At 58.5% G+C, this 57,491-nt stretch carries 51 protein-coding genes and 2 pseudogenes (1 of these 53 running past the window's edge); 19 read left to right on the forward strand and 34 right to left on the reverse strand.

What is annotated here, in order from left to right; translation table 11 throughout:
- Positions 1-346: 346 nt before the first annotated feature.
- The 3 genes from PHX60_RS11610 to PHX60_RS11620 form a co-directional block, all read right to left on the reverse strand.
- On the reverse strand, positions 347-589 hold the full coding sequence (locus tag PHX60_RS11610) for a zinc ribbon domain-containing protein (protein ID WP_300077879.1): 243 nt from the start codon (positions 587-589) through the stop codon (positions 347-349).
- Positions 590-765: 176 nt separating this feature from the next.
- Positions 766-1,131, reverse strand: coding sequence for a type II secretion system minor pseudopilin GspI (gspI, locus tag PHX60_RS11615; protein WP_300077709.1), 366 nt, complete (start codon positions 1,129-1,131; stop codon positions 766-768).
- Complete coding sequence (locus PHX60_RS11620; protein WP_300077712.1) at positions 1,128-1,586, reverse strand: prepilin-type N-terminal cleavage/methylation domain-containing protein; 459 nt, start codon at positions 1,584-1,586, stop codon at positions 1,128-1,130. Before PHX60_RS11620 ends, gspI begins: the two co-directional genes overlap by 4 nt.
- 69 nt (positions 1,587-1,655) lie before the next feature.
- On the opposite strand from PHX60_RS11620, the gene PHX60_RS11625 reads away from it, so the two are divergent.
- The 3 genes from PHX60_RS11625 to PHX60_RS11635 all read left to right on the forward strand — a co-directional run bounded on the left by PHX60_RS11625 (position 1,656) and on the right by PHX60_RS11635 (position 5,893).
- The gene (locus tag PHX60_RS11625) at positions 1,656-4,115 is read left to right on the forward strand and encodes a DNA internalization-related competence protein ComEC/Rec2 (protein WP_300077715.1); all 2,460 of its coding nucleotides are present in this window, start codon (positions 1,656-1,658) and stop codon (positions 4,113-4,115) included.
- Between the two features lie 83 nt (positions 4,116-4,198).
- Positions 4,199-4,714, forward strand: a complete 516-nt coding sequence (locus PHX60_RS11630; RefSeq protein WP_300077718.1) for a GNAT family N-acetyltransferase — start codon at positions 4,199-4,201, stop codon at positions 4,712-4,714.
- Between the two features lie 27 nt (positions 4,715-4,741).
- On the forward strand, positions 4,742-5,893 hold the full coding sequence (locus PHX60_RS11635) for a class I SAM-dependent methyltransferase (protein ID WP_300077721.1): 1,152 nt from the start codon (positions 4,742-4,744) through the stop codon (positions 5,891-5,893).
- Here the strand turns inward: PHX60_RS11635 and PHX60_RS11640 are convergent.
- A complete protein-coding gene (locus PHX60_RS11640) occupies positions 5,890-6,327 on the reverse strand; it encodes a hypothetical protein (protein ID WP_366144384.1) in 438 nt (145 codons plus the stop codon). The two genes, PHX60_RS11635 and PHX60_RS11640, sit on opposite strands and share 4 nt — an antisense overlap.
- 135 nt (positions 6,328-6,462) lie before the next feature.
- Here PHX60_RS11640 and PHX60_RS11645 point away from each other — a divergent pair, with 135 nt between their 5' ends.
- The 4 genes and pseudogenes from PHX60_RS11645 (at position 6,463) to PHX60_RS11660 (ending at position 10,635) form a co-directional block, all read left to right on the forward strand.
- Complete coding sequence (locus tag PHX60_RS11645) at positions 6,463-7,449, forward strand: tRNA-dihydrouridine synthase (protein WP_300077882.1); 987 nt, start codon at positions 6,463-6,465, stop codon at positions 7,447-7,449.
- Between the two features lie 300 nt (positions 7,450-7,749).
- A pseudogene (locus PHX60_RS11650) lies at positions 7,750-8,625 on the forward strand (AAA family ATPase); the annotation flags it as partial.
- A 36-nt stretch (positions 8,626-8,661) separates the two neighbouring features.
- Positions 8,662-8,892 (forward strand): annotated as a pseudogene (locus PHX60_RS11655) (biotin/lipoyl-containing protein); the annotation flags it as partial.
- 96 nt (positions 8,893-8,988) lie between these two features.
- Entirely contained in the window at positions 8,989-10,635 is a 1,647-nt protein-coding gene (locus PHX60_RS11660) for a VWA domain-containing protein (RefSeq protein ID WP_300077727.1), read from the forward strand.
- A gap of 29 nt (positions 10,636-10,664) precedes the next feature.
- Here the strand turns inward: PHX60_RS11660 and rnk are convergent, their stop codons facing one another.
- The 10 genes from rnk to PHX60_RS11710 all read right to left on the reverse strand — a co-directional run bounded on the left by rnk (position 10,665) and on the right by PHX60_RS11710 (position 20,299).
- On the reverse strand, positions 10,665-11,078 hold the full coding sequence (gene rnk / locus PHX60_RS11665; protein WP_300077730.1) for a nucleoside diphosphate kinase regulator: 414 nt from the start codon (positions 11,076-11,078) through the stop codon (positions 10,665-10,667).
- A gap of 103 nt (positions 11,079-11,181) precedes the next feature.
- Positions 11,182-12,930 (reverse strand): phosphoethanolamine--lipid A transferase, encoded by a 1,749-nt coding sequence (locus PHX60_RS11670; RefSeq protein WP_300077733.1) that lies wholly within the window; start codon positions 12,928-12,930, stop codon positions 11,182-11,184.
- Between the two features lie 58 nt (positions 12,931-12,988).
- On the reverse strand, positions 12,989-14,098 hold the full coding sequence (locus tag PHX60_RS11675) for an S-(hydroxymethyl)glutathione dehydrogenase/class III alcohol dehydrogenase (RefSeq protein ID WP_300077736.1): 1,110 nt from the start codon (positions 14,096-14,098) through the stop codon (positions 12,989-12,991).
- A 151-nt stretch (positions 14,099-14,249) separates the two neighbouring features.
- Positions 14,250-15,545: a citrate synthase gene (gltA, locus tag PHX60_RS11680; RefSeq protein WP_300077739.1), complete on the reverse strand. Its 1,296-nt coding sequence runs from the start codon at positions 15,543-15,545 to the stop codon at positions 14,250-14,252.
- A 61-nt stretch (positions 15,546-15,606) separates the two neighbouring features.
- Complete coding sequence (locus PHX60_RS11685) at positions 15,607-15,933, reverse strand: succinate dehydrogenase assembly factor 2 (RefSeq protein WP_300077741.1); 327 nt, start codon at positions 15,931-15,933, stop codon at positions 15,607-15,609.
- A gap of 15 nt (positions 15,934-15,948) precedes the next feature.
- Positions 15,949-16,656, reverse strand: a complete 708-nt coding sequence (locus PHX60_RS11690) for a succinate dehydrogenase iron-sulfur subunit (RefSeq protein ID WP_300077744.1) — start codon at positions 16,654-16,656, stop codon at positions 15,949-15,951.
- Between the two features lie 23 nt (positions 16,657-16,679).
- On the reverse strand, positions 16,680-18,485 hold the full coding sequence (sdhA, locus tag PHX60_RS11695; RefSeq protein WP_300077747.1) for a succinate dehydrogenase flavoprotein subunit: 1,806 nt from the start codon (positions 18,483-18,485) through the stop codon (positions 16,680-16,682).
- Positions 18,486-18,507: 22 nt separating this feature from the next.
- On the reverse strand, positions 18,508-18,873 hold the full coding sequence (gene sdhD, locus PHX60_RS11700) for a succinate dehydrogenase, hydrophobic membrane anchor protein (protein WP_300077750.1): 366 nt from the start codon (positions 18,871-18,873) through the stop codon (positions 18,508-18,510).
- 57 nt (positions 18,874-18,930) lie between these two features.
- On the reverse strand, positions 18,931-19,365 hold the full coding sequence (gene sdhC, locus PHX60_RS11705; RefSeq protein ID WP_300077753.1) for a succinate dehydrogenase, cytochrome b556 subunit: 435 nt from the start codon (positions 19,363-19,365) through the stop codon (positions 18,931-18,933).
- 142 nt (positions 19,366-19,507) lie between these two features.
- Positions 19,508-20,299, reverse strand: a complete 792-nt coding sequence (locus PHX60_RS11710; protein WP_300077756.1) for a GntR family transcriptional regulator — start codon at positions 20,297-20,299, stop codon at positions 19,508-19,510.
- Positions 20,300-20,469: 170 nt separating this feature from the next.
- Between PHX60_RS11710 and PHX60_RS11715 the strand changes: the two genes are divergently transcribed.
- From PHX60_RS11715 to hisD, 11 genes are all read left to right on the forward strand, one after another.
- Complete coding sequence (locus PHX60_RS11715; RefSeq protein WP_300077759.1) at positions 20,470-21,459, forward strand: malate dehydrogenase; 990 nt, start codon at positions 20,470-20,472, stop codon at positions 21,457-21,459.
- A 93-nt stretch (positions 21,460-21,552) separates the two neighbouring features.
- Entirely contained in the window at positions 21,553-22,527 is a 975-nt protein-coding gene (locus PHX60_RS11720; protein WP_300077761.1) for an aldolase/citrate lyase family protein, read from the forward strand.
- A 48-nt stretch (positions 22,528-22,575) separates the two neighbouring features.
- Positions 22,576-23,226: a hypothetical protein gene (locus tag PHX60_RS11725; protein ID WP_300077764.1), complete on the forward strand. Its 651-nt coding sequence runs from the start codon at positions 22,576-22,578 to the stop codon at positions 23,224-23,226.
- A 58-nt stretch (positions 23,227-23,284) separates the two neighbouring features.
- Positions 23,285-25,876: a bifunctional aconitate hydratase 2/2-methylisocitrate dehydratase gene (acnB, locus tag PHX60_RS11730; RefSeq protein ID WP_300077767.1), complete on the forward strand. Its 2,592-nt coding sequence runs from the start codon at positions 23,285-23,287 to the stop codon at positions 25,874-25,876.
- Between the two features lie 129 nt (positions 25,877-26,005).
- Positions 26,006-28,912 carry an ankyrin repeat domain-containing protein gene (locus PHX60_RS11735; RefSeq protein WP_300077770.1) on the forward strand — a complete coding sequence of 969 codons (2,907 nt, stop codon included), beginning with the start codon at positions 26,006-26,008 and terminating at the stop codon, positions 28,910-28,912.
- A 61-nt stretch (positions 28,913-28,973) separates the two neighbouring features.
- The gene (locus tag PHX60_RS11740; RefSeq protein ID WP_300077773.1) at positions 28,974-29,894 is read left to right on the forward strand and encodes an ABC transporter ATP-binding protein; all 921 of its coding nucleotides are present in this window, start codon (positions 28,974-28,976) and stop codon (positions 29,892-29,894) included.
- Positions 29,891-30,646, forward strand: coding sequence for an ABC transporter permease (locus tag PHX60_RS11745; protein WP_300077776.1), 756 nt, complete (start codon positions 29,891-29,893; stop codon positions 30,644-30,646). Before PHX60_RS11740 ends, PHX60_RS11745 begins: the two co-directional genes overlap by 4 nt.
- Positions 30,647-30,662: 16 nt before the next feature.
- Positions 30,663-30,908, forward strand: coding sequence for a BolA family protein (locus tag PHX60_RS11750; protein ID WP_300077779.1), 246 nt, complete (start codon positions 30,663-30,665; stop codon positions 30,906-30,908).
- A 10-nt stretch (positions 30,909-30,918) separates the two neighbouring features.
- The gene (gene murA / locus PHX60_RS11755) at positions 30,919-32,199 is read left to right on the forward strand and encodes a UDP-N-acetylglucosamine 1-carboxyvinyltransferase (RefSeq protein WP_300077782.1); all 1,281 of its coding nucleotides are present in this window, start codon (positions 30,919-30,921) and stop codon (positions 32,197-32,199) included.
- Between the two features lie 3 nt (positions 32,200-32,202).
- Complete coding sequence (hisG, locus tag PHX60_RS11760; RefSeq protein WP_300077785.1) at positions 32,203-32,868, forward strand: ATP phosphoribosyltransferase; 666 nt, start codon at positions 32,203-32,205, stop codon at positions 32,866-32,868.
- Positions 32,869-32,911: 43 nt separating this feature from the next.
- Positions 32,912-34,240: a histidinol dehydrogenase gene (gene hisD, locus PHX60_RS11765; RefSeq protein WP_300077788.1), complete on the forward strand. Its 1,329-nt coding sequence runs from the start codon at positions 32,912-32,914 to the stop codon at positions 34,238-34,240.
- A gap of 8 nt (positions 34,241-34,248) precedes the next feature.
- Here the strand turns inward: hisD and PHX60_RS11770 are convergent, their stop codons facing one another.
- Genes PHX60_RS11770 through PHX60_RS11785 form a run of 4 tightly spaced genes read right to left on the reverse strand, consistent with a single transcriptional unit; the run spans position 34,249 to position 41,044 of the window.
- Positions 34,249-34,896, reverse strand: a complete 648-nt coding sequence (locus tag PHX60_RS11770) for a hypothetical protein (RefSeq protein WP_300077791.1) — start codon at positions 34,894-34,896, stop codon at positions 34,249-34,251.
- Positions 34,897-34,921: 25 nt separating this feature from the next.
- The gene (locus PHX60_RS11775) at positions 34,922-36,358 is read right to left on the reverse strand and encodes an efflux transporter outer membrane subunit (RefSeq protein WP_300077793.1); all 1,437 of its coding nucleotides are present in this window, start codon (positions 36,356-36,358) and stop codon (positions 34,922-34,924) included.
- 3 nt (positions 36,359-36,361) lie between these two features.
- A complete protein-coding gene (locus PHX60_RS11780; protein ID WP_300077796.1) occupies positions 36,362-39,631 on the reverse strand; it encodes an efflux RND transporter permease subunit in 3,270 nt (1,089 codons plus the stop codon).
- 12 nt (positions 39,632-39,643) lie between these two features.
- A complete protein-coding gene (locus tag PHX60_RS11785; RefSeq protein ID WP_300077799.1) occupies positions 39,644-41,044 on the reverse strand; it encodes an efflux RND transporter periplasmic adaptor subunit in 1,401 nt (466 codons plus the stop codon).
- A gap of 182 nt (positions 41,045-41,226) precedes the next feature.
- Here PHX60_RS11785 and PHX60_RS11790 point away from each other — a divergent pair, with 182 nt between their 5' ends.
- A complete protein-coding gene (locus PHX60_RS11790; RefSeq protein WP_300077802.1) occupies positions 41,227-41,865 on the forward strand; it encodes a TetR family transcriptional regulator in 639 nt (212 codons plus the stop codon).
- Here PHX60_RS11790 and hflC read toward each other — a convergent pair.
- From hflC to PHX60_RS11870, 16 genes are all read right to left on the reverse strand, one after another.
- Positions 41,834-42,718, reverse strand: coding sequence for a protease modulator HflC (hflC, locus tag PHX60_RS11795; RefSeq protein WP_300077805.1), 885 nt, complete (start codon positions 42,716-42,718; stop codon positions 41,834-41,836). The genes PHX60_RS11790 and hflC overlap by 32 nt on opposite strands.
- 9 nt (positions 42,719-42,727) lie before the next feature.
- Positions 42,728-44,107 carry an FtsH protease activity modulator HflK gene (hflK, locus tag PHX60_RS11800; protein WP_300077808.1) on the reverse strand — a complete coding sequence of 460 codons (1,380 nt, stop codon included), beginning with the start codon at positions 44,105-44,107 and terminating at the stop codon, positions 42,728-42,730.
- Between the two features lie 46 nt (positions 44,108-44,153).
- Positions 44,154-45,302, reverse strand: a complete 1,149-nt coding sequence (gene hflX, locus PHX60_RS11805) for a GTPase HflX (protein ID WP_300077811.1) — start codon at positions 45,300-45,302, stop codon at positions 44,154-44,156.
- A gap of 3 nt (positions 45,303-45,305) precedes the next feature.
- Positions 45,306-45,554, reverse strand: a complete 249-nt coding sequence (gene hfq, locus PHX60_RS11810; protein WP_300077814.1) for an RNA chaperone Hfq — start codon at positions 45,552-45,554, stop codon at positions 45,306-45,308.
- An 89-nt stretch (positions 45,555-45,643) separates the two neighbouring features.
- Positions 45,644-46,984: a ribosome biogenesis GTPase Der gene (gene der / locus PHX60_RS11815; protein WP_300077817.1), complete on the reverse strand. Its 1,341-nt coding sequence runs from the start codon at positions 46,982-46,984 to the stop codon at positions 45,644-45,646.
- A gap of 16 nt (positions 46,985-47,000) precedes the next feature.
- Positions 47,001-48,137, reverse strand: a complete 1,137-nt coding sequence (gene bamB, locus PHX60_RS11820) for an outer membrane protein assembly factor BamB (protein ID WP_300077821.1) — start codon at positions 48,135-48,137, stop codon at positions 47,001-47,003.
- A complete protein-coding gene (locus PHX60_RS11825; protein ID WP_300077824.1) occupies positions 48,134-48,817 on the reverse strand; it encodes a tetratricopeptide repeat protein in 684 nt (227 codons plus the stop codon). The genes bamB and PHX60_RS11825 overlap by 4 nt, the downstream gene beginning before the upstream one ends.
- Positions 48,818-48,832: 15 nt before the next feature.
- Positions 48,833-50,110, reverse strand: coding sequence for a histidine--tRNA ligase (hisS, locus tag PHX60_RS11830; RefSeq protein ID WP_300077885.1), 1,278 nt, complete (start codon positions 50,108-50,110; stop codon positions 48,833-48,835).
- A gap of 121 nt (positions 50,111-50,231) precedes the next feature.
- A complete protein-coding gene (gene ispG, locus PHX60_RS11835; protein ID WP_300077827.1) occupies positions 50,232-51,497 on the reverse strand; it encodes a flavodoxin-dependent (E)-4-hydroxy-3-methylbut-2-enyl-diphosphate synthase in 1,266 nt (421 codons plus the stop codon).
- Positions 51,497-52,465, reverse strand: coding sequence for a RodZ domain-containing protein (locus tag PHX60_RS11840; protein ID WP_300077830.1), 969 nt, complete (start codon positions 52,463-52,465; stop codon positions 51,497-51,499). Before PHX60_RS11840 ends, ispG begins: the two co-directional genes overlap by 1 nt.
- Complete coding sequence (gene pilW, locus PHX60_RS11845; RefSeq protein WP_300077833.1) at positions 52,458-53,279, reverse strand: type IV pilus biogenesis/stability protein PilW; 822 nt, start codon at positions 53,277-53,279, stop codon at positions 52,458-52,460. Before pilW ends, PHX60_RS11840 begins: the two co-directional genes overlap by 8 nt.
- Position 53,280: 1 nt before the next feature.
- The gene (gene rlmN / locus PHX60_RS11850; protein ID WP_300077836.1) at positions 53,281-54,420 is read right to left on the reverse strand and encodes a 23S rRNA (adenine(2503)-C(2))-methyltransferase RlmN; all 1,140 of its coding nucleotides are present in this window, start codon (positions 54,418-54,420) and stop codon (positions 53,281-53,283) included.
- Between the two features lie 35 nt (positions 54,421-54,455).
- The gene (gene ndk, locus PHX60_RS11855; protein ID WP_300077838.1) at positions 54,456-54,881 is read right to left on the reverse strand and encodes a nucleoside-diphosphate kinase; all 426 of its coding nucleotides are present in this window, start codon (positions 54,879-54,881) and stop codon (positions 54,456-54,458) included.
- Positions 54,882-54,978: 97 nt separating this feature from the next.
- Positions 54,979-56,223, reverse strand: coding sequence for a pseudouridine synthase (locus tag PHX60_RS11860; protein ID WP_300077841.1), 1,245 nt, complete (start codon positions 56,221-56,223; stop codon positions 54,979-54,981).
- A 79-nt stretch (positions 56,224-56,302) separates the two neighbouring features.
- Positions 56,303-56,917, reverse strand: a complete 615-nt coding sequence (gene scpB, locus PHX60_RS11865; protein ID WP_300077844.1) for an SMC-Scp complex subunit ScpB — start codon at positions 56,915-56,917, stop codon at positions 56,303-56,305.
- On the reverse strand, positions 56,914-57,491 hold the 3' portion of the coding sequence (locus PHX60_RS11870; RefSeq protein ID WP_300077847.1) for an RluA family pseudouridine synthase. 484 nt of this gene lie beyond the right edge of the window; only the last 578 of its 1,062 coding nucleotides appear in the window; its start codon lies beyond the right edge, outside the window — the gene reads right to left on this strand; it ends in the stop codon at positions 56,914-56,916. Before PHX60_RS11870 ends, scpB begins: the two co-directional genes overlap by 4 nt.

Genomic DNA, 57,491 nt, shown 5'->3' on the forward strand with positions numbered 1-57,491 from the left:
CCAAACAGAACGGATGATCTTTTTAAAAGAGAGGCAATCGCACGGGCAATCCTTCGCTCTATCGACGCATTGCCGCCCAACTAATCAATCCAGCGGACGCTTTCGGCACCGCTGATTTCAGCGTTAGAGACGCGGTGCAATTAAGTACGGGATTCCCGTATAATTAAGCCATGCAAACAGTGGTTGGACACCCTATCTTTCAACTTGACATCCTCTCCAGGCTAAACCCCAGAACCTTACCCACATCTTTATAACTATTTGATTTGTATAGACTTTTTCAGTGATAAACTAGAGTCACAAATCAATGAAATCAATAGCTTATGTGAGATTTGGGTAAAGGCAAGGGCTAAATCCCGGAGATTCCTGCTGCTAGATGAAGATGGCCAGCCGTGAGAATGTTCCGTGCTGCATTCACGTCGCGGTCGTGTGCCGCCCCGCAATCGCTGCACGTCCATGCTCTTATTCCAAGTCCTGCCCTACCTTTCGGACTGCTGGCAGGTATAACCCCGCAGCACGAGCAAGTCTGGGTTGAATACGCTTGTTCGTTGGATGCCGTGGCGCAGTCTTTGAGTCCGAGGTTTATGCCCACGGCTGGGACCGGAAGTCGGGGGCCAATGAATTCTGGAAGTTCTACTGTGACGTTGAAATACCAGCGGCCCCGGCTGTCTTCGGTCAATCATCTCGCACCGCCTGCGCCCAGCTTCAGCAGTTCCGGGCGGCTGCGTAACATCAGTGACTTACCAAAAATGGCCCCCAACACCGGTTTTAGCGCCGCCCCACAATAGTGCTTAAACGCAGCACGGGCCTATTTTCTATCAGCACTTGGGCATCCACGCGCCGAAAACTGGGGTTGGGCGTAGGCCGCACCGCCACTGCCACAGTCAAGCGCTGCCCGGCCTGTTCGCAAATTTCGGTAGTGTCGCCAATGGCTGGCATTTGGCGCGTTAGCCGGGTTTTGACCAGCATGTTTTCAGCGCACAGTTGCGCCAACAAAATATCCGATTGGCGTTGGGCATGGCGCGTCAGGGCGGCGCTGGCCTGCAAACCAGCCATCAGGGCAATCGCCACAATGCTCAAGGCCACCAACACCTCGACCAGTGTAAAACCTGCTTGCTGGCGCGTTAGCTTCATGGCACAGGCTGCACGGCGAACGGGCGCAGACCATCCGTGGCCACGCGCAAGGCGATGGCCGGTGCCTCACGGCTGACCAAGGTGATGCCTTGGGCGGCTATCAAAGGCTCAGGCCCCAGCAATAGCTGGCTATCGCCACGCACCGAGGTGCTGTCCGATAGCCATTGCGTGGGCAGCCGCTCTGGGGGGAGGCCGACAAACTCAAACCCACCGGCTACGCTGTGCCAGCGCACCGGCACCCCACTGGCGCGCGACTGCGCCCGACCGGCCTCTAGCAGTGCGGCCAGGCGCTCGGCTTCGCGCTCTAGGGTGCCGCTGCTGCTGTCGCGCAATGCCAAAGCCGTGCCAGCGGTGGCCACGGCAATGATGCTAATCACTACCAGCAGCTCTAGCAGCGTAAAACCGTGCTGGCGCTGACCAAGGCGGGGGATGGTATCGGTACCTATTTTTGCCACCTGTAAACTAAAAAGCCCCTATGATGATAGCTGCAATTGCTACCGGCCTAACACACCATCTGCCTGCCTATGTCCTGTTCAAAGCCTCGTCTGTGGCATGGTAGCGCTATCGTTGTGGGTGGCTTGCTGGGGGCGGCGCTGCAAGTGTGCCAAGCCCAGTTGTGGCCGTTGGCGTGGTATGCGGGTGTGGGCTTGCTGGCCTTGGGGGGTGCTTTGGCTGGGGTGTTGGCCAGCCAACGCCAGCGCTTGGCGGGCTATCGCGCCCATGCTGTATGGTTGCTGCTGGCCACGCTGCTGCTGTTTGCCATCACTGGGTTACGCGCGCAGCATTTTGCAGCGGGTGCCTTGTCGCCAGCGTTAGAGGGCCAAGACATCCGCATCACTGGCATGGTAACTGCCATGCCCCAACCCTTAGAGGGTGGGCAGCGCCTGCGCCTGCGCGTAGAAGCCGCCACCCTGCTGCCCCAAGGCAGCCCCGTACCACTGCCCGAGTTGCTGGATTTAGGCTGGTACCACCGGCCACAACATAGCAACGATGCCGCAGACAGCAGCACGCCGGTGCTGGTGCGCCCCGGAGAGCGCTGGCAAATGACAGTGCGCCTCAAAGCGCCGCACGGCCTACGCAACCCACATGGCTTTGACTACGAACTGTGGGCTTGGGAGCAAGGCGTGCAAGCGGTGGGCGATGTGCGTACCAGCAAAAAAGACCAGCCACCACAACGCTTGGCTGCCACCTACCAGCACCCGGTAGAGCAGGCCCGCCAGCGCGTGCGCGATGCCATCATGGCGCAATTGGCCGCCAATCCGTTTGATGCAGCCAGCCAGCGCGTTGCTGGGGTAGTGGCAGCGTTGGTCACGGGCGACCAACGCGCCATTGAGCGCAACGATTGGGACCTGTTCCGCACCACGGGGGTGTCGCACTTGATGAGCATCTCCGGGCTGCACATTACCCTGTTTGCTTGGTTGGCAGCCGCATTGATTGGTGTGCTGTGGCGGCGCTCAGTGCGCCTGTGCCTGTGGTTGCCCGCACCTTCGGCAGCGCTGCTGGGTGGTGCTGCATTGGCAGCAGCTTATGCTTTGTTCAGTGGCTGGGGCATTCCGGCACAACGCACGATTTCTATGCTGTGCGCCGTGGCCTTGTTGCGCCTGTTGGGCTTGCGCTGGCCTTGGCCACAAGTGTGGTTACTGACCTGCGCGGCGGTCGTCTGGCCAGACCCGTGGGCGCTGTGGCAGCCAGGGTTTTGGCTCAGTTTTGTGGCCGTAGGGATTTTGTTTGCCAGTGACCCCGGCGGCAGCGCCCAAGAACGCCCCAGTCTGTGGAGCCGCTTTGTCTCCATGCTGCGCGAGCAATGGGTCGTCACGCTGGCCTTAACGCCCTTGGGATTGCTGATGTTCGGTCAGGTGTCGGTGGTGGGCTTTGCCGCCAATATGCTGGCGATTCCGTGGGTGACCTTGGTGGTTACGCCCTTGGCGTTTTTGGGGGTGCTGTGGGGGCCTTTGTGGCAATTGGCAGGCACCGCCGTGCAATGGATGGTATTGTGGCTGGAATGGTGGGCCGCCGTGCCGGGAGCGGCGTGGTGGCTACCGATAGCGCCGCTGTGGGCGGGCGTCGCGGCGGTGGCCGGTGGCACCTTGTTGGCCTTGCGTTTGCCCATGCCGGTGCGCCTGTTGGGTTTGCCCTTGTTGCTGCCGGTGTTTTTTTGGCAGCCCCCACGCCCAGCGGTAGGGCAGTTTGAACTGTTGGCCGCCGATGTCGGCCAAGGCACTGCCGTGTTGGTGCGTACCGCCAGCCGCACCCTGCTCTATGACGCTGGCCCGCGCACCAGCGCCAGCAGCGATGCCGGTAGCCGCGTGCTGGTGCCTTTGTTGCGTGCCTTGGGCGAGCGCCTCGATACCCTGTTGCTCAGCCACCCAGATAGCGACCACACTGGCGGGGCCGTGGCCGTATTGCAAGCCCAGCCCCAAGCACAATTATTGGGTTCTGTGGCAGAGCTGCCCGAGCTGCAAGCCCTGCGCCCGGCCAGTGCGTGCATGGCGGGTCAACGCTGGCACTGGGATGGCGTGGAATTTTCTATCTTGCATCCCCAGCCAGCAGAGTCAGATGCCCCCGCCAGCACCGGCAAAACGCGCAACACCAATGCCCAAAGTTGCGTGCTGCGAATCATGGCCCCCAATGGCGTAGCCGCCCTGTTGCCCGGCGACATCGAAATTGCCCAAGAGCAAAGCTTGCTGGCACAAGCCGCTCCATTGCGTGCCGATGTGCTATTGCTGCCGCACCACGGCAGCAAAACCTCGTCCGGTGCGGCGTTGTTGGATGCCGTGCGCCCGCGCAGTGCCTGGGCGCAAACCAGCTACCGCAACCGCTTTGGCCACCCGGCCCCAGAAGTGGTGCAACGCCTGCAAGAGCGCCAAATTCGCTTGGTCAACTCGGTGCAGTGTGGGGCGGCACACTGGTCTTCAGAACAGCCCGACAACGTGACTTGCCAGCGCCAAAACCCAGCGCGCTACTGGCAACACCTAGTGCCTTAAAGCCTACACGCTACCGCGCAAAATCCATTTGCGGCGACAATGCCGCTCCTTTTGATTTTTTCCTGTTTTCGTTCGGTTTTTTCATGTCCATTCAGGTACGTCCCGCTACGCTCCGCGATGCCAAAGCCATCGCCCAACTCCATACCCTATCGGCCCAAACAGTTTACAAGGGCCTGATTCCTGATGAGCATCTCAAGACCATGTCGGTAGAGAAGCGCCAAGCCTACTGGCGCGAGGCCATCGAATACTGTGAGCCACAAGTTCAGGTGGCGGTAGAAGACGACAAAATCGTCGGCTTTGTCGGCTACGACCGCTCACGCGATGAAAAATCGCGCCCCACCACGGGTGAAATCTGGGCCATCTACGCCGCCCCCAGCCACTGGAACCAAGGCATCGGCTTGGCCTTGTGGGATGCCGCGCGCGAAGGGCTGCAAGAAGAAGGCTGCACCAACGTCACCGCTTGGGTGCCACTACGCAATGAACGCGCCATCCGCTTTCACGAGCTGGCCGGTTTTAAGCGCGAAATGTCCACCGCCAAAACCGCCGTGGTGGGTGGTGTCAAAATCGAAGAAGTGCGCCTGAAGCGCTCACTTAACTAATTCTCTTACCCACAGAAAGCTATCCCCATGATTGAATGGAACGAACAGGGCGAGGTGCGTACAGCGCACTGGCGTTCCGAGAGTGGCGCACCCGCGCCCAAGCGCGTTATTTTGGCCGACGACACCCTGTCGGCTGATACCGCCTACCGCCATGCTTGCGCCGGTACTGCCTTGCTGTGGCGCGGTGATTTTCAGAACGCCCGCCTGCTATTGCAAGCGCTGATGCGCCGCGTAGAGCGCAAACCGGCCAAAGCCGCTGCCCGTGCTGCCGCCAAACGGGCGCAGGCCACGCCAGAGCAAGCTTTTCATTTGCACCGACAAGCCCAATCACAGCGTGCGCGCACTTTGGCCAGCATCGTCATTCAGCTAGAAGGCGACTACCGCATCGCTTTGCGCCGCGCGCCAGATTGGGTTCAAGCCTGTACGCAAGCGTGGGGGCCAGCTACCGGCCAGCCGCAAGTGGTCAGCCTGCGCGAGTTGCTCGGCTTGGTCGGCGCTTACGAATGGCGTAAAAAAGGGGTAGAAATTGCCGCCTTGGGCGATGGTGCGCGCATCCACCCGCATTACGGCGTTTTTTCGCCGGTGCGTGGCGAATACATCACCTTGGTAGCCCAAGCACCTTTGCCAGCGCAAGAACTGGCCTTTGACATTGGCACCGGCACCGGCGTACTGGCGGCGGTGCTGGCGCGCCGTGGGGTACGCCACATCATCGCCACCGACAACGCCCCACGCGCCTTGGCCTGCGCCCAAGACAACCTGCAACAACTCGGTTACGGCCAACAGGTGCAGGTGCAACCGGCGGATTTGTTCCCAGCAGGACAAGCGCCGTTGATTGTGTGCAATCCGCCGTGGTTGCCAGCGCGCGCCAACTCGCCATTAGAGCAGGCCGTCTATGACGAAGGCAGCCGCATGTTGCGTGGCTTTTTGGCAGGCTTGGCAGCGCATTTAAGCCCCGGCGGCGAAGGCTGGCTGATTTTGTCGGACTTGGCCGAGCATCTGGGTTTGCGCCCACGTGAGCAGCTATTGGGCTGGATAGCCGAAGCCGGTTTGCGCGTATTAGAGCGCCACGACATCCGCCCACAGCACCCCAAAGTGCAAGACAGCAGCGACCCACTGCACGCCGCACGGGCCGCCGAAGTCACTTCGCTGTGGCGCTTGGCAGTGGCCGCAACGGCCTAACAAGTCTCCAACGCCATTTCTGGCGTTGGACTGGCCCACACCGCAGACACTTGGGTGCGTAATGATGCGGCGCGTTCATCGCCTGCATGGTGGGTTACTTGGGCAAACAGTTCTTCGGCCACATGGCGCAAGGTATCGCCATCGCGTGCATTACGCAAAGCGGTACGCAGGTGGTGGGCCAACTCAGGATGGCGGCGGGCAAACATGCGCTCACAAATATCAAACAGGTACATGCGCGCCCCGGCCAGCGATAATTCGCTACGCAGTGCAGCCGCTTGCACCGCCTGGGCATGGGCCGCGCTGGTGCGCGTCAGGTAACCTTGGTGCAGCAGGTTCTCGACAATTTGTGCGCCCATACCGTGGTACATGGCCTGCAAGGCCGACACCGGTTTGCCATCGGCCAACAGCAGCAACGAACGCTCACGCAGGCTCAAGGTGCGAACACCGGGAGAGAGTTCCTGATGGGCTTTTTCAGTTTTCTGCAATCGCATGAAAATCAAGCAGTGGATAAAACCGCTATTAAATCGCCCAACCATGACATTTCGATGAAGCCCCCAGCCCCAGCCCGTATGCCCCTGCTCTTGGCCCCGATGGAGGGCTTGCTTGATTTTGTGCTGCGCGATGTGCTGACCCGCGTGGGTGGTGTGGACCGCTGTGTCTCGGAATTTATCCGCATCAGCGATACTTTGTTGCCCGATAAGGTATTTTTGCGCTATCTGCCCGAATTGCAAAATGGCAGCCGCACCCTGGCTGGCGTGCCCGTGCGGGCGCAATTGCTCGGCTCCGACCCGGTGTGCATGGCAGAAAATGCCGCGCGTCTGGCCGCCCTGAACCCCGAAGGCATTGATTTGAATTTTGGTTGCCCGGCCAAGGTGGTCAACCGGCACGGGGGCGGTGCGGCCCTGCTGCAAAACCCCGAACACATCGCCCGGCTGGTGGCTGCGGTACGCCGCGCTGTACCAGCACATCTGCCTGTGTCGGCCAAAATGCGCTTGGGCTACCACGATGCCAGCTTGGCGCGTGAATGCGCCCAAGCAATGGCCGACAACGGAGCCTGCGAGATTGTGGTTCATGCCCGCACCAAGCAAGACGGCTACCGCCCTCCCGCCTACTGGGAGCAAATTCCAGCGATTCAAGCCGCAGTATCGGTGCCCATAGTGGCCAACGGTGAAATCTGGACGGTACAAGATGCCCAGCGCTGCCGCAGCGTCTCGGGTTGCAATGCCCTGATGCTGGGGCGCGGCATGGTGGCCAATCCGGGGCTGGCGCTGGCCATTCGGGCCGCCGATGCTGCCGCCGCCGATACCCTCCTCGCCAGTGGGCAAGACAGCCTGCCTGCGCCGGTGCAATGGCCCGAGCTTTTGCCCCACATCGCCCACTTTTGGCAATTGGTGTGTACCAATTTAGAGCCACGCCAGCGCGCTGGCCGCCTCAAGCAATGGCTTAATTTGTTGCGTCGGCGCTTTCCCGAAGCCGAAATGGCCTACCAAGAAATTCGCCCCCTGACTGACCAACGCACCATCAGTGCTTGGGTGCAGGCACAGCAATCGGTTTAACTTGGCACAAAATACCCTTCAGCACCCCAGCCAGTCCTTCGCTATGCCTATTCGCCCACCTCCGCTTCACATCCGTTGTCCACAATGCACTTGGCAGCAGCATTGGCAGCCTAGCTCTGATGCCCTGATGGCCCTGCCCCCGAAAATCTGTCCGCGTTGTGGTCATACACATTTGGAAGCCCGCCCTGCCTCTGGCGCATCAGCCTTGTGGGAGCAATTGCCGCAGTGGCTTACACGCCCCTGAGCTTTTGTTCACCTCGGCCACCCGATGCCCCTTGTTTGTTCAACCAAGTTTTACCGATGAACCACCCTTTGAAGCAAAAACTCATCCGCCTGTTGGACTCCCTCAACCACGGCTTGGTAGAACGTGAACCCGCCATTAAGGCAGCTTTGCTGACCGTGCTGGCCGGGGAAAACCTGCTGCTGGTTGGGCCACCGGGCACTGCCAAGAGCCTGATTGCGCGGCGCATGGCCGAGAGTCTGCACCACAGCGACGCAACAGCGGGCTATTTTGAATACCTGCTCACCAAGTTTTCGACCCCGGAAGAAATCTTCGGGCCACTGTCCATCAGCGAACTCAAGGCCGACCGCTTCCGGCGCAACACGGCGGGTTATTTGCCCTCGGTACGCTTGGCATTTCTGGATGAGATTTTCAAGGCCAGCTCCTCGATTTTGAATGCGCTGCTGACCATTTTGAACGAGCGCATCTACCACAACGGCACCGAAGCCCAGCCGGTACCGTTGCAGGCGCTGATCGCCGCTTCCAACGAACTGCCCACCGGACAAGAAGAGCTGGAGGCCCTCTACGACCGATTTTTGCTACGCAGCTTTGTCGATTACGTCAGTGAAGACGGGCTGCCACAGTTGCTGCGTAAACCGGGGCCAGCGCCAGCGCTGGAACCACTCACCGGGGCCGATATGGAGGCGGTGCGCCAAGCCGCCGCCAACGTGAACTTGCCACCGGAAATCATCACGGCCCTGCAACGCATTTGGGCCGGGCACAAGCAGCTGTTCAAAGAAGACCGGCGCGAGAACCTGTCCGACCGCCGCCTGAAAAAGGCCGTAGGCTTGCTGTGTGTCTCGGCGGCCACCAATGGGCGTGACGCGGTGGATTTGTCCGATCTGTTGCTGCTCAAAGATTGCCTGTGGAACCACCCGGACAATGCACCCAAGGTTAGAGATTTGATCCTGAATGTTTTATTACCCGAGAAAATTTTCTTTGGAGATGGTGTTATCCAAATCCAAGCTCCAGATATCGGTGGCTTCAATGATGTGACCGTGATCGAGTTGCTGGTCAGGCCGGGCGATACCATCCAAGTCGGGCAAAGCCTGATCACTATCGAATGCGACAAAGCCGCCCTAGAGATTCCCTCCAGCCATGCGGGTATGCTGAAGGAACTGACAGTCGCACTAGGTGACAAGGTCTCAGAAGGTTCTGTAATCGCGAAGATAGCGACTAAGCACATAAAGGAAATGAGAGACAAGATCAAGCTCTCCGAACAAGTGTGTGCCAACTTCTGGCTCTAAAGGCGGCCTGCTATGCTTCCTTTTCTCGGGCCGCTGCTGGGCGGCTGGGGGCGGCTCACCGCCGCCCTCGGCATCAAGCCGCTCAAATACTTTATCGACAGCGTGTTCCGCGACAAGGTGCGCCCGATGCCTGGCAGCGTGCTGTATTGCGACCTGTGGCTGGCGGTAGAGCACTCTGGCATTTACCTCGGCGACGGCCAAATCTCCAACATCGTGGTCGATGGGCTGGCCGAAAGCACCGTGCAAGCCTGTGGCCCGGAAAGTTTTACTTCCAAAAGCAGCATGGGGCGCAAAATTTACGTCTCTTGCAATAGCCAAGGGGCAGTCGGCCATTCTGCGGTGGCACACGGCGCGGCCCGCCATGTGGGCGAACGCGCTTTTTATGGGTTGGTGATTAAAAACTGCCACCAGTTTTCTACCCGCTGCGTTAACTATGCGGGCAACGATGTAGAGCTGTCACTGCTCGATCGTGCCCTGGCCATGCTGCCTGATGGCACCTTTGAGCCTACCATCACGGCGTTGAAAGCGGCTGCCCGTGACAAACTCGGGGCCACCAAATGGCGGCTGTGGGATTGGCAGAACGAGGATGCCGCCGCACCCCGCGAAGAACCCCCGCCCGAACCCGATTGGCAAGCCCATGCCGACCATTTCTGCCAGCTGGACTTGGATGCCGACAGCATCGCCGACATCCGCGCTCAACTTGCCGCCACCCAAACTTACGAAGCCGAGATTGCCGACGAGAACATTCCGGCCCCCATTCGCCAGAAACTGGGGCAATTCCGCCAAACCTTGAGTGACATTTCGCAAAAATACGAAGAGGTCAAAGGTTTTTTGGCCGCCTGCCCCGGCGCACGCTTTTCTTATGCCGAACTCAAGGCAATGGGTGAGGATTTTTCGGCGTTGGCGCTGCAGTTGCAGGGCAATCCCCGCATCCAAGAACTGGCACGCAAAATGGGGCGCAACTATATTTCCGAGGAGCGCAAAAAACAGACCCGAGTACCGCAAGCCAGCCGCAGTGAAGTCCACGGCACGCACCGCAGCGACGATTTGATGCGCGTCTTGCCCAGTGAACTGCTTAATCTGGAAGATGAAACGCTGGAAACCGTGTTCTACGCCCGACTGCTGGAAAAAAACCTGCTGTCCTACGAGTTGCAAGGGGTGACATTCCGCAACGGCGAAGAGATAGAACGCCAGCAGCAACGTACCGGCCCAGTGGTAGCCTGTTTGGATACTTCAGGCAGTATGCAGGGCGCGCCCCTGCTCAAAGCCAAGGCGCTGTTGCTGGCCATTGCCAATATCTTGCAGCAAGAAAATCGCTCGCTGCATGTGCTGCTGTTTGGGGCTTCGGGCGAGGTGCGCGAGTTTTCAATGGAGCAGCGCAACGATGCTGTGGGGCTGCTCCAGTTTCTGCAACAAGGCTATGGCGGTGGCACCGATTTTGAGACCCCGTTGCACCGCGCGTTGGCTCTCATTGCGGAGCAAAAAAGCTACCAAAAAGCCGATGTGCTGATGCTGAGTGATGGCGATTGCCAGCTCTCAGCCGATTTTGCCGCTACTCTTGCCGTGCAAAAGGCCCATTTGGATTGCTCGGTTTATTCGGTGCTGTGCGCTGGTACGCGGGTGGCAGATAACTTCAGCGATGAAGTGGTGGTTTTATAAATCCGCTCGGCCAGTCGCATCCCAGCCCATCAGCGGTGCAGCTCACCTGCACGTTCAGGCTGGTACAAAATATCGGTCACGCGCACCGTCATGGCTTTGCCCGCTGGGCCGGGCCAAGCCAGCTCATCGCCCACCGACAAACCCAGCAGCGCACTGCCCACCGGGGCCAAAATAGACACCTTGTCGGCACTGCCGTCCATATCGCGTGGATAAACCAACGTTAGGCGCAGTTCCTTGCCCGTTTCTAGCATCGTAAACTGCACCGTTGAATTCATGGTGACCACATTGGGCGGCATTTCTTCTGGCGATAAAACATCTGCCCGGTCTAACTCGGCTTGCAACTCGGCCTTGCCCGCCAGCGCACTCGACGGAATGCCCGCCAGCAGGGCTTCGATACGTTCCAAGTCTAAAGAAGACAAAATTAGCGGCGGCTTTGAACCCATAGCATCCTCACAAAGTGCAAGACAGACAAGGGGCGCAATGTAGCCCATTGCGAATCTCGCACTGTGCTGCACGGACAATGAATAGCCCCGCAGGCATTGCCCCTTAGCGATTGGTTTGGGCCGTTTGCACGCTACGGCAGGGCGCATAAATGTCTTGCGTAGCTTGGTATGCCGTAGTTTGCACATCCATCAGGCCCAGCACCGAATGAAAATAAGCATCATGGCTGATGCGCTGCTCGGCCAATTCTTTTTGCAAGCAGCCAAGGTTCAGCTGGTGGCGCGCCTGCATGGCCGACGATAGCCAGGTAATCCAAGGCACCTGCTTTTGCACATCGGGTGCAATAGCGTAAGGCAGGCCGTGCAGGTACAGGTTGCCCTCGCCCAAAGATTCGCCGTGGTCGGACACATAGAGCATCGCTGTATGGGCTTGGTCTGCGCGTGCTTGCAACCATTCAATGGTGGCATTCAGAAAAGCATCGGTGGCCACAATACTGTTGTCGTAGGCATTCACCACTTGGGCCTGCCCGCATTCTTGCAGTGTATTCGAGGTGCATTCAGGGGTAAATGCCTTTTGAGACTTGGCCGAGCGCTTGAAATAAGCGGGGCCGTGGCTGCCCATTTGGTGCAGCACTACCACGGTGCCACGGGCGCGTTGCTCGGCGGGCAAAGCGGCAATGCGCTGCTCCAAGTCTTTTAGCATGATAGTGTCGGGGCACTCGCCCTCTGGGCACAGGGCGGGGTCGGTGTCACGGCTGGTGCTGGCTTGGGCTACGCGGTCGCATACCCCTTTGCAGCCAGATTGGTTGTCCACCCACAGCACCGCCAGTCCCGCGTGCTGCAATACATCCAACAGGCTTTCAAAGTTGTTTTTGCGCCCTTCAAACCCATCGCGGCCCAAATGCGAAAACATGCACGGCAACGATGCCGCTGTGCTGGTGCCGCAAGCCCAAGCATTGCGCGCACTGACCAAATCGGTGCGCGCTGATAGCAATGGCGTGGTGTTGCGTGCATAGCCATTCAGGCCAAAATTGGCACTGCGTGCGGTCTCGCCCAGCACCAGCACCAGCAAGGGCACTTTGCTTTGCTGGGTATAGCTGGCACCCAATTGGGCATCGCGCCCCAAGGGTAGCAAAGTGCTGGTATCCATACGCAAAGGCTTGGTTGCCATATGCGCCACGGCATAGACGCTGTTGAGCGGGTTAATCAAATAGCGCAACTGGGTATGGTTACGCATGGTAGAAGCAAAATCCTGAAACACCAGCAGCAGGGCAGCTACCAACACCAACAACGCCGCAGCCAGCAAAGCTGCATTGTGTGCCAGATGGCGCACCAGCCCCAACGGGCGCACTTGCTGGTGCCACAGCCACCACAGCGGCGGTGCAGCCAACACCAACACCGTGACCACTAAACGCCCATTGAGCAAATCCCCAGCCTCGCGCACATCGGTTTGCAGCACATTGGTCAACATGCTGGCATCAATCACGATGCCATAGTTGAGCATAAAGTAACTGCCAAAGGCCGCCATCAGCACAAAACTGCCAAGTACCCACTTGGTAGCGCGGCCCCACGCCAAAAGGCTTAATACCGCCACATTCCCAGCGGCCACAATCACGGCAAAGGCCAGCACAAACCCCCAGCTATGCAGGTCTGTCCCATTGGGTAAAGCCGTGAGTGCGCGCCACAGTGCAGCGTTGCACACCGTGGCCAGCCACACACTGATCAGCAAAATAGGCCATGCAGGGTGTCTGGCTAAAGGTGCCGCACCCCCTTCTGCACTGGCAATATCTAAGGGACGGGAAGGGGTGTGCGAGCTGACCCCAAAAGGCAGCCAGCGAATCAGTGTCTGGGGCATAGGCAGCGATTGTTGTGGCGTTGCCTTAACGGTAGATTAACCTATCTGGCCACGTTGATTAATACACCACCACGCTGCGAATTGACTTGCCCTCGTGCATCAAATCGAAGGCGGTGTTGATTTCCGTCAGGGGCATGGTGTGCGTGACAAACGGAGCCAGTTGGATTTTGCCGCTCATGGCATCTTCCACCATGCCGGGCAGCTCGCTGCGGCCTTTTACGCCACCAAACGCCGAACCTAGCCACTTGCGCCCCGTCACCAGTTGGAACGGGCGGGTAGAGATTTCTTTGCCAGCCCCAGCCACCCCAATAATCACGCTTTGGCCCCAACCCCGGTGCGCGCACTCCAGCGCTGCGCGCATCACATCGACATTGCCAATACACTCAAAGCTGTGGTCCACACCCCAGCCGGTCATCTCAACAATCACTTGCTGGATGGGTTTGTCAAAATCTTTCGGATTGACAAAATCCGTGGCCCCAAACACCTTGGCCAAGTCAAACTTGGCCGGGTTGGTATCAATCGCAATGATGCGCCCAGCTTTGGCCAGCTTGGCCCCTTGAATCACTGCCAAGCCAATGCCACCCAAGCCAAACACCGCCACCGTATCACCTTCTTGCACTTTGGCGGTGTTTTTTACCGCGCCCAAGCCGGTAGTCACGCCACAGCCCAGCAGGCACACCTGCTCAGGATTGGCCTCTGGGTTGATTTTGGCCAGCGAGACTTCGGCCACCACGGTGTACTCGCTAAAGGTAGAGCAGCCCATGTAGTGGTAAATCGGCTGGCCGTTGTACGAGAAGCGCGTGGTGCCATCGGGCATTACACCCTTGCCTTGGGTGGCACGCACCGCCACGCACAGATTGGTTTTGCCCGATTTGCAGAACAGGCACTCGCCGCATTCGGCGGTGTAGAGCGGAATCACATGGTCGCCGGGCTTGACGCTGGTCACGCCTTCGCCGACTTCGACCACGATGCCCGCGCCCTCATGGCCTAGCACGGCGGGAAAGATGCCTTCCGGGTCTTCGCCTGACAGGGTAAAGGCATCGGTGTGGCAGACGCCGGTATGGGTAATTTTGACCAACACCTCGCCCTTTTGTGGCGGTGCGACGTCAATTTCAACGATTTGCAGGGGTTCTCCAGCTTTGAAGGCGACAGCGGCTTTGGATTTCATAGGGAAAATGGGGGGTAGAAAAATTGCAAAAACAGCGGCAGCCTAGCTGCGCTGTGCCAGACCGCTACTATAGGCCAGCACCCATAAAAAAACCCGCCGGGCCACGGCGGGTTGGGCTACTTGCAGCGCACAAGCGCTGCAAAACGGCACTTTAGGCCACGTCGCGGCGGGGTGCGCCAGTGAACAATTGGCGTGGACGGCCAATCTTGTACTCAGGGTCGCTGATCATTTCGTTCAGTTGGGCAATCCAACCGACGGTACGGGCCAGGGCAAAAATACCAGTGAACAGGTTGACCGGAATACCGATGGCGCGTTGCACGATACCGGAGTAGAAGTCCACGTTCGGGTAGAGCTTGCGGCTGACGAAATAGTCGTCTTCCAGAGCGATTTTTTCCAGTGCCTTGGCCAGCTTGAACAGCGGGTCGTTTTGCAGGCCCAGTTCGGCCAGCACTTCGTCGCAGGTTTCTTGCATCAGCTTGGCGCGTGGGTCGTAGTTCTTATAGACGCGGTGGCCAAAACCCATCAGCTTGACGCCGGAGTTCTTGTCCTTGACCTTTTCCATGAACTCGCCCACCTTGTCGATGCCGCCTTGGCGCTGGATGTCTTCTAGCATGTTCAGGCAGGCTTCGTTGGCACCGCCGTGGGCAGGGCCCCACAGGCAAGCCACACCTGCGGAGATAGCAGCAAACGGGTTGGTGCCCGAAGAACCGCACAGGCGCACGGTAGAAGTGGAAGCGTTTTGCTCGTGGTCGGCGTGCAAAATGAAGATGCGGTCCATCGCACGTTCAATCACGGGGTTGACCTTGTACTCTTCGCAAGGGGTACCGAACATCATCCGCAGGAAGTTGCCAGCGTAGCTCAGGTTGTTTTGTGGGTACATGTAAGGCTCGCCCTTACCGTACTTGTAAGCCATTGCCACCAGCGTGGGCATCTTGGCGATCAGGCGAATTGCAGCCACATCGCGGTGTTCGGGGTTGTTGATGTCGGTGCTATCGTGGTAGAAGGCCGACATAGCGCCTACCAAGCCCGTCAACACCGCCATCGGGTGGGCATCACGGCGGAAGCCACGCAGGAAGAACTGCATTTGCTCGTTCACCATAGTGTGGTCTAGCACCAACTTATGGAAGTCAGAGCGCTGGGGCGCTGTGGGCAGTTCACCCTTGAGCAGCAGGTAACAGGTGTCGAGGTAATCGCACTTGGTGGCCAGTTGTTCAATCGGGTAGCCACGGTAGAGCAATTCACCCTTGTCACCATCAATGTAGGTGATGGCCGATTGGCAGGAGGCGGTGGACAGGAAACCGGGGTCGTAGGTGAACATACCGGTTTGGCCATACAGCTTGCGGATGTCAATGACATCTGGGCCAATATTGCCTTGGTACACAGGAAGTTCCACGCTGGGGCTGCCATTGGAGAACGACAGGGTGGCTTTGTTGTCAGCTAACTTCATTGTAATTTCCTTGGGTAGGTTGCCGATGGTTAGGGCTGGGGAGAGGGGCTGCGTGCTTTGTCTATCCGTGCGCTGGCGCTGTTGCACCACTGCCACCTTGGCGCATCATGCCTAGCACTTCACGCACTTCTTCGGTATTCAACGCGCCTTCTGGCTCACGCCGCCGTAGCAGCAAATCCAGCAGGTCGTTGTCTGCCAAATCCATTAACGCATTCATGCCGTCGGCATGGCGTTGGTGTAATTGGGAAGCAAAGCGGGTGAAAAACCGTTCGATGAACAGGTCGTTCTCCACCATGCCACGCCGACTGCGCCAGCGCAACATGCTTACCGCCCGCTCGTCCAGCAGTGGCATGTCTGCCACCATATCGGAGGATGGAATTTCACCCATAATTTTGTCAGTGCCTTAGATAGCGCGACGCACCATCAGCTCTTTGATTTTGCCAATGGCGCGCGTGGGGTTGAGACCCTTGGGGCACACATCGACGCAGTTCATGATGGTGTGGCAGCGGAACAGACGGTACGGGTCTTCCAAGTTGTCGAGGCGCGCAGCGGTTTCTTCGTCGCGGCTGTCGGCAATGAAGCGGTAGGCTTGCAGCAGGCCAGCGGGGCCGACGAACTTGTCGGGGTTCCACCAGAAGCTGGGGCAGCTGGTCGAGCAGCTGGCGCACAAAATGCACTCGTACAGGCCGTTGAGTTCTTCGCGCTCTTCGGGCGATTGCAAACGCTCTTTAGTCGGCGAGGTCAGGCTATCGTTTTGCAGATACGGCTTAATCGAGTTGTACTGCTTGAAGAACTGCGTCATGTCCACAATCAAATCGCGGATGACGGGCAGGCCGGGCAGGGGCTTGAGCACGATTTCACCGGGCAAGGTGTTCATGTTGGTCAGGCAGGCCAAACCGTTCTTGCCATTGATGTTCATGGCATCGGATCCGCACACGCCTTCGCGGCAGGAGCGGCGGAAGGAGATGGTCGGGTCTTGTTGCTTGAGCTTGACCAGCGCATCCAGCAGCATGCGTTCGTGGCCGTCCAGCTCAATCTGCACGGTTTGCATGTAGGGCTTGGCATCCTTATCAGGATCGTAGCGGTAGATTTTGAAAGTACGTTTTGCCATTGTTTTACTCCAGTGCGCTGCGATCAGAAGGTACGGACTTTAGGTGGCACGCTGTCCACGGTCAGGGGTTTGAGGTTCACCGGCTTGTAGGTCAGGCTGTTGTTAGCACTGTGCCACAGGGTGTGCTTCATCCATTCCTTGTCGTTGCGGCCCAGCGGGAACTCGGCGTGGTCAGCTGGATGCTCGTAGTCATAGACGGTGTGCGCGCCACGGCATTCTTTGCGGGCAGCGGCGGAAGTCATGGTAGCTTGGGCTACTTCGATCAGGTTGTCCACTTCCAGCGCTTCCATGCGGGCAGTGTTCCAGACCTTGGACTTGTCTTGCAGCGTCACCGAGGAGACTTGGCTACGCAAGCCGTTGATTTTGACCACGCCTTCGTCCATGCTTTTTTGCGTGCGGAACACGCCAGCGTGCTGCTGCATCGAAGTACGGATGTCGTTGGCCAGCGTTTGGGCGTAGGTGCCGCTCTTGGACTCTTGCAGTTGGTTCAGGCGCGTCAGGGTGCGCTCAGAACCATTGGCGGGCACCGGCTGGTGGTCGCCATGTTCTTTGACAAACTGCACAATGTGTTTGCCTGCCGATTTGCCAAACACCAGCAAATCGAGCAGCGAGTTGGTGCCCAAACGGTTGGCACCGTGTACCGAGACGCAAGAGCATTCGCCCACGGCATACAGGCCGTTGACCACATGGTTTTGCACGCCATCGTGTACCACCACTTGGCCATTGATGTTGGTTGGGATACCGCCCATTTGGTAGTGGATGGTGGGCACGACGGGAATCGGCTCTTTGGTGATATCCACGTTGGCAAAGTTGTGGCCAATTTCTTCCACCGAGGGCAGACGCTTGCGGATGGTGTCGGCACCGAGGTGGTCCAACTTCATCAGGATGTAGTCCTTGTTGGGGCCACAGCCACGGCCTTCCTTGATTTCTTGGTCCATCGAGCGCGAAACGAAGTCGCGCGGGGCCAAGTCTTTCAGGGTGGGCGCATAGCGCTCCATGAAGCGCTCGCCATTGCTGTTGAGCAAAATCGCGCCTTCGCCACGGCAGCCTTCGGTCAGCAGCACACCCGCACCAGCCACGCCGGTGGGGTGGAACTGCCAGAATTCCATGTCTTGCAGCGGAATGCCAGCACGGGCCGCCATGCCCAAACCGTCGCCGGTGTTGATGAAGGCGTTGGTCGAAGCGGCAAAAATACGGCCTGCGCCACCAGTGGCCAGCAGCACGGCTTTGGCGTGCAACTCGTACAGGTCGCCGGTTTCCAGCTCTAGCGCCGTGACACCGACCACATCGCCTTGGCTGTTGCGAATCAAGTCCAGCGCCATCCACTCGACAAAGAAGTTGGTTTTGGCCTTGACGTTTTGCTGGTACAACGTGTGCAGCATGGCGTGGCCGGTACGGTCGGCCGCAGCGCAAGCGCGTTGCACGGGTTTTTCGCCGTAGTTGGCAGTGTGGCCACCAAACGGACGCTGGTAAATCGTGCCATCGGGGTTGCGGTCAAACGGCATACCGAAGTGTTCCAACTCAATCACGACGTTGGGGGCTTCGCGGCACATGAATTCAATCGCGTCTTGGTCGCCGAGCCAGTCAGAGCCTTTGATGGTGTCGTAGAAGTGGTAGTGCCAGTTGTCCTCGCTCATGTTGCCCAGCGAGGCGGACACGCCACCTTGCGCGGCCACGGTGTGGCTACGGGTGGGGAACACTTTGGACAGCGAGGCCACGTTCAGGCCAGCGCGCGAGAGTTCGAGGGCGGCGCGCATACCGGAGCCGCCGGCCCCGACAATAACCACGTCAAATTTGCGCTTAGTGATGTTAGCGTTGGTGTAGCTCATTATTTGCCTTCAGTCGCGGGAATCAGAGACGCCACAAAACTTGGAAACCCCAGCCAGCACAGCCGACCAGCCAGACGAGGGTGAAAACCTGCAATACCAGGCGCAGCCCAACCGGTTGGACATAGTCCATCCAGATGTCGCGCACGCCTACCCAGACGTGCCAAATCAGGGCCACAATGACCGAGAAGGTGACGACCTTCATCCATTGGCTAGAGAAAATGCCTGCCCAAGCAGCGTAACCGATGGGGCCTTTGGTGAAAATCAGTTGTGCAAGCACAACCACAGTAAACAGCGCCATCAGAGCCGCTGTAACACGCTGGCTGAGCCAGTCGCGCAGACCATAGTGGGCACCGACGACGATGCGCTTGGAGCCGTAATTGACGGACATGGTGGAATTCCTTTTGAATGAGGGGTGGACTGGGATGCAGTGCTGGCCACAGGGCCATCAGTACAGGCCAAACAGTTTGGCACCCAGCACCACAGTCAGGGCAATGCTGATAACCAAGGTAACGACAGCGGTGGATTTGCCCGACTCTTTAGTGACCGAGTCGTGGTTCATGTCCATACGCAGGTGGCGCACACCAGCGCAGAAGTGGTGCAGGTAGGCCCAAATGAGGGCCAACACCACCAACTTGACAAACCAGCCGGGCACAAAGCCCAGCCCATCGCTAAAGGCAGCCGTGAAACTCGCAAAAGAGATTTCGGACGACAGCGACATGTCGAACATCCAGAGAATGAACGGCAGCAACAAGAACATGATGACACCACTGGCACGGTGCAGGATGGAAACCCATGCAGCCGGGGCCATGCGATAAGTCGTCAGGTCCTTGAAGGCGTTGATGTTGCGGAATTCAGGCCGCTTTTTGGCTAGCTCGGTCATGGCAAATGCTTTCGTGGATGTAACTAATTCTTACGCAGACAAGGAAAGCCAAAATTCTATTGCAATGCAGCAAGGCGTAGGTTTGGCGCGGCGCATATTGTCGACTCTTTGCTGACGTGGTGCTGATGATAGGCGCATAGTTTCAACTCAAATCGTTGCGGTAATGGTGGCTATCGGTGCGGTACAGGCCACGGCGTAGCTCCATTGGCACATCGTTGTAGGTGTAGGCCAACCGCTCGACACTGAGCAGGGGCGTAGCGGGTGAAATTTGTAATAAATCGGCTTGCTCCGGCTCGGGCAATACGGCACGGATTTTTTCTGCGGCGCGCACCATACGCACGCCAAAATCTAACTCGAACATGGCGTAAGTGGGGCCGGGGTAGTTGGCCATTTGTTCGGCATTGAGGCTTTTGAACGAGGTGCCGGGCAACCAGATGTCTTCCAAAATAGTCGCTACACCATTGAACGATAGCACGCGGCGCACCTGCATGACCGGGTCGGCGGCGCGCAAGCCCAAACTGCGTGCCACTTCAGCGTTGGCGCGCACCCGTTTGCACTCGATGATGTGACGCTGTGCGGGGCGCTCGGCGTTGGCATCGCCATGATCGGGCAACAAACGCAAAAAACGGTACTGCACTTGCTGTTCGGCATGGGTGGCGACAAAAGTGCCTTTGCCTTGGCGGCGTACCACCAAATTTTCTGCCGCCAAATCGTCAATCGCTTTGCGTACTGTGCCTTGGCTGACTCGAAAGCGCGCGGCCAGCTCCATTTCGCTGGGGATGGCCTCGCCGGGCTTCCATTCGCCCGCTTGCAGGCTGTGCAAAATCAAGCCCTTGATTTGCTGGTACAAAGGGCTAAAGGCAGGCACAGACAGGCCCGCAGCGCTGGGCAACGCAACCGGGTTATCAGAGGAAGAAAGGGGCAATGACGGCATGGTGAGGCAGACGCATCATATCTTATATAAGACATAAGACAAATTGACGCACAACAAAAATCGAGGCTACAATCTTCAGCTGTTTGCGGGGCACATGTTGCTGGTTACAGGCGCAGGTGGCAACCGCTGCAATCTTCCCTGTTTTTCTTCACTTCCTGGAGTTTTCCACCATGAGCAAAGCACCCGTTCGCGTGGCCGTCACCGGCGCAGCAGGTCAAATCGGTTACGCCCTGTTGTTCCGCATCGCTTCCGGCGAAATGCTGGGCAAAGACCAGCCCGTCATCCTGCAACTGCTCGAAATCCCAGACGAAAAAGCCCAAAACGCCCTCAAAGGCGTGATCATGGAGCTGGAAGACTGTGCTTTCCCGCTGCTGGCTGGCATCGAAGCCCACAGCAACCCCGAAGAAGCCTTCAAAGACACCGATTACGCCCTGTTGGTCGGTGCCCGTCCGCGTGGCCCCGGCATGGAGCGCGCTGACCTGTTGGCCGCCAACGCTGCCATCTTCACCGTGCAAGGCAAGGCCCTGAACAAGGTCGCCAGCCGCAATGTCAAGGTGCTGGTGGTGGGCAACCCCGCCAACACCAACGCTTACATCGCCATGAAGTCGGCCCCCGATCTGCCCGCCAAGAACTTCACCGCCATGTTGCGTCTGGACCACAACCGCGCGGCTTCGCAAATCGCGGCCAAGACCGGCACCGCCGTGGGCGACATCAAGGGCCTGACCGTGTGGGGCAACCACTCGCCCACCATGTACGCCGATTACCGTTTTGCCACCATCAACGGCGCTTCGGTCAAAGACACCATCAACGACCAAGTCTGGAACGCCGAAGTGTTCCTGCCCACCGTGGGCAAGCGCGGGGCGGCCATCATCGCTGCCCGTGGCCTGTCTTCGGCGGCTTCGGCTGCCAACGCCGCCATCGACCACATGCGCGATTGGGCTTTGGGCTCCAATGGCGAATGGGTAACAATGGGCGTGCCTTCCAACGGCGAATACGGTATTCCTGCTGGCATCGTGTTTGGCTTCCCCGTCACCACCACCCCTGATGGCGAATACAAAATCGTCGAAGGTCTGGAAATTGATGCCTTCTCGCAAGAGTGCATCAACAAGACTTTGGCCGAGCTGCAAGGCGAAGCCGACGGCGTGAAGCACCTGCTGTAATCGCCCCTTGACAGCGCAGTCCCAGATGCCGGTGTGTGTTCTGGGACTGCGCTTTGTTTTTTCCGGCCTCGTTGGCCTAGTGTGTAATTGTCTATGACCCATCCCCGCGACGTTCTCCTTGGTGCCCAGGCGCAAACCGGTTTTTTGCCCGTCTGTGACCATTACAGCGGCGTTGAAGTGCGGATGCGTAAAAGCCTGCAATTGCAGGCCGAAATGACTGAAGAATTTGGTACCTGCGTGTTTGATGTCACGCTGGACTGTGAAGATGGTGCCCCTGTGGGTGGCGAGGCTCCCCATGCCGCTTTGGTGGCCGCCTTGGCCCAAACCGCAGCACCCGGTGCGCGTGTGGCCGCGCGGGTGCATCCGGTAGACCACCCGGCTTTTGCCAATGATATGGCCACCATTGCGGGCGAGGCGGGCCATAAGCTGTGCCACATCATGCTGCCCAAGGTGGAGTCGGTCGATGATGTGTTGCTGGCCGAAAAAGCCCTAGAGCGCGCTGGTGCCGCCCATTTGCCACTGCAAGTATTGATTGAATCGCCCGCCGCCGTACATCGCGCCTTTGAAATTGCCGCGCATCCACGGGTGCAAAGCCTGAGTTTTGGCCTGATGGATTTTGTCTCGGCGCATGGTGGGGCGATTCCGGCCTCGGGCATGACTTCTGCCGGGCAGTTTACGCACCCACTGGTGCTGCGCGCTAAATTAGAAATTGCCGCCGCCTGCCATGCCCACGGCAAAACGCCATCGCATTGTGTCGTCACTGAGTTTACCGATAGCGCTGCTATGCAAGCGGCTGCCCACCGCGCCGCTGCCGAGTTGGGTTACACGCGCATGTGGAGCATCCACCCGGCGCAAATTCGGCCCATTTTGGCCGCCTTTGCCCCAGCCCAAGACGAGATTGACCATGCCGCGCGCATCATTGCTGCTGCTGGCACCGCCGATTGGGCACCCATTAGCCTCGATGGCGTTTTGCATGACCGGGCCAGTTACCGTTACTTCTGGCAATTGTTAGAACGCGCCCACCAAACTGGCCGGGCTTTGCCAGTTGCGGTACAACACTGGTTGTGAACTTTTGTTCTGTTCATGCACCCTTATTTAATTTTGCCGGAGTTCCTTATGAAAGCCCTGTTTGCTACCACCTTGCTGGCCTTAGTCCCTGCACTGGCACTGGCAGCACCTTCTAGTCCCTCTAGCGCCAAAGCCAAGCCAGCCGCCAAGGCCAGCAGCACGAAAGCCATCAGCGCCAAAGCCAAGCCCAGCCAAAAAATCGTGGTGGCCAAGGCCGATACCAGCAGCCGTTCTTCTGGCCGTGGCCGCGCTGTGGCGGTCGGTGCTGCCGTCGTGGGTGCGGGTGCTTTGGGCGCTGCCGCCTTGACCAGTACCCCGGTAGCTGCAGCTGCTCCTTTATCGCCCGATGTGCTGTCGCTGGCCGAGCGCGTACACACCGGCACCATCGCTTGCGAGTTGGGTGCTTCGGTGCGCGTCACGCCTGACCCACAAACGCCCGGTCACTTCCAAATTGATGGTAAAGGCTTTAAGTACCACATGGCACCCGTGGCCACCAGCACCGGCACCGTGCGCCTAGAAGACCAAAAAGCCGGTGCGGTTTGGTTACAAATTGCCAACAAATCCATGTTGATGGACCAAAAACGTGGCCAGCGCTTGGCCGATGAGTGCATGAGCCCTGAGCAATACCAAGTGGCCCAAGCCATCAAAAAGACCCCCCCACCCAGCGTGCTGGATGCACAGCCCACCGCTACCCGCTAAGGGCGGCTGCCTTCACTGCTGAAATCGCCCCACCCCTATAAAACCACCGGAGAAATTGATGTTAAAAGCCTACCGTGATCATGCGGCCGAGCGCGCCGCACTGGGCATTCCCCCCCTGCCGCTGGATGCCAAACAAGTGGCCGAATTAATCGAACTGATTAAGAACCCACCCGCTGGCGAAGAAGCCTTCTTGCTGGACTTGCTCACGCACCGCGTGCCACCGGGCGTGGATGATGCCGCCAAGGTCAAGGCCAGCTTTTTGGCTGCGGTAGCGCATGGTGACATCGCTGTGGGTTTGATTTCCAAAGCCAAAGCCACTGAGCTGCTGGGCACGATGGTGGGTGGCTACAACGTGCATCCGCTGATTGAACTGCTCGACGATGCCGAAGTAGCTGGCGTGGCCGCCGAAGCGCTGAAGAAGACGCTGCTGATGTTTGACTTCTTCAACGATGTGGCCGACAAAGCCAAAGCGGGCAACGCCAAGGCCCAAGAAGTGATGCAAAGCTGGGCTGAAGGCGAATGGTTCACCAGCCGCCCCGAAGTCGAGAAAAAAATCACTGTCACCGTGTTCAAGGTGCCCGGCGAGACCAACACCGACGACCTGTCGCCCGCGCCCGATGCCTGGAGCCGCCCCGACATCCCGCTGCACTATTTGGCCATGCTGAAGAACACCCGTCCTGACGCTGCCTTCAAGCCCGAAGAAGACGGCAAGCGCGGCCCGATGCAGTTCATCGACGACCTGAAGAAAAACGGTCACCTCGTGGCCTACGTCGGCGATGTGGTCGGTACGGGTTCGAGCCGCAAGTCGGCCACCAACTCCATCGTTTGGGCTACCGGCCAAGACATCCCCTTCGTGCCGAACAAGCGCTTTGGCGGTGTCACGCTGGGCGGCAAAATTGCCCCGATTTTCTTCAATACGCAAGAAGATTCTGGCTCGCTGCCGATTGAAGTCGATGTGTCCAAGCTGGAAATGGGTGACGTGATTGACGTGCTGCCCTACGACGGCAAAATCGTTAAAAACGGCGACACCGTGGCCGAGTTTGCCCTGAAAAGCGATGTGCTGTTTGACGAAGTGCGCGCCGGTGGCCGTATCAACCTGATTATTGGCCGCTCGCTCACTGCCAAGGCGCGTGAGTTTTTGGGCCTGCCCGCTTCCACGCTGTTCCGCCTGCCCACACCACCGGCTGAGACCAAAGCTGGCTTCACGCTGGCGCAAAAAATGGTCGGTCGTGCCGTCGGTCTGCCAGAAGGCCAAGGCGTGCGCCCCGGTACCTACTGCGAACCCAAAATGACCACCGTCGGTTCGCAAGACACCACCGGCCCCATGACGCGCGACGAGCTGAAAGACTTGGCTTGCTTGGGCTTCAGTGCTGATTTGGTGATGCAATCGTTCTGCCACACCGCTGCGTATCCCAAGCCAGTCGATGTGAAAACCCACCGCGAACTGCCCGCCTTCATCAGCAACCGGGGCGGCGTGGCCCTGCGTCCCGGTGACGGTGTGATTCACAGCTGGCTCAATCGCTTGCTGCTGCCCGATACCGTCGGTACTGGCGGTGACTCGCACACGCGCTTCCCGATTGGTATTTCCTTCCCCGCTGGTTCCGGTTTGGTGGCCTTCGGTGCGGCTACTGGCGTGATGCCGCTGGATATGCCTGAATCCATCTTGGTGCGCTTCAAGGGCGAAATGCAGCCCGGCGTAACCCTGCGCGATTTGGTACACGCGATTCCGCTGTACGCCATCAAGCAAGGTTTGCTGACCGTGGCCAAGGCAGGCAAGATTAACGCCTTCTCGGGCCGTATCTTGGAAATCGAAGGTCTGCCCGATTTGAAGGTCGAGCAAGCCTTTGAACTGTCCGACGCTTCGGCTGAACGTTCTGCCGCCGGTTGCACCATCAAGCTCAACCCCGAGCCGATTGCCGAGTACCTGCGTTCCAACATCGTGCTGATGAAGAACATGATTGCCGATGGCTACCAAGACGCAAAGACGCTGGCCCGTCGCATCGAGAAGGTCGAAGCCTGGTTGGCCAACCCCAATCTGCTCGAAGCCGACAAGGATGCCGAATACGCCGCCGTGATTGAAATCGACTTGGCCGATATCAAAGAGCCTATCGTTTGCTGCCCGAATGACCCGGACGATGCCAAGTTCCTGTCCGAAGTGGCGGGCACCAAGATTGACGAATCGTTCATCGGCTCCTGCATGACCAACATCGGCCACTTCCGTGCCGCTGCCAAGCTGCTGGGCGGCCAGCGTGACATCCCGGTCAAGATGTGGGTGGCCCCTCCCACCAAGATGGACCAAACCGAACTCATCAAAGAAGGCCATTACGCTGCCTTTGGTGCCTCGGGTGCGCGTACCGAAATGCCCGGTTGCTCGCTGTGCATGGGCAACCAAGCCCAAGTGCGCGAAGGCGCTACCGTGATTTCTACCTCCACGCGCAACTTCCCCAACCGTTTGGGCAAGAACACCAATGTGTTCTTGGGTTCCGCCGAGCTGGCCGCGATTGCTTCCAAACTGGGCAAGTTGCCCACCAAGGAAGAGTATCTGGCGGCGATGGGCGTGATTGATGCCGACAAGGCCAGCGTTTATCGTTACATGAACTTCGACCAAATTGAAGAGTACGCTGACGTGGCCAAAGGCGTTGCCGCTTAATTTGGACACTGCATGAGGGGCATCTAGGGCTGTAAGGCGCTAGGTGGCCACTTTTTGTCCCAAGCCCGCGCAGTGCGCGGGCTTTTTTTGTTATGGTTAGCTCCTGCTCACTTTTCACCCTCTCTGTTTATGGACGTTCTGTTGCATACCGATTTGGATTTGACTGGTTTTCAGACCAAGTTCAACAAAGTCCGCGCCGCTATCGAGCGGGGTGATTTCAAGAGTGCTGATGTCAAGAAACTGGCCCCTACGCCCTACTGTCGCGCCAAACTCGATGATGCGAGTCGTCTGCTGGTGCGCTTTGTGCGCCACGGCGAGCGCACGGTGTGTTTGGCCTTGGAAGTGATTGCCCACCATGCTTACGATAAATCACGTTTTTTGCGTGGGGCGCGCCTAGACACTTCCCAGACGCTCGATGTCGATGCGGCGCAGGCCGCCCAAGAGGCCGAGCCACTGCGCTACCTGCACCCTGGGCGCGTGGATTTTCATGTACTAGACAAGCCGATTTCGTTTGACGATGCCCAAGAGAGCATCTACCGCCTGCCACCCCCCTTGATTTTGGTCGGGTCGGCAGGCTCAGGCAAAACGGCACTGACTTTGGCCAAGCTACGCCAAACCGAGGGCGAGGTGCTGTATGTCACCCAATCGCCGTGGTTGGCGCAAAATGCACGCGCCATTTACGAGTCCCACGGCTATGAAAACCCGGCGCAAGAAGCACAATTTTTGTCCTACCGCGAATTTTTGGAAACCCTGCGCGTGCCGCCGGGGCGCGAAGTAACGTTTGCCGCCTTTCGCAACTGGTTTGAGCGCCACCGCCAGTTTTATCGCTTCACCGATGCCCACCCGTGTTTTGAGGAGTTTCGCGGTGTGATTGGCAGCCAGCCCGAAGGCGTACTGACGCGCCAAGCCTATTTGGCCTTGGGGCCGCGCCAGTCTATTTTTGAGCCTGAACAGCGTGAGGCGATTTATGCCCTGTTTGGCAAATACCGCGACTGGCTGGCCGAAAGCCAACAGTTTGACAGCAACCTGATTGCCCACGAATGGCAGGCGCTGGCCCAGCCGCAGTACGATTTCATCGTGGTGGACGAGGTGCAAGACTTGACCAATGCCCAGCTGGCGCTGGTGTTACGCACGCTCAAATCGCACAAAGGGCCGGGACGCTTTATGTTGTGTGGCGATTCCAATCAGATTGTGCATCCCAACTTTTTCTCGTGGAGCGCCGTTAAGAGCCTGTTTTGGCGCGATCCACAGCTGGCCGAACACCAAAGCCTGTCGGTGTTGGCCGTCAATTACCGCAATACGCGCGAAGTGACGCGCGTGGCCAATACGCTACTTAAAATCAAACATGCACGCTTTGGCTCGATTGACCGCGAAAGCAACCACTTGGTGCGCGCTGCGGCCAACGCAGAAGGGCAAGTGCGCCTGTTGCCCGACAAAGATGCCGTCAAGCGAGAATTGGATGCCCGTACCCGGGCCTCGACCCAGTTTGCCGTGCTGGTTTTGCGCGACGAGGACAAGGCCGAGGCGCGCGCTGTCTTTCGCACGCCGCTGGTGTTTTCGGTACACGAGGCCAAGGGCTTGGAGTATCCCAGCATCATCCTGTACCGCTTTGTCAGCGCCCAACGCCAAGCCTATGCCGAAATTTGCGAGGGTGTCAGTGCCGCTGCGCTGGCCAAGGAAGAGCTGGACTACCGCCGCGCCAAAGACAAACACGACCGCTCCTTGGAGCTGTGGAAGTTCTACGTCAATGCACTCTACGTCGCCATCACCCGGGCGGTAGAAAACCTGTTCTTGGTAGAGAGTGATTTGGCCCATCCGCTGTTGCAACTGCTAGAGCTGCACGATAACGGCGAGCGTGTGGAGGTGCAAGCGACGGCCTCCAGCCGCCAAGACTGGGAGCGCGAAGCCCACCGCCTAGAACAGCAGGGCAAACAAGAGCAGGCCGATGCGATTCGCCAAAATGTATTGCGTACCAAACCCGTGCCTTGGCCGGTCTGGAATGGCGAATTGCTGGCCGCCAGCGCCGAGCGCGCCTACGATGCCAGCAATCTGTCCAACAAGCCACGCCAGCAACTGCTGGACATGGCCGTCTGGCATTATTTAGATAACCACTTGTATGCACTGAATGCAGAAATGCACTGGCCCGTAGCTGGCCAAATGTTGGCCAATTTGCGTTCCGGCTCCTTTAGCCGCGCCCGCGAGGCACTGAATACCCGCTACGCCAAATCCTACGAAAAAAAGAACTTCAAAGACATCTTGCAACAGTGCGACCAGTACGGCGTGGACCACCGCACGGTATTAGATGCCACGCCGCTGATGCTGGCTGCCGAGGCGGGCAACCTGCCTTTGGTGGAGGTGTTAATCGACCGTGGGGCCGACATCGAGGTACGCGACCTGTTCGGCCACACCGCCCAGCATTACGCGCTGGCCCGTGCCACACGCGATGCCGCCTATGCGCGCGACGAGTTTGCCGCCATCTGGGAGCGCGTAGCCGCGCCTTTTATTGATGTGCAGGTCGATGGGCGCTTGCTGCGCTTGCACCAGCACCAAGGCGAATACTTACCGCTGCAACTGATGCTGTCCGGACTCAAGACGCTGGCCTCAATGCTGTACAACCCCTATGTGGCAGGCGACCCGAAGCAACCCGGCATCGTCCGCCTGTCCGGCTTTGACGCGGCTTATTTAATGCGTAACATGGATGCCCTGCCCCATGCCGTTTGGCGCGAAGAGCGGCGCAAGCGCAGCTACTTTAACGCGGTGCTGGCCCGCGCCGAGGTCAACAGCGATTACCAGCCCGCCCGTCGTCTGTGGCAGCGCATGATGAACGGCCACTATCTGCCCAACCCGGCACTGCGTTTGCGCGTGTTGGGCGCAGATGGACAGGAGCAGTGGCTGCCGGTGTACGAGGTACTGGCGCTACCAGCGATTGAACGTGGCAATGGCCGTAGCTATGGGCGCATGGGACCTGCTCTGCGCGAGATGCTGCAGCAGGCACAAATGCAAGCCCAGCCCCATCCACCGGCGTTCATGCGGTAGCCCGCCACAAAGGCCGTAAGACCCTAAGGAGCAAGGCCAGCGGGTAAAATCACCCGCTCCCATGCCTGCTATCTCCTTCCAAGCGGTCTCTAAGACCTACTCCACGGCCCAAGGGCCGTTCCATGCCCTCAATAATGTCAGTTTAGACATCCAAGAGGGCGAATTTTTTGGCCTGCTCGGCCCCAACGGGGCCGGCAAAACCACCATGATCAGCATTTTGGCTGGTCTGGCCCGCGCCAGCAGTGGCCGGGTGTTGGTGCAAGGCAGCGATGTGCAAACCGACTACGCCGCTGCCCGGCGCAAGTTGGGCATCGTGCCGCAAGAGTTGGTGTTTGACCCGTTTTTTAACGTGCGCGAAGCGCTGCGCTTTCAGTCGGGCTATTTTGGTGTCAAGCACAACGATGCCTGGATTGACGAACTGTTAGAGAGTTTGGGCCTGACAGAAAAAGCCAATGCCAATATGCGCCAGCTCTCGGGTGGTATGAAGCGGCGTGTGCTGGTGGCACAAGCGCTGGTACACAAACCGCCCATCATCGTGCTGGATGAGCCTACCGCTGGTGTCGATGTGGAACTGCGCCAAACCCTGTGGCACTTTATCGCCCGCCTGAACAAAGAAGGCAACACGGTACTACTGACCACCCATTATTTGGACGAAGCCGAAGCCCTGTGCGGACGCATCGCCATGCTCAAACGCGGCCAAGTGGTGGCGCTAGACGACACTTCCAAGCTATTGCAAGCCGTATCGGGCAACGTGCTGGTGTTCAAAACCGACGATGCTTTGCCGACTGCTTTGGCCGCGCAAGCCCGCATCACGGGCCGCGTGGTGCAAATGGTAGCCCACGATGCGCAAGAGATTGAACGCCACTTGGCGGCCCTGCGTGAGGCAGGGGTGCAGGTGCAAGATGTAGAAATCCGCCGCGCTGATTTAGAAGATGTGTTCCTGAGCGTGATGGCTGCCCACACCACCGGAGGTGCCGCATGACTGGCTGGCAAATGCTGTTTTATAAAGAGGTGCTGCGTTTTTGGAAGGTCAGTTTCCAGACCATCGCCGCGCCGGTGCTGACCGCTGCCCTGTACCTGCTGATTTTTGGCCACGTGATGCAAGACCACGTCAAAGTGTATGACCGCATCGACTATGCCAGCTTTTTGGTGCCCGGTTTGGTGATGATGAGCGTGCTGCAAAACGCCTTTGCCAATAGCTCGTCGAGCTTGGTGCAAAGCAAAATCATGGGCAACGTGGTGTTTTTGCTGCTCACGCCCTTGTCGCATTGGGCGTGGTTTGTCGCCTATGTCGGCTCCTCGGTGGTGCGTGGTTTGGCTGTGGGCGTGGGCGTGTTTTTGGTCACGCTGGGCTTTGCCACGCCAGAATTTGCCGCGCCGCTGTGGATTGTGGTGTTTGCCGTATTGGGCGCTGCCCTGCTGGGCACCTTGGGCCTGATTGCCGGTCTGTGGGCCGATAAATTTGACCAGATGGCCGCGTTCCAGAACTTTGTCATCATGCCCATGACTTTTCTATCGGGCGTGTTTTACTCTATCCACTCGCTGCCAGCGTTTTGGCAGCAAGTCAGCCACCTGAACCCATTTTTTTACATGATTGATGGCTTCCGCTATGGCTTTTTTGGCCAAAGCGATGCCTCGCCGTGGCTGAGTTTGGGCATTGTGAGTGTCGCTTGGCTGCTGGTGAGCGCCGTGGCACTGCACCTGTTACGCACGGGCTACAAAATCCGCAACTAAGATTTCTCCAATTTTTATGACTGCCGAACAACTACAACAACTGATTGGCGCGGGTCTGTCCTGCCAACACCTGAGCGTCGAGGGCGATGGCCGCCATTGGTACGCCACCATCGTTTCGCCCGAATTTGAAGGCAAGCGCGCCATTGCGCGCCACCAGCGCGTCTATGCCACGCTGGGCAGCAAGCTGCAAACGGATGAGGTCCACGCCCTGTCCATGAAAACCTACACCCCCGCCGAATGGGCGGCCCAATCGGGCAACTAAGACCCTGACCATGCACAAACTTTTGATTCGCGGTGGCCGCCCCCTGATGGGTGAAGTGGTGGTCTCAGGCGCTAAAAACGCCGCTCTGCCCGAGCTGTGCGCTGCCTTGCTCACGCCAGAGCCGGTACAGCTCAACAACGTGCCCCATCTGCAAGATGTGGCCACCATGCTCAAGCTGATTCGCAATATGGGCGTGACAGCGCAGCGCGATCACCACGGCGGTGTACAGCTGGATGCAGGCGCTTTGTCCAACCCCGAAGCACCCTATGAGCTGGTCAAGACCATGCGCGCTTCGGTGCTGGCGCTGGGGCCGTTGCTGGCGCGTTTTGGCCGTGCTACCGTGTCTTTGCCCGGTGGTTGTGCCATTGGTTCGCGCCCGGTTGACCAGCATATCAAAGGCTTGCAGGCCATGGGGGCCGAGATTGTGGTCGAGCATGGCTACATGGTAGCCCGCCTGCCCGAAGGCCGTACCCGCCTGAAAGGCGCACGCATCACCACCGATATGGTCACTGTCACCGGGACAGAAAACTTCCTCATGGCAGCCACTCTGGCCGAGGGCGAGACAGTACTGGAAAACGCGGCCCAAGAACCCGAAATTGTCGATTTGGCCGAAATGCTGATTCGCATGGGAGCCCAGATTGAAGGCCACGGCAGCAGCCGCATCCGCATTCAAGGCGTGCAGCAATTGCACGGCTGCACCCACGAGGTCGTGGCCGACCGAATCGAGGCCGGTACTTTTCTGTGCGCTGTGGCCGCCACGGGTGGCGATGTGCTGCTGCGCCACGCCCGCCCCGATCATTTGGATGCCGTGATCGATAAATTGCGTGACGCAGGGGTGGAGGTACAGGCTGCGCCCGGTGGCATCCGCGTCTCTAGCCCTGGTGCAGACCAACTCAAGGCCCAGGGCTTCCGCACCACCGAGTATCCAGGCTTCCCCACCGATATGCAGGCGCAGTTCATGGCGCTCAACTGTGTAGCGCAAGGCACGGCCACGGTGTCGGAAACCATTTTTGAAAACCGCTTCATGCACGTCAACGAGCTGCTACGTCTGGGCGCACGCATCCAAATTGATGGCCGCACCGCCGTGATCGAAGGCTTGGGGCAGAGTGGCCATAAGCTGTCGGGTGCTACCGTCATGGCAACCGATTTACGCGCCTCAGCCAGTTTGGTCATTGCTGGTTTAGTGGCAGACGGTGAAACCACCGTCGACCGGATTTACCACCTCGACCGGGGTTACGACTGCATGGAAGCCAAACTGCGCGGCTTGGGTGCCGACATAGAAAGAATTTGACCGATGATTACCCTCGCCCTGTCCAAAGGCCGCATTTTTGATGAAACTATGCCTTTGCTGGCTGCTGCTGGCATTCAGGTATTAGAAGACCCCGAAAAATCGCGCAAGCTGATTTTGCCCACCAACCAAGCCGATGTGCGCGTGGTCATGGTACGTGCCAGCGATGTGCCGACCTATGTGCAGCATGGTGGTGCCGATATGGGTGTGTGCGGCAAAGACACCCTGATCGAGCACAGCGCCGAATGGGGTGGTGCAGCCCGCTCGGGCCTGTACCAACCACTGGACTTACGCATTGCCCAATGCCGCGTCAGTGTGGCCGTGCGCGCTGGTTTTGACTATGCCGAGGCCGTGAAAAAAGGCTCGCGCCTGAAGGTCGCTACCAAGTACACCGCCATTGCCCGCGAATTTTTTGCCAGCAAAGGCGTGCATGTGGATCTGATCAAGCTCTATGGCAGCATGGAACTGGCCCCGCTCACCGGCATGGCCGATGCCATCGTCGATTTGGTTTCTACCGGCAACACTCTCAAGGCCAACCACTTGGTTGAGGTCGAGCGCATCATGGACATCAGCTCGCATTTGGTGGTCAATCAAGCTGCGCTCAAACTGAAAATGGCCCCTTTGCGCCGTTTGATTGATATTTTTGCCGCGGCCATTCCCGCGCAAGATTAAGCCGCGCTACCACTACGGCCCACGTTTATCAGGAAAGCATCGCATGATCCAAGCTACCCCCATCCGTCTGTGTACCGAGAGCGCCTCGTTTGAAGCTGATTTTGCGGCGCGCCTGCACTGGTCTGCCGATACCGATGCCGCGATTGAGCAGCGTGTAGCCGACATCTTGGCCGATGTGCGCCAAGGCGGGGATGCCGCCGTGCTGGAATACACGCAGCGCTTTGACGGCGTGCCGGCCACCCGTATGGCCGAATTGGAACTGCGCCAAGAGGAACTCAAAGCCGCCTTCGATACCCTGCCTGAGCAGCAGCGCCAAGCCCTGCAACAAGCCGCCGCCCGCGTACGCCGCTACCACGAAGCACAAAAGAAAGCCAGCGGCGAGAGCTGGAGCTACCGCGACGAAGATGGCACCTTGCTCGGACAAAAAGTCACGCCCCTAGACCGGGTGGGCATTTATGTACCCGGCGGCAAAGCCGCCTATCCGTCCAGCGTGCTCATGAACGCTATTCCAGCCCATGTGGCCGGGGTAGAAGAAATTATCATGGTCGTGCCTACGCCCAAGGGCGAGAAAAACCCACTGGTGCTGGCGGCGGCCTATGTGGCCGGGGTCACGCGGGCTTTCACCATTGGCGGTGCCCAAGCCGTGGCTGCTTTGGCCTACGGCACCGAAACCGTGCCCAAGGTGGACAAAATCACCGGCCCCGGCAACGCTTACGTCGCCAGTGCCAAAAAGCATGTGTTTGGCACCGTCGGCATCGACATGATTGCGGGTCCAAGCGAAATTTTGGTGCTGGCCGATGGCACAACCCCGCCCGACTGGGTGGCGATGGACTTGTTCAGCCAAGCCGAACACGATGAGCTGGCCCAATCCATTTTGCTCAGCCCCGACGCGGCCTATTTGGATGCCGTACAAGCGGCCATTGACCGCCTGTTGCCCACCATGCCGCGCGCCGACATCATCGCCAAAAGCCTGAATGGCCGTGGTGCGCTGATTCAAACCCGCAGCATGGAAGAAGCCTGCGCCATCAGCAACCGCATCGCGCCCGAGCATTTGGAAGTCTCTAGCCAAGAGCCGCACCGCTGGGAGCCACTGCTCAAGCACGCTGGGGCCATCTTTTTAGGTGCCTACACCAGCGAGAGCTTGGGCGATTATTGCGCTGGCCCCAACCATGTGCTGCCCACTTCGGGTACGGCGCGTTTTAGCAGCCCGCTCGGGGTCTATGATTTCCAAAAACGCAGCAGCCTGATTGAAGTGAGCGAGCAAGGCGCGCAGGTGTTGGGCCAGATTGCTTCTGTCATTGCCCACGGCGAGGGCTTGCAAGCCCATGCGCGGGCCGCTGAAATGCGGTTGCGCTCCAACAGCGTCGCTTAAAACCCAAGTCAGGCCGGAGGTGGGCGCAGGTACAGCCGGTCTGACCAAGTGGCCAGCCACTCGGGCTTAAAGGCGACAAACACGGCGGTGAGCATTCCGGTCATGAAGGCATCGCCCCAGGCCATCAGCCAGTGTGCCACCATAGACAAATCACCCCCCACGCCGGGCAGCGGCTGGCCCAACCATTGCGCCAATGCCGACGAGGCAAACAGGCAAACGGCAGTGCCCAAAAAGGCGCGGCCCAGCACATATACAAACAGATGCTCACCTGTGATGCGGCGCAGCAGCGCCCCCAAACACAGCGCCAGCGTGGCTGGCAGCACCCCCTGCCACAGTGCCAGTGCCACGATGCTATTGAGCGCTGGCGCACCACTGAGCAGGCCAGCTATCACGGCCACCGCCAACAAAAGCAGCACCGCCAGCGGCCAACCCAGCATCAGCGTGACCATGCAAGCCCCAGAAAACTGCAATTGCAAGGGCATGGCGTGCAATTGCGGCAAAGCCCACAACCACGGTAACACCACCAAGGTGGCTAATACGGGCGTTAGCAAAGCACCGCCGCGCAACCAGCGCCAAGGCTGCATCCACAGGGCCACGGCCAAGGCACAAACCAGCAAGCTGGCATCTAAAAAAGCATTGTGGATGGCGGAGGGCATAAGCGCTTAACTTTAGCAGCGAATTTTAAAGCCCGTGGTCTTCCTTCCAGCCGCCGCCCAAAGCTTTGTAGAGCGCCACTTGGTTTTGCTGCTGCGCCAGCCGGGTCTGCACCCAAGCCTGCTGGCTGGCAAACAAAGCCCGTTGGGCATCCAGCAACTCTAGGTGGTTGGCCACGCCATTGCGGTAACGCAAATCGGCCAAGCGCAAACGTTCTTGTTCGGCCTGCATTTGCGCTTGCTGGGCCTGCCATTGCTGCTGTAAGGTGCTTTGCCCGGCCAGCGCATCGGCCACTTCGCGGAAGGCGGTTTGGATGGCTTTTTCGTACTGCGCCAAGGCCAGCTGGCGACCGGCTTGGGCCACTTCCAAATTGGCCTGATTGCGTCCGGCATCAAAAATAGGCAACAGCGCTTGGGGAGCCAAAGTCCAGCCCCAAGAACCACTTTCAAACAGGCCCGAGAGCGCCCCGCTGGCCGTGCCTGCACTGGCCGTTAAAGCAATGCGTGGAAAAAACGCAGCCCGTGCCGCGCCAATGTTGGCATGGGCAGCCAGCAATTGCTGCTCGGCTTGGCGAATATCCGGGCGGCGTTGCAACAAGTCGGAGGGCAGCCCCACCGGCACCGGGTGCAGCGGCAAAACGCCAGCGGCCAGCGCATCCACTGCTGGGCGCGCTGACGGTTGTTGCATAGACTCGGGTAGCGCTTGGCCTAGCAACAAGGTCAGGGCATTCACATCCAAGGCTTGCAAGCGCTGTTGCTGCGCTTGGGCCACGCGCGCCGCCGCCAGCACCGATTCGGCTTGGCGCAACTCCAAGGCCGAAGCCACGCCTTGCTCAAAGCGCAGGCGCACCAAACGCAAAGATTCTTCGCGGCTGGCCACCGTAGCTTGGGCAAGGGCCAACAATTGGCTATTGCTTTGCCAACTAAGCCAGCTACTGGCCACCGCCGCCACCAAACTGGTTTGCACGGCGTTGCGTGCCTCTTGCGTCGCCAGCCATTGGGCTTGGGCCGCCGTTTTCAGGTTGGCAATGCGGCCAAATACATCCACTTCCCAGGCGGTGAGCAACAGTCCAGCACTGTAAGCGCTGGTCATATCGCCGCTACCATCGGTTTTGGGCTGGCGGTTGCCCATCACACCGGCATTGATGGTGGGGAATTGGTCGGCACGGCGGATTTGGTATTGCGCCCGCGCTTGCTCGATATTGGCCAGCGCCAACCGCAAATCGCGGTTCTGCTGCAAAGCCAAGCTGACCAATTCGCGCAGTTGGGCATCGACAATAAAGTCTTGCCAAGCGGCAATATCGGCCTGGGCTTGCTGGCTGCTGGCATGGGCCTCGGTAGAGGTCGGCCAGTGTGCCGCTACGGGTGCTTCAGGGCGTACATACTCCGGCGCAAAAGAGCAGGCGGTCAAGCCACTGGCAGCGAGCAAAGCCAGCCCAGTGCGGATAGAAAAATTCAGCGGCATGGTTCAGTGTCCCTTCTGCGGAGGTTGATGGGGCGCATCGGCGTTACTGGCTCCTTGGTGCAGGGCGCGCTTTTCTTCTTCCGATAATCCTTCTTCGGCTTGGGCCAACAAAGCAGCGCTGGCTTCGGCAGTGATGCCCGCTTCTTCGGCGTGGTGCTTAAAGCGCTCACGCTGGCGAGCGCTGTCTTTGAACAGGCTACGCACCACGACAAAGAAAATCGGCACAAAAAACACTGCCAGCAGCGTACCGACCACCATGCCCGAAATCACCCCCGTGCCAATGGCGCGCTGGCTGGCCGAGCTGGCCCCAGTGGCAATGGCCAAGGGCACCACGCCCAAAATAAAGGCCAGCGAGGTCATGATGATAGGCCGGAAGCGCAAATGGGCTGCCGCCAGCGCGGCCTCAAATACGCTTTCGCCTTGGGCTTGCAAGTCTTTGGCAAACTCGATAATCAAAATCGCGTTTTTAGCCGATAAGCCAATGATGGTAATCAAGCCGACTTGGAAATAAACGTCGTTGGTCATGCCACGCCCGGTAATGCCCAGCAACACGCCCAGCACACCCAGTGGCACCACCAAAATGACGGCCAGCGGAATCGACCAGCTTTCGTACAGCGCGGCCAGTGCCAAGAACACCGCCAAAATAGCAAAACCGTACAAGATGATGGCTTGCGAGCCAGCCAGTTTTTCTTCGCGCGATTGGCCCGTCCATTCAAAGCCAAAACCGGGCGGCAATTGGGCGGCTAAGCGCTCCATCTCGGCCATCGCTTCGCCGGTGCTGTAACCCGGTGCAGCACTGCCCGAGATACGCATCGACGGATAACCGTTGTAACGCACGGTTTGCATCGCCCCAGACACCCAGCGCGTGCTGGCAAAGGCCGACAGCGGTACCGCCTTGCCTTGGTTATTCACGGCGGTCAGGTTGAGGATGTCTTCGGGCTGCATCCGGTCTTTGGCTTCGGCCTGCACCACTACGCGCTGCAAACGGCCCTCATTGGGAAAATCGTTCACATAGGCAGAACCCAAAGCGGTAGAAATAATGCTGTTGATGGCGGCAAAGCTCACCCCTTGGGCATTGGCCTTATCGCGGTCAATATCCACTTGCAATTGGGGTGCGTCTTCTAAGCCATCGGGGCGCACGCCAGTGAGGATTTTATTTTGGCGTGACATACCCAGCATTTGGTTGCGCGCAGCCACCAAGGCATCATGGCCGTTGCCGCCTCGGTCTTGCAAGCGGAAACTAAAGCCCGAACTGGCCCCCAATTCTGGAATCGGCGGCGGATTGAGCGGGAAAATAAACGCATCGCGGATACCCATCAAAGCACCCATCGCGCGCTTGACCAGCGCCTCGGCGGTGTGGGCCTCGCCGGGACGCTCGGCCCAATCCTTCAAGGTAACAAAAGACAGCGCGGCATTTTGCCCTTGGCCCGAGAAGCTAAAGCCCAACACGGCCACCATGCTTTTTACTTCGGGCTGCGCCAGCATAAAGGCTTCGACCTTTTCAGCTACGGCGCGGGTGCGCTCTTGCGTGGCACCGGGCGGCAGCTGGATATTCACCAACACGCTGCCTTGGTCTTCATTGGGCAAGAAAGAAGTGGGTAGGCGCAGATACAACACCCCCATCGCCGCCACCAGCGCTACATAAATCACCATCATGCGCCCGGAGCGGCGCAATAATTTAGCCACCCAACCTTCGTAGCCTTTGGTACTGCGGGCAAAGCCTCGGTTAAAAGCACCAAAAAAGCCAGTTTTGGCATGGGCATGGCCCGCTTGCACCGGCTTGAGCAAGGTAGCGCACAGTGCCGGTGTGAGCGATAGCGCCATAAAGGCCGAAAAGGCAATCGACACCGCCATCACGGCAGAAAATTGGCGGTAAATATTGCCCACCGAGCCAGCAAAGAAGGCCAGCGGCACAAACACCGAAATCAGCACCACCGTAATACCGATGATGGCCCCAGAGATTTGGCTCATGGCTTTGCGCGTGGCTTGCAGGGGGGATAGCCCCTCCTCGCTCATGATGCGCTCGACGTTCTCTACCACCACAATCGCATCGTCCACCACAATACCAATCACCAACACCATGCCAAACATGGTGAGTACGTTGATGGAGAAGCCCATCGCCAGCAGTGCGCCAAAAGTACCCAGCAGCGCCACCGGCACCACAATGGTAGGAATGACGGTGTAGCGCAAGTTTTGCAAAAACAAGAACATCACCAAAAACACCAGCACAATCGCTTCCAGCAGCGTCATCGCTACCTGTTTGATGGAGATTTTGATGAAGTTGGAGCTATCGTAAGGAATCGACCAAACCACGCCGGGCGGGAAAAACTTTTCCAACTCGGTCAAACGGGTTTTGACGGCCTCCGCTGCGGCCAAAGCATTGCCCGAGGGCGACAACTGCACCCCCATACCGGCGGCAGGTTTGCCGTTCAGGCGCGCGCTGGTGGCGTAGGATTGCGAACCAAGTTCAATGCGTGCTACATCGCGCAGGCGCACGGTAGAACCATCGGCATTGGCGCGCAACACAATGCGGCCAAACTCTTCTACCGTACTCAATTGGCCCGGCACCACCACCGTGGCCGAAATGGTTTGGCCCACCAGGTGCGGCAATTCGCCCAAACTGCCCGCCGATACTTGGGCGTTTTGTGCTTGGATGGCGCTGGCTACTTCGGCGGCCGATAAGTGGTAACTTTGCAGTTTGTTCGGCTCTACCCAGACGCGCATGGCACGCTCGGCACCAAACAATTGCACTTGGCCAATGCCGGGTAGGCGTTGTAACTCAGGCACCACGTTGCGCGAGGCGTAATCGCTCAACATCGACACGTCGATTTTTGGGTCGTTTGACGACAACATGGCAAACAACAAGAAGTTGGAGCGCGCCTTGTCCACGCGCACCCCTTGCTGGTTCACCACCGCTGGCAGGCGCGGCGTAGCGCGTGACAGGCGGTTTTGCACCTCCACCTGTGCCAGCTCGGCATTGGTACCGGGTTCAAAGCTCAGGGTGATGGTGCCCGAGCCATTGGCTTGGCTCACGGTTTCGATATACGCCAAGCCGGGCGCGCCATTCATTTCGCGCTCAATCACGGCCAGCACGCTGTCTTCCAATGTTTGCGCCGAAGCACCGGGATAGGCTGCCGTGATTACAATCGTGGGCGGTGCCACAGCCGGGTACTGGGCAATGGGCAATTTGGTGATAGACACCGCCCCCAGCACCATGATGAACAGGGCAATCACCCAGGCAAAAATGGGCCGGTCAATAAAAAATTTAGCCATAAACGTGGCTCCTTAGTGCTGGGCCGCGCTGGCGGGTGCCGTGCTATCGGCCTTGGTGCTGCTGGCTGGCGCTGCTGGAGCGCTGCTGGCAGGCTTGTCTGTGCTGGCTGCTGGTGCTGGCTCTGCGGTCGGACTGGCCGTTTTCTCAGGTGCAGGCGCAGGTGCGGCAGGTGCGCTGGCGTTGGCTTGCCACGGCACCGCCTTGACCGGGGTGCCCGGTGGCAGCATTTGCAGCTTCTGGAAGCCATCGACCATCACCTGCTCGCCTGCCTTGAGGCCCTCCAGCACCAACCATTGGTTGTTGCGCGCTGCCCCCACCTTCACCATGCGCGGTACCAATTTGCCATCGGCAGTAACGATGGTGACTTTGTCGCCCTGTTGGGTGCGCGTGACGGCTTGCTGTGGAATGCTGATGGCATCCGATACTTGGGCTTGCTCTAAACGCACACGCACATACAGGCCGGGCAACAATTCGCCTTTCGGGTTGGGTACCTCGGCGCGCAGCGTGATTTGGCCGGTGCTGGCATCGACCGTTAAATCGGAAAACAAAAGTTTGCCCGACAGCGGGTATTCGCTTCCATCTTCTAGCACCACGCGCACGCTGGCGGCTTCTTTGCCCGCTGCCCGTTGTAGCTGGCCAGACTCCAAAGCACGGCGCAGTTTCATGACTTCAGCCGCAGATTGGGTGAAGTTGACATACACCGGCTGAATTTGCTGAATCACCGCCAAGGGGGTGCTTTCGCCTTGGCCAACCAAAGCCCCCTCCGTGACCAAAGCGCGCCCAATGCGGCCAGAAATCGGGGCCGTGACGCTGGTATAGCCCAAGTTAATTTGCGCTGTTTGCACCGCTGCTTTGCCAGCAGCTACATCAGCTTGGGCTTGCTGCTGTGCCGCAACGGCATTGGCATATTCTTGTCGGCTCACGGCTTGGGCCTCGACCAAAGGTTGGTAACGCTGGGCCAAGGCCGTGGCTTGGCCTAAATTGGCTTGGGCGCGGGCCAATTGGGCTTGGGCCGTTTGCAAAGCCGCTTGGTAGGGGGCGGCATCAATCGCCAACAACAATTGGCCTTGCTTGACATCGCTGCCTTCGGTAAACAGGCGTTTTTGTACGATGCCAGCGGCCCGTGCGCGCACTTGCGCCACCCGCGAGGCTTCTACCCGTCCGGGCAGCTCGGTCACCAAACCGACATCGCCCAAACTGACCGTGACCACACCGACCTCAGGCAGGGGCATTTTGCCACCGGGCGGGCCTCCGGGGCCAGCCGTTGGGGCCTCGGTTTTGCCACAGCCAGCCAACAACAAAGCAGCTACCACCGCACTGACAGCAGCACCTGTATGAAAAAATCGTCGTGCGGGCGGCAGGGCCACGGCGAAAGACAAGGCCGTCTGGGGGGGACGCGAAAAACCGGACATGACAGAAATCCTTTGAAGGAAAAAGGCAGTGCAAGCGGCAAAAAACCAGCCGCTGGGGCCAGACGGCGCGCACAGCAACCCCTCCCACACACAGGAGGGGTGAAGAAAGCGATTAGTATATATACATTCAAGAATGTATGTATAGTGTGACTTTTAACCGCAAGTAAACCGGAGGTAAAAGAATGGCGCGACGCACCAAGGCTGAGGCGCAAGCCACCCGCAACAGCTTGCTGGATGCAGCAGAACAGCTTTTTCAGGCCCGAGGGGTTTCGCGCACCTCGCTCAATGATATTGCCAGCGCGGCGGGCACAACCCGTGGGGCCATTTATTGGCACTTTAAGGACAAGGCCGATTTGTTCAATGCGATGATGGAGCGCGTCACGCTGCCACTGGAGGCCACCCACGCCCAAGCCAACCAAACCGGCCCAGCGGAACAAAGTTTAGACCGATTGCGCGCTGCCTTACTGAGTGCGCTGCACCTGATTGCTACCGATATTTCTACGCGGCGCGTGCTAGAAATTGCCATCCAAAAGATGGAACTGACCAATGAATTAGGCGCGGTGCAAGAGCGCTGCCAGCGTATTTACCAACGCTGTGTCGAGCAAAACCAACGGGCCTTGGCCGCTGCCAGCCAAGCCAGTGGCCAGCCCCTGAGCATTGCCCTGCACACCGCAGCTATTGGCCTGCAAGCCTTGGTGGAAGGCTTGGTGCACCACTGGCTGCTCAATCCGCAGGCTTTCGATTTAGAGCAAACTGGCCAACAGACGATAGATGTCTATCTGGCCGGGCTTACTTACCCCCAGCGCTGCGAAACGCCTTGAAAAACTCGGAAGAACTGGGGTCTAGCAGCAGCACATCGCTCTTTTTGTTAAAGCTGGCTTTGTACGCATCGAGGCTACGGTAAAACTGGGCAAATTGTGGGTCACGGCCAAAGGCTTCAGCGTAGATGCGCGCGGCTTCGGCATCGCCCTCGCCCTTGACTTTTTGCGCGTCGCGGTAGGCATTGGCAATGGTGACTTCACGTTGGCGGTCGGCATCGGCGCGGATTTTTTCGCCTTCGGCGGCACCGGTAGAGCGCAACTCGTTGGCGACGCGCTTGCGTTCTGCTTCCATGCGGCGATAGACCGACTCGGTGATGGATTCGACATAATCCACGCGCGTAATCCGCACATCGACCACATCCACGCCCCACGGCTTGGCCCCACGCACCGACTCCAACACCTCGCGTTTGACGTCGGCCATGAGTTGCTCGCGCTTGGCCGAGAGCAATTCTTTCACGGTGCGCTTGTTGATTTCTTCTTGGAAGGCGTTACGCACCACGCGGTTGAGCTGCATGGCACCGGCGTTTTCATCCAAGCCCACGTTACGGATGTATTCGGAAGGCTCGCTGATGCGCCAGCGTACATACCAATCAATTACCACGCGCTGCTTTTCTGCCGTCAGCATCGGCTCGGTATCGGTGCTGTCTAGCGTGAGCAGGCGCTTGTCAATGTAGGTAACGTTTTGGAAGGGCGGTGGTAGTTTGAAGTTCAGGCCAGGCTCGGTAATCACTTCTTTAATCTGCCCTAAGGCATAGACGATACCAAACTGGCGCTGATCCACCACAAACAACATCGAGCTGGCCAAGGCCAGCAAGGCAAAAACGGAGGAAGCAAAAAATCCAACACGATTCACAGGGTTCTCCTAGCGGACTTCGCGGTCGCGGGTGCGGCTGTTGTCACGCGCGCGGGCATCTACCGGCAAGCTGGCCGGTGCTGACGCAGGTGCAGGTGCGGTGGCAGCGCTGGCGGGTACGCCCAGCAAATCAGGGGCTGGGATAGCACCGGTTTGCAAAATTTTGTCCAGTGGCAAATAAAGCAAATTGCCGCCTTGGCGCGAATCCACCACCACCTTGGTGACGTTGCTGTAAATTTGCTGCATCGAATCGAGGTACATGCGCTCGCGCGTGACCTGCGGGGCCTTTTGGTATTCGGCCAACACCGCGCTAAAGCGTTGGGCATCGCCTTGGGCTTGGGCCACAATGCGCGCTTTGTAGGCTTCGGCTTCTTCTTTCAGGCGCGAGGCCGAACCCACCGCCCGTGGAATCACATCGTTGGCGTAGGCTTCGGCTTCGTTTTTGGCACGTTCGCGCTCTTGACCGGCTTTGAGCACATCGTCAAAGGCAGCTTGTACCTGTTCGGGCGGACGCACGCCGCCTTGCTGCAAATTGATGCCTACCACTTCAACACCGACTTTGTAGCGGTCCAAAATCGTTTGCATCAGGTTACGCACGCGCGGCGCAATTTGGTCGCGCTCTTCAGCCAAGGCGGTGTCCATCCGCATTTTACTGACGACTTCGCGCACTGCGGTTTCTGCGGCTTGGGTGACGGCATCGGCGGGATTTTTGCTCTCAAACAGCCAAGCGCGCGCATCGTTGAGGCGGTATTGCACGGCAAATTTGATTTCAACGATATTCTCGTCTTCGGTCAGCATGGCCGACTCGCGCAGGCCGGTGGATTTAATCACGCTGTCGCGCCCGACATCGGTCGAGCGAATTTGCGTCACAAACACCAGCTCATGGCGTTGCACCGGATAGGGCATCCGCCAATTAAAACCGGCCCCCACGGTGCTGTGGTATTTGCCAAATTGGGTAATGACGGCCTGTTGGCCTTCTTGCACAATAAAAAAGCCGGTACCGAGCCAAATCAACACCGCAATGGTGGCAATCACGCCAATGCCAATGCCTGCGCCTTTCATGTCGGGGGGCTGCTGGCTGTGGTGGCCGTTGTGGTTACCCCCGCCGCCTTGCTTATCGCCAAACAGACCGGCCAACTTGCGATTGAGGTCACGCCAGAGTTCGTCTAAATCGGGCGGCTGCTGTCCATTGTTCTGCCGCCCTGAATCGCGCCCACGGCTATCGGGCGAAGCATCGGCTGCGGGCGGACGCGGTGGTGCGGGTGGCGCGGGCTTGTCGTCGCCAGTGCTGTTGTCACCCCGGCCCCAACGCGGGTCGTTGAGATTGAACATCCCACGCAGGCGCTGCAACAGGGGTGCCCAGCCACGGACAGAAGAGGGTTGGTTCATGCGAAAAATCTCTGATTCTGGTTTCAGTTAGCTTGGGGCGCGGGCCTCAATCTAGCGCATCTGCTGCTGGCACTGCTGGCAACACCGCTTGGGCCAGCAAGCCACGCAAAGCGGCCAAGCCGCTGCCACTGCGCGCACTGACAAACACCCGAGGTATCGGTCGGCCATCTAGCTCATAAACATCCTGCACTTGCTCGGGTTGCTGCGCCTCGGGCAGGGCATCTAGTTTGTTAAACACCAGCAATTGCGGCACATCGCTCGCCCCAATCTCTTGCAACACCTGTTGCACCTGCTGAATTTGCTCGGGAAACTTAGGGTTGGAGGCATCGACCACATGCAGCAGCAAATCGGCATCTATCGCTTCTTGCAAGGTGGCTTGAAAGGCATCAATCAAGCCGTGTGGCAAATCGCGGATAAAGCCCACGGTGTCAGACAGCGAAATCGAGCGCTGAATTTCGGTCAAATACAGCTGGCGCGTCGTGGTGTCCAATGTGGCAAACAACTGGTCTGCCGCATAGGCGCGCGCTTTGACCAAGGCATTGAACAGGGTTGATTTACCGGCATTGGTATAACCCACCAGCGAGACATTGAAAGTTTCGCGTCGCTCACGCTGGCGGCGCTGGGTGGAGCGTTGGCGCTTGACTTTAGAGAGACGTTCTTTGACGCGCTTGATGGCCTCGCTAATCATGCGCCGGTCTAGCTCAATTTGCGCTTCGCCAGGGCCACCACGCGCACCAATACCGCCGCGTTGGCGCTCTAAGTGCGACCAGCGGCGCACCAAGCGCGTGCTAAGGTACTGTAAGCGCGCCAGCTCCACCTGCAATTTACCTTCGTGGCTGCGCGCACGCTGGGCAAAAATTTCTAAAATCAAAAAGGTGCGGTCATTGACCGGTATCTCTAGGTGGCGTTCTAAATTGCGTTGCTGCGCTGGGCTGAGGGCTTGGTCAAACCAAACCTCGGCAGCGCCGTGCATTTGCGCCAACAGCCGAATTTCATCGGCTTTGCCACTGCCGACAAACAAGGCCGGATCGGGGGCCTTGCGCTTGCACACCACCGTAGCCACGGGGCGCATACCGGCGGTTTGGGCCAGCAGGCCCAGCTCTTCGAGTGGTGCGTCAAAATCGGGGCCACCAAAATCCACACCCACCAATATGACGGGCGTGGCCTCTTGCTGCTGTGCGTTATCGGGGTTCAAATATCAATCTCTCTCTGGCTCGGTGTTTTCGGCCACAGAAAAACTGACGGCGCGTCCGGGCACAATGGTAGAGATGGCATGTTTATAAACCATCTGGGTGACGGTGTTACGCAACAGTACCACGTACTGGTCAAAGGATTCAATTTGGCCCTGCAATTTAATACCATTGACCAAGTAGATAGACACTGGCACATGCTCGCGCCGCAAAGCATTCAGAAACGGATCCTGCAAAATTTGACCTTTGTTACTCACGATATCCTCCGTGTTAAATAAAACTAAAAATAGACCGCAAAAAACGGCAAGAAATGCCCCAATGGCAGGAAAACAACGGTGCCTGAAGATTAGCGTTCTTGGTCGGCATAGGGATTTTTAGAAGTTTTCATCTCTATGCGTAACGGGGTGCCCACCAGCTTAAACTCTTTGCGAAAGCGCCCTTCTAAAAAGCGCTTATAGGCTTCGGTCACATGCTCTAAAGAGTTGCCATGAATGACGATGACCGGCGGATTCATGCCGCCTTGGTGCGCGTAGCGCAGTTTGGGCCGGAACATACCGGCACGCTGTGGGCTTTGAAATTGCACCGACTCTAGCAGCAAGCGGGTAAGTACCGGCGTGGACATTTTGCAAGTGGCCGATTGGTGCGCTTGCAAAATCGCTGGCCACAAAGCTGCTAAATCTTGGCGCTTGATGGCCGAAATAAAATGCAGTGCAGCAAATTTGAGAAAGCCCAATTTAGAATCAATGGCGCGCTCAACCAATTGGCGTTGGTATTCGTCGATGGCATCCCATTTATTTACCGCCAGCACCACAGCACGGCCACTTTCTAAAATGTAACCGGCAATATGGGCATCTTGGTCGGTCACGCCTTGGGTGGCATCGAGCAATAACAACACCACATTGGCCGAATCAATCGCCTGCAAGGTTTTAACGACTGAAAATTTTTCAATCGCTTCAAATACTTTGCCTTTGCGGCGCAAGCCAGCGGTGTCAATCAGCTCAAATTTTTGCCCGTCGCGCTCAAACGGCACCGAAATGGCATCGCGCGTGGTGCCGGGCATATCGAAGGCCACTAGGCGCTCTTCGCCCAACCAAGCATTAATCAGGGTTGATTTACCGGCATTGGGCCGCCCAGCCACCGCCAATTTGATGGTTTTTTCTTCTTCTGCGGCGGCATCTTCGTCTGGCTCGGGCAGGGCCAGGCTGTCTAATGCCAGCTCGACCAAGCCGCGTATGCCTTGGCCGTGCGCTGCGGAGACCGGATAGACATCGCCCAAGCCTAGCTCATAAAACTCGGTCAGTTGCACGCCCTCGCGCATACCTTCGGCTTTGTTGGCCACCAACAGGCATTTTTTGCCCAAGCGGCGCAGGTATTGGGCGATATCATGGTCTTGGCCCGATAGGCCAGCGCGTGCATCCACCACAAACACCACCACATCGGCCTCGGCCACGGCTTGTTGGGTTTGGCGTGCCATTTCACGGTAAATACCGGCAGAGGCATCGGGTTCAAAGCCGCCAGTATCAATCACGATGTATTCGTGTGGACCTTGTTTGCCGCTGCCATAGTGGCGGTCGCGCGTGAGACCCGCAAAATCGGCCACGATGGCATCGCGGGTTTTGGTCAGGCGGTTGAAAAGGGTAGATTTGCCCACATTGGGCCGCCCTACCAAGGCAATGACTGGTTTCATTGGATTGTAATTATTGTTATTCGGGACGGAAGCCGTAGATTTTGCCGGCTACCGTGGTCACGACCAAGGTGTTTTCGGCCAGCATAGGCTGGGCAGAGATGCCAGAGTCATCGGTTTTGAGGCGATTGAGCAAGCTGCCATCGGTTTTGGACAAGAAGTAGAGGTTGCCCTCATGGTCGCCCACCACCACCGAGCGCCCTACCAGCAGCGGTGGCGATAGTTTACGGTGCTTGAGCAGTTCAGAAGACCATTGCAGCGTGCCGTTGTTGCGGCCCCAAGCCTGCACCATGCCATTGCTTTCGATGCCGTACACTGTTTGTGCATCACCAGCGACACCATGCACCCCTTGGGCTTTTTGGCTCCAGGCCATTCTACCGCTGCCCGTGTCTAAGCAGGCCAGCGCCGACTGAAAAGCCCTGGCACAAACGCTGCCACTGTGTTTGCTGATGGGGGCCACCAGCTCAACCAAGCGTTCGATTTCGTTGGTGCCACGCGGAATGGACAGAGCGGACTCCCACAGCACGCTGCCGCTGTCGGGTTGCAGCGCAACCATGCGCCCATGAATACCCACCAACAAGCTGTTGCCGCTGGCCGCCAGCACGCCCGCTTGTTGCAGCACCAAGCTATCGCTGCTGGTGCCGGGGCTTTGCGTCCAGAGGCGATAACCGTTGGCGGCATCTAAAGCCTGTACGCTGCGGTCGGTGGCCAGCACAAACACCCGGCCTCCGGCTACCAATGGCGGGGTGAAGACCGTGGCTTGTAAGCGCTGGCGCCATTTTTCTTGGCCCGCTTGCAAGACGATTAATTCGTTGTTGGCCGAGACCACGGCCACGGTGTCGCCATCAAACCCAATGGCCGCACTGAGCGGTTCTTGCAGGGCGCGCTGCCACAAAATTTGGCCGCTGCTGCTGTCTAGTGCCAGCACTTGGCCATCGCTAGAGGCCAAACTGACTACCCGGCCTTTGGCCTGCATTGCCAACGGGGGCTTAAAACCTGCCCCTACCCGTGCCGTCCAAGCCTGTTGCACCCCGAGCAAGGGAGCGACCATCTCGATGGTTTGCGGCTTGGGTGCCGAACTGCTGCCCCAAGAGGAGCAACCCGCCAACAACACTGCCAGCGCTAAACCCAGCCCAATACGCGCTTTATTCTTCATCCTGCAACCCCTTGGCCTGCTGTGGCGACGCTGGCTTTGGCCGGTTGCACACCCAAGGCATTGAGCTTGAACTCTACCAAGCGGCGGTATTCGGGGTTGTCGGCCAACTTATCGTAGGCTTTGCGGTATTGCTCTAGGGCTTGTTCGGGCTTGTCTTGTAATATGCGAACATCGCCTTGGCGGTCGGCCACAATGCCTTCAAAGGCAGCGGGTACGGCAAAGGAGAGTTGTTGCAAGGCTTCGTCGTAGGCTTTCTTTTCCATCAGCAAGCCAGCCAAGCGCAAACGGGCAATGGTTTTGTGGCCTTCGTCGGCCCCGCTTTGGCTGACCCATTGCAATACTTCTTCGGCCTTGGTGGCATTTTTTTGGTCTTGCCATGCTTTGGCTGCCAGCAAACCGGCCAACACCGATTGGTTGGTGCTGGCGTATTGCTCGCGCACATCTTTAAATGCCTGCTCTAATTTGGCCTCGTCTTTGGCCAATACGGCGCTGTCGAGGGCTTCTAGCACCGCAGCGGCCTGCATGGCTTGTCGGTTTTGCCAATACTGGTAGCCATTCCAGATAGCAATCGACCCAAAAACCAGCAACAGCACCGAGCTAATCAGGGTGCCCCAGGTATTCCAGAAGTGCTTGAGCTGGTCTATTTGTTCTTGTTCTTCAAGATCGAGATGGTTGGCCATAGGGTGAACCCGTGTTTAATGGGTAGATTTTAAGAGGGCAGCCCAGTTAGCCACTTGGGCGAGAGGGTATTCTGATTGTTGGTTTTGCTCTTGGCTTTGGCTATCGCGCAAGGCTTTGACTTTGACACAGCCGCGTGCGACTTCGTCTTCGCCAAAAATGAGCGCGTAAGCCGCCCCACTGGCATCGGCCTTTTTGAACTGCGATTTCATGCTGCCCATGCCTTCGCCCGGCTGGGTAGGACTGTGCATTTGCACCGAAGTTCCCAAGGCGCGCAATTGTTGCAGGGCCATAAAAGCAGCGGGCAAAACGGCAGCGCTGGGCACAATCGCATAGGCATCGGGTGCTGGGGGTGCTGGCATGGTGCCTTGTTCTTTGAGCAGCTCTAACACGCGCTCTACGCCCAAGGCCCAACCGACTGCGGGGGCAGGTTTGCCGCCAATTTGCTCAATCAGGCCATCGTAGCGGCCACCACCGCAAATGGTGCCTTGTGCGCCGAGTTGCTCGGTGATGAACTCGAACACGGTCAGATTGTAATAATCCATGCCACGCACCAAACGCGGATTGATCTGCCAGACGACACCAGCGGCATCTAAAATATTTTGTACGGTGCGTAAATGGGCCAAAGAAGCCTCGCCCAGAAAATCAAGCAGTTTGGGCGCGCCTTCGACCAGCGCTTTCATGGCTGGATTTTTGGTATCCAAAATCCGCAGCGGGTTGCTGTGCAAACGACGGCGGGCATCTTCGTCTAACTGCTCGGCGTGCTGCTCAAAATAGGCAATCAGGGCAGCGCGGTGCGCTTGGCGCTCTGGCGGCTGGCCCAAGCTGTTGAGTTCCAAGCGTACATTTTGCAGGCCCAGTTCTTTCCAGAGGGCATCGGCCAGCAAAATCATTTCGGCATCAATTTCGGCACCGGGAAAGCCCAGCGCCTCGGCACCGATTTGGTGAAACTGACGATAGCGTCCACGCTGGGGGCGTTCGTGGCGGAACATGGGCCCCATGTAATACAGGCGCTTGCCACCTTCGTAAAGCATGGAATGCTCGACCACGGCGCGCACCACGCCAGCGGTGCTTTCGGGGCGCAGGGTGAGTTGCTCGCCATTGAGGCGGTCTTCAAAGGAATACATTTCCTTTTCGACGATGTCGGTCACTTCGCCCAAGCCACGCACAAACAGGCCGGTATTTTCGACTATCGGGGTGCGGATATTTTGGTAAGCAAAGCGGGCCATGAGTTGGCGCACTTTGTCTTCTAGCCATTCCCATTGGGCCGATTGGGGCGGCAAAATATCGTTCATGCCCTTAATGGCTTTGATTTTTTCGGCCTTGGGCAAGGGTTTGGTTTGGGGTTTGTCGGTTGTCACACGTATCTCTTATCTATAAGCAGCACTGGTATTGGTAGCAGCTACGGCCAGTGCGTCAGGGGGCAAATTTGCGCTGAATATAGGCATCGACCATCTGCTGAAACTCGGCGATGATGTGGCTGCCGCGCAGGGTGGCCGCTTTTTGGCCGTCAATAAACACGGGGGCCGCTGGGGCCTCGCCGGTGCCGGGCAGGCTGATGCCAATGTCGGCGTGTTTGCTCTCGCCGGGGCCATTGACAATGCACCCCATCACGGCCACTTTGAGCGTTTCTACACCGGGATATTGCGCGCGCCAGACGGGCATTTGTTGGCGCAAATAGTCGTCAATTTGCTTGGCCAACTCTTGGAAGGTGGTGCTGGTAGTGCGGCCACAACCGGGGCAGGCGGTCACGCTGGGGTTGAACATGCGTAAGCCCAAGGCTTGCAAAATCTCCGACGCAACCACTACTTCTTGGGTACGGGCTTCGCCCGGCTGGGGTGTGAGCGAGACCCGAATGGTGTCGCCAATGCCTTCTTGCAGTAGCACCGACAGCGCAGCGGTGGAGGCCACCGTGCCTTTGGTGCCCATGCCGGCTTCGGTCAGGCCCAAGTGCAGCGGGTAATTGCAGCGTTGGGCCAATTCACGATAGACCGAAATCAAGTCTTGCACGCCACTGACTTTGCACGATAGGATGATTTGCTCACCTGCCATGCCCATAGATTCGGCAGTTTGGGCTGAATCTAAGGCCGAGCTAATCAACGCCTCGTACATGATTTGTTGAGCATCTAGCGGCGTGGCGCGTTGGGCGTTGTCGTCCATCAGGCGGGCCAATAGTTCTTGGTCTAGGCTGCCCCAATTGACACCAATACGCACCGGCTTTTGCCAGCGCATGGCTGCTTCTATCATTTGGCCAAACTGGCGGTCGCGCTTGTCGCCCTTGCCTACATTGCCGGGATTGATGCGGTATTTGGACAGGGCCTCGGCACAGGCCGGGTAGTCGGTCAGGAGGGTGTGGCCGTTGTAGTGGAAATCGCCCACCAAAGGCACGTCAATGCCCATGCGGTCCAATTGTTCGCGCACGTAGGGCACGGCAGCAGCGGCCTCGGGGGTGTTGACGGTAATGCGTACCAATTCGGAACCGGCTTGGGCCAGTTCTTTCACTTGGATGGCGGTGGCGATGGCATCCACGGTGTCGGTGTTGGTCATGGATTGGATGCACACTGGCGCATCACCCCCAATTTTGACCACACGCCCGCCCCAAACCACTTGGGCTTGGCGGCTACGGCGCGCTTGCGGCGCAGCTACTGCAATAGCGCTGCTGGCAGGCTGAAGAACAGACATCATTTCACCTCAAATCGGGCCACATTGCTTTGCGCCAGCGCAGCGGTATTGAAAGGCAGGCCACGCACCATGACATCGGTCATGTCGGCCCGGCCTACGGTGACCGTCAGGGGGGGCGTTTGCCCCACCACCAAGCGCTCGCCAGTGCCCAAGGTGCGCTGCAACACCGTGTTGCCTTTGCCATCACGCACATGCACCCAAGAGGAGGCACGGGCACTGAGTACCAGCACTTCTGCCGCGTTGCTGCTGGCCGCTGGCACCGCCGCAGCGGGTGGCGGCGTGGATGGCAACGCTGCTGGCGCTACTGGTGCAGGCACTGACGGCGACAAAGGCACGCTGGTAGCCGCTGGCACCACAGGCACCGTGGCGGCGGGTGGCGGCGTGGCAGACAGTGGCGCAACCGATGCCGGCACTGCCGCATCGGCGGGGCTGGGGGCTACGGGTGTGTTGACGGCTGGAGGCTCCGTCTCGGTGGTCTGAGCGGCCTCTTCGGTGGGCGTTTCAGGGTCTGGCTCGGTCTCTGCTGACTGCTTTGGCATGAAAAACAGCAAAACCGCCCCCACCAGCAAGGCAAAAACGGCCAAGGCAATCGGTTTGCCACCCAGCAAAGTGAGCAGACCACGGCTGCGTTCATCGCGCAGGCGGGTGTTGATGCCCTCGCTGTTGGGCGATAGCCGATGCAAGGCACCGGGTGGCAAAGCTGCCAATACGGGTGCAGCATCTATTTTTAAGGTGCGGCACACGCTGCCCGCAAAGGCGCGGACAAAATTGGCATCGGGAAAGACCTGGAACTGGTCGGTTTCGAGGGCCTCTAGCTTGGCCACCGAAACTTTGAGCGAGGCCGCTACGGTCTCGATGTGCAAGCCTTGGGCTTGGCGGGCTTGGCGCAACAAGGCACCGGGCGAGACGGCGCCCGGCATCGGTGCGCTGGTCAATGGCGGGGAGGAGGAAGGATGCAAATCACTCATCAAAGCGCCCTTTGTCATACAGGGCCCACTCGGGAGAATCGGGGAAGCGTTTACGCAACTGCTCGGCCAGCTGTTGCATGGCGACGGTATTACGCATCACGCGCTCTACCTTGATGCCCAACCACAGGGTTTCGGCGTTGGACATTTCACTGTTGTTGAGGCGGCGAATATAAAACTGGGCGCGCACCAACTCGTTATTCTTAAACAATAAATGAGACAGATGGTAGGCTACCACGGGGTTGCCCGCGTCAAGTTCGTAGGAGCGCATCAGGGCTTGTTCTGCGGCCGCAGTATCTCCGGCCTTGATGTAACACAAACCTTGTGCCATCAGGGTTTTGCTGCGCGCGCCATAGCTGGGGTTGGCCAGCGCTTGCACAAACAATTCATTGGCCAGTGCATATTTTTTTTGCGCGCACAGCAACCAGCCCCGGTTGTGCAACAAATTAGGGTCTCCCGGACGCAGTTCTAGGGCGCGCACAAAGCTGGCATCGGCTTGGGCCTCGTCATTGAGGCGCATATAAATTAAACCCAGCAGGCTATAAGCATCGGCATAAGACGGGTCATTGGCCAAGGATTGGCGCACCTCATCCAAAGCTACTTGCGGCTGGCCTGATTCAAAATAATTAGCCGCCAGCTCTAGCCGAATACGGGCGCGCCGACGCGCCTCGGTTTCTTCGGCTTGTGGCAACAGCGGGTCGGCACGCAAACCCGCTGCATGGTGGGTAGCGCAACCTTGCAAGCTGGCCAGGCAGATTAGCAGCCCCGCCACAGCACCCCAATAACGGGTTTTTTGTGGCCAAGTGGCAGACACCATATTAATGCTTCTCCTGATGAAGGCTGATAGGGGTCAGCGTGATGGTGCGGCGCTGGGCCATGCGCTCGGTGGCGCGGGTACGGTCTTGCACCTCGCCCGCCAATTGGCCGCAAGCGGCATCAATATCGTCGCCACGGGTTTTACGCACGGTGGTGACGATACCGGCATCGTTGAGCAGCTGGCCAAAGGCCAAGACACGGGCTTGCGGCGACCGCTGCAAGCCAGAGGCAGGGAAGGGATTGAACGGAATCAGGTTAAATTTGCACCAAGCGCGTCCGTGGGCATAAGCGCGCACCAAACGAATCAGTTGCTGGGCATGTTCGGGCTGGTCATTCACACCATCCAACATGCAGTATTCAAAGGTGATGAAGTCGCGTGGGGCGTGTTCTAGGTAGCGCACGCAGGCTTGCAACAATTCATCGAGGGGATATTTGCGGTTGAGCGGCACCAGATGGTCGCGCAGGGCATCGTTGGGGGCGTGCAGAGACACCGCCAAGGCCACCGGGCAATCTTGGGCCAAGCGGTCTATCATGGGCACAATGCCCGAAGTGGATACCGTGAGACGACGGCGTGATAGGCCATAGCCGTGGTCATCGAGCATGGCACGCAAGGCGGGCAGCAAGGCGTTGTAGTTTTGCAGCGGCTCGCCCATGCCCATCATCACGACGTTAGAAATGATGCGTTCAGAGACACCCAAGCGCTGGCGCAGGGTGTGTTCGGCAAACCAGAGTTGGGCCAAAATTTCGGCGGTACTGAGGTTGCGGCTAAAGCCTTGGTGGCCGGTGGAGCAAAAACGGCAGCCCACGGCACAACCAGCTTGGGATGATATGCACAGCGTGCCCCGATCGTCTTCGGGGATAAATACCGACTCTACGGCATTGCCTGCACCGACATCAAACAGCCATTTGATGGTGCCATCAGCCGATTGGTGTTCACTGACCACTGGCAGGGCGTTGATGTGCGCGCAGGTGGCCAATTTTTGGCGCAGCGATTTGGCCAAATCACTCATTTGGTCAAAATTGCGTGCGCCACGCTGGTGAATCCAGCGGAACAACTGGGTAGCCCGAAAACGCTTTTCGCCCAACTGTTCGCAAAACGCGGTCAGGCCTTCAAGATCAAAATCCAGTAAATTGGTGCTCATGTCTTTGCAAAAACGCTTTCGTGCAGGGTGCGGTTTTAGCGCGAGTAAACGTTCATGCCAGCGAAGAAGAAGGCGATTTCAACGGCAGCGGTTTCGGGGGCATCGGAGCCGTGTACGGCGTTGGCATCGATGCTATCGGCAAAGTCAGCGCGGATGGTACCGGCTTCGGCCTTTTTGGGGTCGGTAGCGCCCATCAGTTCGCGGTTTTTCAGGATGGCGTTTTCACCTTCCAGCACTTGAATCATGACAGGGCCGGAGACCATGAAGTCCACCAAGTCCTTGAAGAAGGGGCGCTCTTTATGCACGCCATAGAACTGTTCGGCTTCTAGGCGCGACAGGTGGGCCATGCGGGCAGCCACGACCTTCAGGCCAGCAGCTTCAAAGCGGGCATAGATTTGGCCGATAACGTTCTTGGCGACAGCGTCGGGCTTGATGATGGAGAGGGTGCGTTCGATAGCCATAGGATTTCCTAACAAAATAAAAGTGCAGTGAAAGTTTGCCCCTGTGGTACAGGAACAAAGCTTTTGATTCTAACCGGCTGCTGGTAGCCGCTGGGGCTTATCGGCGGCCACGCCCGCTGGGGTTGCGCCGCTGCTCTTGGCGATAACGCGATAGGCTATCGGTGCCAATATAGCCCACCGAGGTTTTCATGGGGTCGGGCTGGGTATTGCTGGGCTGGCGCGCGCTGCTGGGTTTTTCGGCATTGGGCGTGCGCGGGCCACGGCTGCTAAAGATGCGCCGGGCGGGTGTGGGGGGCTGCTCTGCGGCTTTGGGCGCAGGCTTGTTCAGGCCAGTGGCTTGTAGCAGGGCGTTGATGTCGCGTTCGTCCAACTCTAGCCAAGCGCCGCGCTTGAGGCCACGCGGCAGCACCATCGCGCCATAGCGAATCCGAATCAAGCGACTGACGGCATGGCCCACGGCTTCTAACATGCGGCGCACTTCGCGGTTGCGCCCTTCAGAAATCGTGACGCGGTACCAGCAGTTGGAGCCTTCGCCGCCGCCGTCTTCAATCGAGCCAAACGCGGCCATGCCATCATCGAGTTGCACGCCGTCTAACAGGCGCTGCTTTTCTTCTTTGCTGAGTGCGCCCAATACACGCACGGCATATTCGCGCTCTAGGCCAAAACGCGGATGCATGAGCTGGTTGGCCAATTCGCCCGAGCTGGTAAACAGCAACAAGCCCTCGGTATTTAAATCTAAACGGCCCACCGATTGCCATTTGCCCTGCTGTAAACGCGGCAATTTGCGAAACACCGTGGGGCGGTTTTGCGGGTCGTCTTGGGTAACGACTTCGCCCACGGGCTTGTGGTAGGCAATGACGCGCGGGGGGGGCGGGTCAATGCGGTAGCGAATCGGCTTGCCATTGAGCTTGACCACATCGCCATACTGCACCCGTTGCCCGGTATGGGCAGGCTCGTTGTTGACCGAGATGCGCCCTTCCAAAATGAGCTGCTCCATCTCTAGGCGCGAACCCAAACCGGCTTGGGCCAACACTTTATGCAGTTTGGGGGTTTCTACCTGGGGCAGCAAGACGCGCTTGGCGGGTGCTACTTCGGGGCTGGTGTCGTCGGCATCCAATTGGCCCGAGACAATATCGGCAAACTGGTAACCCTCGGCTTCGGTGGCCACAGGCAGTGCTGCTGGCGCTGTTTTTTTGGCGCTTGTGCTGGAGCGCCGTTGTGGGCCTGCCTGCTTGCGCGCTGGGCGTGTTTTGCCTGCGGAACGCGGGGCAGCGTTTCTGCTGGGCTTGTGGGGCTGGCCCGGTTGTGCGGCATCGCCGTCACGGGGATTTTCTGGATTCATGGATTTTTTTGCAACGCCAAGGCATTGCCTAAGATAGACAAAAAAAGAATGGCGCCCTTATGCCCCTTGTGCCTGATGGCTAATGGACTTGCGGCGATGCAGGCGTCGTCGTCGTGGGCAAACCGTCGTCTGGCAAGGACGGCAGGGTTTGCAAAACTTGCAAAGTAGCAGCAGGCTCCGAAGAACCTTCTTCTAGTACGGGCAATTGGCTCAGGGATTGCAGTCCCAAATCATCCAAAAACTGCCGCGTGGTGGCCAGCAAGGCTGGGCGGCCTGCGGTTTCGCGGTGGCCGATGGTTTCTACCCAGCCACGGTCTTCTAATTGCTTGATGATGGCGCTGTTGACCACAATGCCCCGGATATCTTCAATATCACCCCGGGTCACTGGCTGGCGGTAAGCGATGATAGCCAAAGTTTCTAAGGTGGCGCGCGAATAACGGCTGGATTTTTCGGGTTGCAAGCGCTCTAAAAATGCACGCATCGCCGGTTTGCTTTGAAAGCGCCACCCCGAGGCCACCTGCACCAGCTCTAGGCCGCGCTGTTGCCATTCTTGTTGCAACTGCAATAGCAAGGATTTGAGGGTATCTGCGCCCAAAGCGCCGTCGAACACTGCACGCAACTCGCGCAGAGTCAAGGGCTGGTGGCTGCACAGCAGCACCGTCTCTAGCACCCGTTTGGCTTCTAGCGTATTCATGCTGCCAACCGTTCGGGATTGTAGCCCAGCCCCCAGCAAGACAGGGCTTGCTGCATATCAGCTGGTAGGGGGGCGCGTACATCGAGCGCTTGGCCGGTGCTAGGGTGGTGAAAGGCCAGACGAAAAGCGTGCAGCGCTTGGCGCTCCAAGCCCGCACTGGCGCTGCCGCCATACAAAGTATCGGCCAGCAGCGGGTGGCCGATGTGTGCCATGTGGACGCGGATTTGGTGTGTGCGCCCGGTGTGCAAAGTGCATTGCACCAAGCAACCGGCCTCGCCATTGGCCAGCAATTGGATGTCGGTTTTGGCCGTTTTGCCCGCATGGGCCGATAAATCTACCACCGCCATGCGTAGCCGGTTGCGTGGGTCGCGCCCGATGGGGGCATCGACACTACGCTGGGATGCGCCTTGCCACGGACGCTGTGCCAGCGCTAGATATTGGCGGCGCACGGTGCGGGCAGCAATCATCTGTACCAAGGCATCCATCGTGCGGCGGTTGCGCGCTACCACCATCAGGCCGCTGGTGTCTTTGTCTAGGCGATGCACAATGCCCGCGCGCGGCAATAAGCTGGCTT

The sequence above is a fragment of the Giesbergeria sp. genome (genome assembly GCF_028686475.1).
Lineage (GTDB): Bacteria > Pseudomonadota > Gammaproteobacteria > Burkholderiales > Burkholderiaceae_C > Simplicispira.

What these genes read in the sequence shown, in the direction of transcription:
- hisD (WP_300077788.1), top strand. Translation starts at nt 32,912, where the DNA reads ATGATCCAAGCTACCCCCATCCGTCTGTGTACCGAGAGCGCCTCGTTT.
- hisG (WP_300077785.1), top strand. Translation starts at nt 32,203, where the DNA reads ATGATTACCCTCGCCCTGTCCAAAGGCCGCATTTTTGATGAAACTATG.
- acnB (WP_300077767.1), top strand. Translation starts at nt 23,285, where the DNA reads ATGTTAAAAGCCTACCGTGATCATGCGGCCGAGCGCGCCGCACTGGGC.
- ispG (WP_300077827.1), bottom strand. Translation starts at nt 51,497, where the DNA reads ATGTCTGTTCTTCAGCCTGCCAGCAGCGCTATTGCAGTAGCTGCGCCG.
- PHX60_RS11715 (WP_300077759.1), top strand. Translation starts at nt 20,470, where the DNA reads ATGAGCAAAGCACCCGTTCGCGTGGCCGTCACCGGCGCAGCAGGTCAA.
- ndk (WP_300077838.1), bottom strand. Translation starts at nt 54,881, where the DNA reads ATGGCTATCGAACGCACCCTCTCCATCATCAAGCCCGACGCTGTCGCC.
- pilW (WP_300077833.1), bottom strand. Translation starts at nt 53,279, where the DNA reads ATGGTGTCTGCCACTTGGCCACAAAAAACCCGTTATTGGGGTGCTGTG.
- PHX60_RS11745 (WP_300077776.1), top strand. Translation starts at nt 29,891, where the DNA reads ATGACTGGCTGGCAAATGCTGTTTTATAAAGAGGTGCTGCGTTTTTGG.
- PHX60_RS11840 (WP_300077830.1), bottom strand. Translation starts at nt 52,465, where the DNA reads ATGAGTGATTTGCATCCTTCCTCCTCCCCGCCATTGACCAGCGCACCG.
- gltA (WP_300077739.1), bottom strand. Translation starts at nt 15,545, where the DNA reads ATGAAGTTAGCTGACAACAAAGCCACCCTGTCGTTCTCCAATGGCAGC.
- rnk (WP_300077730.1), bottom strand. Translation starts at nt 11,078, where the DNA reads ATGGGTTCAAAGCCGCCGCTAATTTTGTCTTCTTTAGACTTGGAACGT.
- PHX60_RS11670 (WP_300077733.1), bottom strand. Translation starts at nt 12,930, where the DNA reads ATGCCCCAGACACTGATTCGCTGGCTGCCTTTTGGGGTCAGCTCGCAC.
- PHX60_RS11740 (WP_300077773.1), top strand. Translation starts at nt 28,974, where the DNA reads ATGCCTGCTATCTCCTTCCAAGCGGTCTCTAAGACCTACTCCACGGCC.
- PHX60_RS11720 (WP_300077761.1), top strand. Translation starts at nt 21,553, where the DNA reads ATGACCCATCCCCGCGACGTTCTCCTTGGTGCCCAGGCGCAAACCGGT.
- PHX60_RS11625 (WP_300077715.1), top strand. Translation starts at nt 1,656, where the DNA reads ATGTCCTGTTCAAAGCCTCGTCTGTGGCATGGTAGCGCTATCGTTGTG.
- PHX60_RS11735 (WP_300077770.1), top strand. Translation starts at nt 26,006, where the DNA reads ATGGACGTTCTGTTGCATACCGATTTGGATTTGACTGGTTTTCAGACC.
- PHX60_RS11635 (WP_300077721.1), top strand. Translation starts at nt 4,742, where the DNA reads ATGATTGAATGGAACGAACAGGGCGAGGTGCGTACAGCGCACTGGCGT.
- PHX60_RS11710 (WP_300077756.1), bottom strand. Translation starts at nt 20,299, where the DNA reads ATGCCGTCATTGCCCCTTTCTTCCTCTGATAACCCGGTTGCGTTGCCC.
- PHX60_RS11790 (WP_300077802.1), top strand. Translation starts at nt 41,227, where the DNA reads ATGGCGCGACGCACCAAGGCTGAGGCGCAAGCCACCCGCAACAGCTTG.
- PHX60_RS11860 (WP_300077841.1), bottom strand. Translation starts at nt 56,223, where the DNA reads ATGAATCCAGAAAATCCCCGTGACGGCGATGCCGCACAACCGGGCCAG.
- scpB (WP_300077844.1), bottom strand. Translation starts at nt 56,917, where the DNA reads ATGAATACGCTAGAAGCCAAACGGGTGCTAGAGACGGTGCTGCTGTGC.
- sdhA (WP_300077747.1), bottom strand. Translation starts at nt 18,485, where the DNA reads ATGAGCTACACCAACGCTAACATCACTAAGCGCAAATTTGACGTGGTT.
- murA (WP_300077782.1), top strand. Translation starts at nt 30,919, where the DNA reads ATGCACAAACTTTTGATTCGCGGTGGCCGCCCCCTGATGGGTGAAGTG.
- PHX60_RS11770 (WP_300077791.1), bottom strand. Translation starts at nt 34,896, where the DNA reads ATGCCCTCCGCCATCCACAATGCTTTTTTAGATGCCAGCTTGCTGGTT.
- sdhD (WP_300077750.1), bottom strand. Translation starts at nt 18,873, where the DNA reads ATGTCCGTCAATTACGGCTCCAAGCGCATCGTCGTCGGTGCCCACTAT.
- PHX60_RS11660 (WP_300077727.1), top strand. Translation starts at nt 8,989, where the DNA reads ATGCTTCCTTTTCTCGGGCCGCTGCTGGGCGGCTGGGGGCGGCTCACC.
- PHX60_RS11775 (WP_300077793.1), bottom strand. Translation starts at nt 36,358, where the DNA reads ATGCCGCTGAATTTTTCTATCCGCACTGGGCTGGCTTTGCTCGCTGCC.
- PHX60_RS11690 (WP_300077744.1), bottom strand. Translation starts at nt 16,656, where the DNA reads ATGGCAAAACGTACTTTCAAAATCTACCGCTACGATCCTGATAAGGAT.
- PHX60_RS11825 (WP_300077824.1), bottom strand. Translation starts at nt 48,817, where the DNA reads ATGGCCAACCATCTCGATCTTGAAGAACAAGAACAAATAGACCAGCTC.
- hflK (WP_300077808.1), bottom strand. Translation starts at nt 44,107, where the DNA reads ATGAACCAACCCTCTTCTGTCCGTGGCTGGGCACCCCTGTTGCAGCGC.
- PHX60_RS11645 (WP_300077882.1), top strand. Translation starts at nt 6,463, where the DNA reads ATGCCCCTGCTCTTGGCCCCGATGGAGGGCTTGCTTGATTTTGTGCTG.
- der (WP_300077817.1), bottom strand. Translation starts at nt 46,984, where the DNA reads ATGAAACCAGTCATTGCCTTGGTAGGGCGGCCCAATGTGGGCAAATCT.
- bamB (WP_300077821.1), bottom strand. Translation starts at nt 48,137, where the DNA reads ATGAAGAATAAAGCGCGTATTGGGCTGGGTTTAGCGCTGGCAGTGTTG.
- PHX60_RS11725 (WP_300077764.1), top strand. Translation starts at nt 22,576, where the DNA reads ATGAAAGCCCTGTTTGCTACCACCTTGCTGGCCTTAGTCCCTGCACTG.
- PHX60_RS11630 (WP_300077718.1), top strand. Translation starts at nt 4,199, where the DNA reads ATGTCCATTCAGGTACGTCCCGCTACGCTCCGCGATGCCAAAGCCATC.
- hisS (WP_300077885.1), bottom strand. Translation starts at nt 50,110, where the DNA reads ATGAACGATATTTTGCCGCCCCAATCGGCCCAATGGGAATGGCTAGAA.
- PHX60_RS11675 (WP_300077736.1), bottom strand. Translation starts at nt 14,098, where the DNA reads ATGAAATCCAAAGCCGCTGTCGCCTTCAAAGCTGGAGAACCCCTGCAA.
- sdhC (WP_300077753.1), bottom strand. Translation starts at nt 19,365, where the DNA reads ATGACCGAGCTAGCCAAAAAGCGGCCTGAATTCCGCAACATCAACGCC.
- rlmN (WP_300077836.1), bottom strand. Translation starts at nt 54,420, where the DNA reads ATGAGCACCAATTTACTGGATTTTGATCTTGAAGGCCTGACCGCGTTT.
- PHX60_RS11750 (WP_300077779.1), top strand. Translation starts at nt 30,663, where the DNA reads ATGACTGCCGAACAACTACAACAACTGATTGGCGCGGGTCTGTCCTGC.
- PHX60_RS11685 (WP_300077741.1), bottom strand. Translation starts at nt 15,933, where the DNA reads ATGGGTGAAATTCCATCCTCCGATATGGTGGCAGACATGCCACTGCTG.
- PHX60_RS11785 (WP_300077799.1), bottom strand. Translation starts at nt 41,044, where the DNA reads ATGTCCGGTTTTTCGCGTCCCCCCCAGACGGCCTTGTCTTTCGCCGTG.
- PHX60_RS11780 (WP_300077796.1), bottom strand. Translation starts at nt 39,631, where the DNA reads ATGGCTAAATTTTTTATTGACCGGCCCATTTTTGCCTGGGTGATTGCC.
- gspI (WP_300077709.1), bottom strand. Translation starts at nt 1,131, where the DNA reads ATGAAGCTAACGCGCCAGCAAGCAGGTTTTACACTGGTCGAGGTGTTG.